This is a genomic window from Pseudomonas sp. NPDC089918, assembly GCF_050280605.1.
Classification (GTDB): domain Bacteria; phylum Pseudomonadota; class Gammaproteobacteria; order Pseudomonadales; family Pseudomonadaceae; genus Aquipseudomonas.
In genome coordinates this window covers 1-56265 of record NZ_JBNNVP010000014.1, presented here as the reverse complement: position 1 = coordinate 56265, position 56265 = coordinate 1, and the positions used below count along the sequence as shown (strand labels likewise).

Annotated in this window: 53 protein-coding genes and 2 pseudogenes (1 of these 55 only partly in view); 29 read left to right on the top strand and 26 right to left on the bottom strand. The window is 58.6% G+C overall.

What is annotated here, in order from left to right; translation table 11 throughout:
- Positions 1-670, top strand: partial view of an SDR family NAD(P)-dependent oxidoreductase gene (locus ACQKPC_RS12480; RefSeq protein WP_427624828.1) — the 3' portion only. The gene continues 131 nt to the left of window position 1, outside the view; 670 of the gene's 801 nt are visible here — the last part of the coding sequence; the start codon falls outside the window, past its left edge; its stop codon occupies positions 668-670.
- Positions 663-1430: an SDR family oxidoreductase gene (locus tag ACQKPC_RS12475; RefSeq protein WP_427624826.1), complete on the top strand. Its 768-nt coding sequence runs from the start codon at positions 663-665 to the stop codon at positions 1428-1430. Before ACQKPC_RS12480 ends, ACQKPC_RS12475 begins: the two co-directional genes overlap by 8 nt.
- A gap of 65 nt (positions 1431-1495) precedes the next feature.
- Here ACQKPC_RS12475 and feaR read toward each other — a convergent pair whose 3' ends face one another.
- The 3 genes from feaR to ACQKPC_RS12460 all read right to left on the bottom strand — a co-directional run bounded on the left by feaR (position 1496) and on the right by ACQKPC_RS12460 (position 4633).
- Entirely contained in the window at positions 1496-2458 is a 963-nt protein-coding gene (gene feaR, locus ACQKPC_RS12470; RefSeq protein WP_427624824.1) for a transcriptional regulator FeaR, read from the bottom strand.
- Between the two features lie 110 nt (positions 2459-2568).
- Positions 2569-3153 carry a DUF3156 family protein gene (locus ACQKPC_RS12465; RefSeq protein ID WP_427624940.1) on the bottom strand — a complete coding sequence of 195 codons (585 nt, stop codon included), beginning with the start codon at positions 3151-3153 and terminating at the stop codon, positions 2569-2571.
- Positions 3134-4633: an APC family permease gene (locus tag ACQKPC_RS12460; RefSeq protein WP_427624823.1), complete on the bottom strand. Its 1500-nt coding sequence runs from the start codon at positions 4631-4633 to the stop codon at positions 3134-3136. Before ACQKPC_RS12460 ends, ACQKPC_RS12465 begins: the two co-directional genes overlap by 20 nt.
- 304 nt (positions 4634-4937) lie before the next feature.
- On the opposite strand from ACQKPC_RS12460, the gene ACQKPC_RS12455 reads away from it, so the two are divergent.
- Positions 4938-6266 (top strand): hypothetical protein, encoded by a 1329-nt coding sequence (locus tag ACQKPC_RS12455; RefSeq protein WP_427624821.1) that lies wholly within the window; start codon positions 4938-4940, stop codon positions 6264-6266.
- A 39-nt stretch (positions 6267-6305) separates the two neighbouring features.
- On the opposite strand, the gene ACQKPC_RS12450 is transcribed toward ACQKPC_RS12455, so the two are convergent.
- The 3 genes from ACQKPC_RS12450 to ACQKPC_RS12440 all read right to left on the bottom strand — a co-directional run bounded on the left by ACQKPC_RS12450 (position 6306) and on the right by ACQKPC_RS12440 (position 9542).
- The gene (locus ACQKPC_RS12450) at positions 6306-7211 is read right to left on the bottom strand and encodes a methyl-accepting chemotaxis protein (protein WP_427624820.1); all 906 of its coding nucleotides are present in this window, start codon (positions 7209-7211) and stop codon (positions 6306-6308) included.
- Positions 7212-7357: 146 nt separating this feature from the next.
- A complete protein-coding gene (locus ACQKPC_RS12445) occupies positions 7358-8314 on the bottom strand; it encodes a p-hydroxyphenylacetate 3-hydroxylase reductase component (protein WP_427624818.1) in 957 nt (318 codons plus the stop codon).
- A gap of 58 nt (positions 8315-8372) precedes the next feature.
- On the bottom strand, positions 8373-9542 hold the full coding sequence (locus ACQKPC_RS12440) for a p-hydroxyphenylacetate 3-hydroxylase oxygenase component (RefSeq protein WP_427624816.1): 1170 nt from the start codon (positions 9540-9542) through the stop codon (positions 8373-8375).
- Positions 9543-9817: 275 nt separating this feature from the next.
- Here ACQKPC_RS12440 and ACQKPC_RS12435 point away from each other — a divergent pair, with 275 nt between their 5' ends.
- Together ACQKPC_RS12435 and ACQKPC_RS12430 are read left to right on the top strand one after the other, a co-directional pair.
- On the top strand, positions 9818-11305 hold the full coding sequence (locus tag ACQKPC_RS12435) for an aldehyde dehydrogenase family protein (protein ID WP_427624814.1): 1488 nt from the start codon (positions 9818-9820) through the stop codon (positions 11303-11305).
- A 119-nt stretch (positions 11306-11424) separates the two neighbouring features.
- Entirely contained in the window at positions 11425-12195 is a 771-nt protein-coding gene (locus ACQKPC_RS12430; RefSeq protein ID WP_427624813.1) for a class I SAM-dependent methyltransferase, read from the top strand.
- A gap of 90 nt (positions 12196-12285) precedes the next feature.
- Here the strand turns inward: ACQKPC_RS12430 and ACQKPC_RS12425 are convergent, their stop codons facing one another.
- From ACQKPC_RS12425 to ACQKPC_RS12410, 4 genes are all read right to left on the bottom strand, one after another.
- On the bottom strand, positions 12286-13779 hold the full coding sequence (locus tag ACQKPC_RS12425; protein WP_427624812.1) for an amidase: 1494 nt from the start codon (positions 13777-13779) through the stop codon (positions 12286-12288).
- Positions 13780-13793: 14 nt separating this feature from the next.
- Entirely contained in the window at positions 13794-15038 is a 1245-nt protein-coding gene (locus ACQKPC_RS12420; RefSeq protein ID WP_427624811.1) for an MFS transporter, read from the bottom strand.
- Positions 15039-15048: 10 nt separating this feature from the next.
- A complete protein-coding gene (locus ACQKPC_RS12415) occupies positions 15049-15981 on the bottom strand; it encodes a SphA family protein (protein WP_427624809.1) in 933 nt (310 codons plus the stop codon).
- 68 nt (positions 15982-16049) lie between these two features.
- The gene (locus tag ACQKPC_RS12410) at positions 16050-17042 is read right to left on the bottom strand and encodes a helix-turn-helix domain-containing protein (RefSeq protein WP_427624808.1); all 993 of its coding nucleotides are present in this window, start codon (positions 17040-17042) and stop codon (positions 16050-16052) included.
- 240 nt (positions 17043-17282) lie between these two features.
- On the opposite strand from ACQKPC_RS12410, the pseudogene ACQKPC_RS12405 reads away from it, so the two are divergent.
- The 9 genes and pseudogenes from ACQKPC_RS12405 to ACQKPC_RS12365 form a co-directional block, all read left to right on the top strand.
- Positions 17283-17405: pseudogene (locus ACQKPC_RS12405) on the top strand (3-(3-hydroxy-phenyl)propionate transporter MhpT); the annotation flags it as partial.
- Positions 17406-17588: 183 nt separating this feature from the next.
- Complete coding sequence (locus ACQKPC_RS12400; RefSeq protein WP_216742977.1) at positions 17589-18179, top strand: amino acid synthesis family protein; 591 nt, start codon at positions 17589-17591, stop codon at positions 18177-18179.
- 45 nt (positions 18180-18224) lie between these two features.
- Positions 18225-19058, top strand: coding sequence for an alpha/beta fold hydrolase (locus tag ACQKPC_RS12395; RefSeq protein WP_018927717.1), 834 nt, complete (start codon positions 18225-18227; stop codon positions 19056-19058).
- Complete coding sequence (locus ACQKPC_RS12390; protein WP_427624807.1) at positions 19055-20536, top strand: aldehyde dehydrogenase; 1482 nt, start codon at positions 19055-19057, stop codon at positions 20534-20536. Before ACQKPC_RS12395 ends, ACQKPC_RS12390 begins: the two co-directional genes overlap by 4 nt.
- Positions 20537-20548: 12 nt before the next feature.
- Positions 20549-21034, top strand: a complete 486-nt coding sequence (locus ACQKPC_RS12385; RefSeq protein WP_074877285.1) for a flavin reductase family protein — start codon at positions 20549-20551, stop codon at positions 21032-21034.
- A 71-nt stretch (positions 21035-21105) separates the two neighbouring features.
- Entirely contained in the window at positions 21106-22581 is a 1476-nt protein-coding gene (locus ACQKPC_RS12380) for an NAD-dependent succinate-semialdehyde dehydrogenase (protein WP_427624805.1), read from the top strand.
- Positions 22578-22967, top strand: a complete 390-nt coding sequence (gene pcaC / locus ACQKPC_RS12375; protein WP_096510322.1) for a 4-carboxymuconolactone decarboxylase — start codon at positions 22578-22580, stop codon at positions 22965-22967. Before ACQKPC_RS12380 ends, pcaC begins: the two co-directional genes overlap by 4 nt.
- Before the next feature lie 87 nt (positions 22968-23054).
- On the top strand, positions 23055-23807 hold the full coding sequence (locus ACQKPC_RS12370) for a GntR family transcriptional regulator (protein ID WP_095129270.1): 753 nt from the start codon (positions 23055-23057) through the stop codon (positions 23805-23807).
- Positions 23808-23809: 2 nt separating this feature from the next.
- On the top strand, positions 23810-24373 hold the full coding sequence (locus ACQKPC_RS12365; RefSeq protein ID WP_427624804.1) for an NUDIX hydrolase: 564 nt from the start codon (positions 23810-23812) through the stop codon (positions 24371-24373).
- A 6-nt stretch (positions 24374-24379) separates the two neighbouring features.
- Here the strand turns inward: ACQKPC_RS12365 and ACQKPC_RS12360 are convergent, their stop codons facing one another.
- Positions 24380-24673: a DUF1330 domain-containing protein gene (locus tag ACQKPC_RS12360; RefSeq protein ID WP_018927711.1), complete on the bottom strand. Its 294-nt coding sequence runs from the start codon at positions 24671-24673 to the stop codon at positions 24380-24382.
- Positions 24674-24744: 71 nt separating this feature from the next.
- Here ACQKPC_RS12360 and ribBA point away from each other — a divergent pair, with 71 nt between their 5' ends.
- The 5 genes from ribBA (at position 24745) to ACQKPC_RS12335 (ending at position 30034) form a co-directional block, all read left to right on the top strand.
- Positions 24745-25854: a bifunctional 3,4-dihydroxy-2-butanone-4-phosphate synthase/GTP cyclohydrolase II gene (gene ribBA, locus ACQKPC_RS12355; RefSeq protein WP_427624802.1), complete on the top strand. Its 1110-nt coding sequence runs from the start codon at positions 24745-24747 to the stop codon at positions 25852-25854.
- Positions 25855-26080: 226 nt separating this feature from the next.
- Positions 26081-27106, top strand: coding sequence for an ABC transporter substrate-binding protein (locus ACQKPC_RS12350; RefSeq protein WP_427624801.1), 1026 nt, complete (start codon positions 26081-26083; stop codon positions 27104-27106).
- The gene (locus ACQKPC_RS12345) at positions 27103-28047 is read left to right on the top strand and encodes an ABC transporter permease (protein ID WP_427624938.1); all 945 of its coding nucleotides are present in this window, start codon (positions 27103-27105) and stop codon (positions 28045-28047) included. Before ACQKPC_RS12350 ends, ACQKPC_RS12345 begins: the two co-directional genes overlap by 4 nt.
- Before the next feature lie 6 nt (positions 28048-28053).
- Positions 28054-28863 carry an ABC transporter permease gene (locus ACQKPC_RS12340; protein WP_074877303.1) on the top strand — a complete coding sequence of 270 codons (810 nt, stop codon included), beginning with the start codon at positions 28054-28056 and terminating at the stop codon, positions 28861-28863.
- 16 nt (positions 28864-28879) lie between these two features.
- Positions 28880-30034, top strand: a complete 1155-nt coding sequence (locus ACQKPC_RS12335; protein WP_427624800.1) for an ABC transporter ATP-binding protein — start codon at positions 28880-28882, stop codon at positions 30032-30034.
- Between the two features lie 604 nt (positions 30035-30638).
- Here ACQKPC_RS12335 and ACQKPC_RS12330 read toward each other — a convergent pair.
- Complete coding sequence (locus ACQKPC_RS12330) at positions 30639-32045, bottom strand: purine-cytosine permease family protein (protein WP_427624799.1); 1407 nt, start codon at positions 32043-32045, stop codon at positions 30639-30641.
- 323 nt (positions 32046-32368) lie between these two features.
- Here ACQKPC_RS12330 and ACQKPC_RS12325 point away from each other — a divergent pair, with 323 nt between their 5' ends.
- From ACQKPC_RS12325 to ACQKPC_RS12295, 7 genes are all read left to right on the top strand, one after another.
- Positions 32369-32854 carry a flavin reductase family protein gene (locus ACQKPC_RS12325; RefSeq protein WP_074877311.1) on the top strand — a complete coding sequence of 162 codons (486 nt, stop codon included), beginning with the start codon at positions 32369-32371 and terminating at the stop codon, positions 32852-32854.
- Between the two features lie 36 nt (positions 32855-32890).
- A complete protein-coding gene (locus tag ACQKPC_RS12320; protein WP_427624797.1) occupies positions 32891-33934 on the top strand; it encodes an LLM class flavin-dependent oxidoreductase in 1044 nt (347 codons plus the stop codon).
- A 764-nt stretch (positions 33935-34698) separates the two neighbouring features.
- The gene (locus ACQKPC_RS12315; RefSeq protein ID WP_427624796.1) at positions 34699-35769 is read left to right on the top strand and encodes an alkene reductase; all 1071 of its coding nucleotides are present in this window, start codon (positions 34699-34701) and stop codon (positions 35767-35769) included.
- 10 nt (positions 35770-35779) lie between these two features.
- Positions 35780-36616 carry a pirin family protein gene (locus tag ACQKPC_RS12310; RefSeq protein ID WP_427624795.1) on the top strand — a complete coding sequence of 279 codons (837 nt, stop codon included), beginning with the start codon at positions 35780-35782 and terminating at the stop codon, positions 36614-36616.
- A 48-nt stretch (positions 36617-36664) separates the two neighbouring features.
- Positions 36665-37855 (top strand): efflux RND transporter periplasmic adaptor subunit, encoded by a 1191-nt coding sequence (locus ACQKPC_RS12305; protein ID WP_427624793.1) that lies wholly within the window; start codon positions 36665-36667, stop codon positions 37853-37855.
- Positions 37856-37865: 10 nt separating this feature from the next.
- Positions 37866-39386, top strand: a complete 1521-nt coding sequence (locus tag ACQKPC_RS12300) for an MFS transporter (RefSeq protein WP_427624792.1) — start codon at positions 37866-37868, stop codon at positions 39384-39386.
- Between the two features lie 37 nt (positions 39387-39423).
- Positions 39424-40542 carry an FAD-dependent monooxygenase gene (locus ACQKPC_RS12295; protein WP_427624791.1) on the top strand — a complete coding sequence of 373 codons (1119 nt, stop codon included), beginning with the start codon at positions 39424-39426 and terminating at the stop codon, positions 40540-40542.
- A gap of 62 nt (positions 40543-40604) precedes the next feature.
- On the opposite strand, the gene ACQKPC_RS12290 is transcribed toward ACQKPC_RS12295, so the two are convergent.
- The 6 genes from ACQKPC_RS12290 to ACQKPC_RS12265 all read right to left on the bottom strand — a co-directional run bounded on the left by ACQKPC_RS12290 (position 40605) and on the right by ACQKPC_RS12265 (position 46118).
- The gene (locus ACQKPC_RS12290; protein WP_427624790.1) at positions 40605-41210 is read right to left on the bottom strand and encodes an isochorismatase family protein; all 606 of its coding nucleotides are present in this window, start codon (positions 41208-41210) and stop codon (positions 40605-40607) included.
- 25 nt (positions 41211-41235) lie between these two features.
- Positions 41236-41970 (bottom strand): pirin family protein, encoded by a 735-nt coding sequence (locus ACQKPC_RS12285; protein WP_427624789.1) that lies wholly within the window; start codon positions 41968-41970, stop codon positions 41236-41238.
- Positions 41971-42002: 32 nt separating this feature from the next.
- Positions 42003-42947 (bottom strand): alpha/beta fold hydrolase, encoded by a 945-nt coding sequence (locus ACQKPC_RS12280; protein ID WP_427624788.1) that lies wholly within the window; start codon positions 42945-42947, stop codon positions 42003-42005.
- A 161-nt stretch (positions 42948-43108) separates the two neighbouring features.
- Complete coding sequence (locus ACQKPC_RS12275) at positions 43109-44056, bottom strand: SphA family protein (protein ID WP_427624936.1); 948 nt, start codon at positions 44054-44056, stop codon at positions 43109-43111.
- A gap of 172 nt (positions 44057-44228) precedes the next feature.
- Positions 44229-44993: an SDR family NAD(P)-dependent oxidoreductase gene (locus tag ACQKPC_RS12270; RefSeq protein ID WP_192408465.1), complete on the bottom strand. Its 765-nt coding sequence runs from the start codon at positions 44991-44993 to the stop codon at positions 44229-44231.
- A gap of 195 nt (positions 44994-45188) precedes the next feature.
- Positions 45189-46118 (bottom strand): LysR family transcriptional regulator, encoded by a 930-nt coding sequence (locus ACQKPC_RS12265; protein ID WP_427624786.1) that lies wholly within the window; start codon positions 46116-46118, stop codon positions 45189-45191.
- Between the two features lie 131 nt (positions 46119-46249).
- On the opposite strand from ACQKPC_RS12265, the gene salA reads away from it, so the two are divergent.
- Complete coding sequence (gene salA, locus ACQKPC_RS12260; RefSeq protein ID WP_427624785.1) at positions 46250-47512, top strand: salicylate 1-monooxygenase; 1263 nt, start codon at positions 46250-46252, stop codon at positions 47510-47512.
- 55 nt (positions 47513-47567) lie between these two features.
- On the opposite strand, the gene ACQKPC_RS12255 is transcribed toward salA, so the two are convergent.
- Positions 47568-48464, bottom strand: a complete 897-nt coding sequence (locus ACQKPC_RS12255) for a LysR family transcriptional regulator (RefSeq protein WP_427624784.1) — start codon at positions 48462-48464, stop codon at positions 47568-47570.
- Between the two features lie 103 nt (positions 48465-48567).
- Between ACQKPC_RS12255 and ACQKPC_RS12250 the strand changes: the two genes are divergently transcribed.
- Complete coding sequence (locus tag ACQKPC_RS12250) at positions 48568-49929, top strand: MFS transporter (protein ID WP_427624783.1); 1362 nt, start codon at positions 48568-48570, stop codon at positions 49927-49929.
- Here the strand turns inward: ACQKPC_RS12250 and ACQKPC_RS12245 are convergent.
- Positions 49892-50767 (bottom strand): LysR family transcriptional regulator, encoded by an 876-nt coding sequence (locus ACQKPC_RS12245; protein WP_192408460.1) that lies wholly within the window; start codon positions 50765-50767, stop codon positions 49892-49894. The two genes, ACQKPC_RS12250 and ACQKPC_RS12245, sit on opposite strands and share 38 nt — an antisense overlap.
- 134 nt (positions 50768-50901) lie before the next feature.
- On the opposite strand from ACQKPC_RS12245, the gene ACQKPC_RS12240 reads away from it, so the two are divergent.
- Positions 50902-51840: a LysR family transcriptional regulator gene (locus ACQKPC_RS12240; RefSeq protein ID WP_008157133.1), complete on the top strand. Its 939-nt coding sequence runs from the start codon at positions 50902-50904 to the stop codon at positions 51838-51840.
- Positions 51841-51910: 70 nt separating this feature from the next.
- Here the strand turns inward: ACQKPC_RS12240 and ACQKPC_RS12235 are convergent, their stop codons facing one another.
- The 6 genes and pseudogenes from ACQKPC_RS12235 to ACQKPC_RS12210 form a co-directional block, all read right to left on the bottom strand.
- Positions 51911-52819, bottom strand: coding sequence for a LysR family transcriptional regulator (locus ACQKPC_RS12235; protein ID WP_007970773.1), 909 nt, complete (start codon positions 52817-52819; stop codon positions 51911-51913).
- Positions 52820-52922: 103 nt separating this feature from the next.
- Positions 52923-53315, bottom strand: coding sequence for a nuclear transport factor 2 family protein (locus ACQKPC_RS12230; protein WP_427624781.1), 393 nt, complete (start codon positions 53313-53315; stop codon positions 52923-52925).
- A gap of 54 nt (positions 53316-53369) precedes the next feature.
- Positions 53370-53834: an SRPBCC family protein gene (locus ACQKPC_RS12225; protein WP_008049901.1), complete on the bottom strand. Its 465-nt coding sequence runs from the start codon at positions 53832-53834 to the stop codon at positions 53370-53372.
- Between the two features lie 75 nt (positions 53835-53909).
- On the bottom strand, positions 53910-54674 hold the full coding sequence (locus tag ACQKPC_RS12220) for an SDR family oxidoreductase (protein ID WP_007985675.1): 765 nt from the start codon (positions 54672-54674) through the stop codon (positions 53910-53912).
- A 98-nt stretch (positions 54675-54772) separates the two neighbouring features.
- Positions 54773-55420, bottom strand: a pseudogene (gene dmpG, locus ACQKPC_RS12215) (4-hydroxy-2-oxovalerate aldolase); the annotation flags it as partial.
- Positions 55421-55561: 141 nt separating this feature from the next.
- On the bottom strand, positions 55562-56265 hold a 704-nt coding region (locus tag ACQKPC_RS12210), incomplete at its 5' end, for an aldehyde dehydrogenase family protein (protein ID WP_427624779.1).

The window sequence follows — 56265 nt, the reverse complement described above, 5'->3', positions numbered from 1 at the left end:
TGCCCAGGAAACCGGCGGCCTGGTCCTGGTCGGTGATGCAGCCTGTCCGGACACCTGGGAAGGTTTCGTCGCGCAGATTCGTCAGCGTTATGGTCGGCTTGATGTGCTGCTGGCCTGTGCCGGCGGTCATGGTCTGGGCAGCGCCACTCAGACCAGCCCGCATACCTGGGAAGCGGCGCTGCGCAGCAACCTGGACAGCGCTTTCTATAGTGCCCGGGCCTGTCTGCCGCTGCTACTGGAAAGTACTGGCAACATCGTGCTGATCGGTTCCATTGCCTCACTGGCGGCAGGGCCCGAAGTCTGCGGCTACACCACGGCCAAGCACGCGCTGCTCGGCCTCAACCGCTCGCTGGCCAGGGATTACGGCCCGCGCGGCGTGCGGGTGAATGCCGTCTGCCCGGGCTGGGTACGCACGCCCATGGCCGATCAGGAGATGCAGCCGCTGATGGATTTTTATGGCGAAACGCTGCAGCAAGCCTATGACCGAGTCTGCGCCGACGTGCCATTGCGCCGACCGGCCAGTGCCGAAGAAATAGCCAGGGTGTGTCGCTTCCTGGCGTCCAGCGAGGCCTCGATCATCACCGGTGCAACGGTGGTGGCCGACGGCGGTTCGAGCATCGTCGATGTGCCGACCCTGGCTTATACCCATATGGAGCAGCCTCATGTCTGAAGACCTGGATTTCAGCGGTCGCACCGTACTGGTGACCGGCGGCGCCCAAGGCATTGGACGGGCGATCGTCGAAGCTTTCGCCTTGCGCGGTGCGCGCGTGGTAATCGCCGATCTGCAATTGCCTCAGGCCCAGGCGCTGGCCATCGAATTGTCCGGGCGGGCGTGTCAGGTCGAAGCCGTGTGCGTCGATCTGGCCGAGTCCACGGCGGTGTTCGAACTGGTTCAGAGTCTGGAGCAGCGTATGGGTCGGCTGGATATCCTGGTGCACAACGCCGGGTATTTTCCGCTGACACCCTTCGCTGAGATCACCCCAGCCATTCTCGACCGTACCCTGGCCGTCAACCTCTCGGCACTGTTCTGGCTGACCCAAGCGGCCTTGCCGATGTTCCGTCGTCAGGGTCAGAGTTGCGTGCTGGTGACCTCATCGGTCACTGGCCCACGAGTGGCCTACCCGGGGCTGAGTCACTATGCGGCGTCCAAGGCCGGGGTCAACGGTTTCATTCGCAATGCCGCACTGGAGCTGGCCGGATACAACGTGCGGGTCAATGGCGTTGAGCCCGGCATGATCGCGACGCCGGCCATGGGCAATCTGGGGGGCGACCAGGTCAACGACGATATCGCCAGCCGTGTGCCTTTGGGACGACTGGGCACTGCGGCCGATATCGCCGGAGCCATGCTGTTTTTGGCGTCGGATCTGGCGAGCTACATTACCGGACAGACGCTGGTGGTCGATGGGGGATCGACCTTGCCAGAGGTTTGATACAGCTTTTTTCAATACTAAAAAGGGGGCTATGGAAAGCCCCCTTTTTACATCCAGTCAAATACTCACGCCGCCCCCACCGCTTGCTGCAAATGACTGGAACGAAAGTCCTTGGGTGATAGCTCGAACTGCTTCTTGAACGAGCGGCTGAAATGCGCCGAATCGGTGAAACCCCACTTGTAGGCAATCGAGGTGATCGATTCAGTCCTCAGGAAAGGGTTGGTCAGGTCATCGGCGCTGCGTTTGAGCCGCGCCCGTTGGATGTAACGGCAGACGCTATCGTCCTGTTCTTCGAACAACCGGTACAAATGCCGCACTGAAATGTTCAGTCGACTGGCCAGGCCCACCGGACTCAGGCCGGGCTGGGTCAGGGATTCATCGATGACTTTCTGCACATAGCTGCGCAGGTTACTGCCCTGCAACGAGGCGCTGTCGTCCCGCGAATCATGATCCTGCTCGAATGCCGAGCCGAGCAGCGAAACAAAAGCACACTGCAGGGCCTCGCCCTCGCCCGCGGCGCCTTCACCCTCCAGGCTGTCTTTGCACAACTGATCCATCAGCACGTGCAGCATCCGCCCGCAGGCCTTGCTCGAGGAAATCTTGCCGAAGGTCCTGGACTGGCTGCCGAGCTGCTTGCACACTTCATTGCGGGACAATGACAGGGAGGCATGTTCGATCAGGCCGAAGGGGGTGATTTCGATGGACCCTGCCGAATCCATCAACAGAAGATCCCCGGGAGCCAGCTGGATGCTCTGGCCATTCTGCGTGATCTGGGCGTAGCCGCTGCGCTGGCTGACCAGGAAACAATGCTGGTCGTTATCGTGGTCGGGGTTGTTCTTGGAGCGCTTGATGAGGCCCGCATTGGTGCGCAGGTTGGCCAGCGGCAGACCGCCTCGGGAGAACTTGGAAACCTCACCGATGAACAGCGCGCGGTTGAAGGCCAGTTCTGTGTCGAAGTGACCGCAAACAGCTCGCAGATCCCGGGTCCAGGTTTGCAGCCCGTCTTGCACAATCTGTTGGATGCTCATGGGTATCTCCACAATGGCTTTTTGTTTTTGTAGCGCAATAGTTAACATGTTATCTATATGTGCGCAACAAGTACTGATAGCCGTATGTGAAAGCACTTATGATGCCAATCTCAAAGCGTGCGCAGCACTCGCTGCAAACCGCTCAAGGACTCGAGCAGCCAGTCGCGCTGCTCACGGCTCAAGGCGATGTAGCGACGAAAGGCCGGCATCCGGTTGACTACCTCGCTACCGCCCATATGCTCCAGCCGAACGCACCACTGACTCCCGTCCAGATCGATGCGCAAGCGTTTGAAGTCCAGCGGCATCAAGGCCTGGTGCAATGTTCTATCCTCCTGCAACCTGGCCTGTAACCTGCTCAGTAGCGCGGCATCTCCAGCACGCTGCCGACAGCGGATTCCGGTCCGTCGGATAGCCCCGCCATGGTGCAATTCAAAGCTCGCCGTGCCCTCCCTCGAAGCAGGCACCCGGATTACGAATTCGGTCAGGACCAGGTGCATCAACAGCTGCGACTCGGTGCGCTCGACGATCTCCAATTGCAGGCTACCATCGTCCAGCGAAGCCCGGGCCGCTGTCGGCCCTGTCTGCTCGAAACTGGCCAGGCCGAGGTTGCGCCGCAGGTGCTCGAGCGTCACCCCCGGCCGGTAACCGGCCGGGGCGCGTCTGGCATTGAACAGCTCAGACAGTTTTTGCAGCATGGTCGATATACCCGTTGTCAGGGTGCCCTGGCTCATTCGAAAACTCCTTGGCCAACACTTCTTCCACCGAAGCCGGCTTGAATGGATTGACCTTCTGCACGACTAACGTCCAGAACAGCGCGTACACCGCGGTGCCACCAAGCATCACCGCGAACGGAACATAGATGTCTGCAGGGTTCATGCCGGGCGGCGTGATGAACCACATGCCCAGTAGGATGCCGATGCTGGAGACAATCTGCGGCAGCGGGAAGAACGGCGAGCGATAGGCCCGCGGCAGATCGGGACGGCGGATCCGCAGAATCACCACTGACAGCGTCACCAGCAGATAAGCGAAACTCCAGGCACAGACGGCCGCCAGCACCAGGGGCATGATGTTGTCGGCGTTGCCGCCCAGATACAGTGCATGCAGACAAGGAATCAGCATCACTACCAGAATGCACAGAATCGGTGTCTTGAAGCGTGGGTGCAGGTAGGTGAAGACCTTGGGCAACGCGCCGTCGACCGCCATGCCGTAGAGAATCCGTGGCACCCCGGCCATCAGCGTATTGATGGTCGCCGCCCCGGCAAAAAGAAAGCCGATCCCCAACCACATCGGACCGATATCGCCCATCACCTGCTCGGCGAACTTTGGAATGGCCATCGGTGTATCGAGCAAATGCACGCCGCTGGCGGTATCGAGCAACACGTTCTCCACCTGACGTTTCATCGCCGCCCCGTAGATGAACATGCACGTCGCCACGCTCAGCAAACCGAGAATCATCGCCTTGGGCATGACCTTGGCCGAATTGCGCAGGTCCGGCGCCAGCGGGGTGACGAACTCGCAACCGACGAACATGAACATGGCCATGCCCACCAGCGACAGAATGGTAATCAGGTCAGTGCCGACCATCGACTCACCGAACCAGCCATCCAGTTGCACCGCTGGTGCGGCAATCAAACCCAATACGCCAAATACCATCAAGGTGGTCCACATACCGAAGGTGAGGATGATCTCGGCCCTGCCGAAAGCACTGACGCCGAAGGCATTGAGAACCCCGAACACGACGACGAAGCCCACCCCCAGCAACCATGAACCGCCGGCCGATTCGGCCAGGGTATTGAGGTGCTCGAAGTTCACCAGCGCCATGACCCCGGAAAGAATGGTTTCCGCGGTTCCGGCGAACACATGGACAATCAGGTAGGCCGACAACGTACCGGTGATCGCGAAGAAACGGCCCATGCCGCAATTGATGTAGTCGTAGACCGAACCGGTGGTTGGCAGGATCGACGCAGCTTCAGCGAAGGTGGTCGCCTGAGCCAGCATCATCACCACGGCGATCAACATGGCCACCGCGAAGGCGCTGCCGCCGATACCGAACCCCATGGTCGCGGTGAGAATCACCGGGCTGGCCATGATCAGACCAATGGTGCTGGCGAGCGCAGTGGGAAAACCAACCGTGCCCCGGTTCAAATGCTCGGTGAGTCTGTCATTGATCGACATAGTGCAGATCCTCGAAAGCGGATTTTTATAATGGGTGTAGCGAGCCGTTCAAGGAGCTGGCGATAACGCCCTCCCCAGCCAGTCCCTGATCGAAACGGCGCCGTGTGCAGAGCTACTGTGCGCCTCTGCCGCTCTGATCGTCTTGCCCATGTCTGCCGCCGGTTTTGTTGCTCCCTGCCAAGCTTCACCGCGTGGCTGACAGGATCAAATGTCTGGCACGCAGGTGAAAGACTTCCCCCGCCCCCGGCCGCCCTAATGGGCGCTCGACCTACCTGCTGTCTTACCATACCGGGGAATAACAATAATGGAGCAAACACTGAAAGCGCGATCTCTGCCCAAGGCCGTCGCCCTGGGTATCGCACTCTTGATCAGCGACTCGTCGGTCCAGGCCTACGAACTTTACGCCGATAATGACAGCCATCTGAACGCCGATTTCCTGGCCGTGTACGGGATGTTCAACAGTCGCAAGAACTACGATGGCACGGCGGGCGGTTCCACCTGGCAGGAAGGTTTCATCAAGTATGGATTGAGCGGCGATCAAGGGTTCGATGGCAACGGCACGGGCTATGGAGCGCTCAATTGGGTCAGCTCCGGCACTTGGGGCGACGGCGACGCCGCCGGCAACACCGACGGTTCGGAGCGCACCACTAAAATCGAGGATGCTTACCTCGGTTGGCGTTCTGCGGACCTGTTCCCGGCGCTAGGGAAAGACGGCGTCGATTTTTCCGGCGGTCGCCAAGTGGTCAAACTCGGCAGAGGGTTCCTGATCAACGACGACGGACCGAACCTGGGTAAAGGCCCGGCTGACGGTGCGCTGAACCGTGGCGGTGCCTACTACCTCGCGGCACGGCATGCCTTCGACCGCACTGCAGTGCTACGCCTGGGTGGCCAGGATGGCCTGCATGGCAATGTACTGTGGCTCAAGTCTGACAACCGTGCCCAGGCTGAAACCGAGCTGGCAGCCGGCACCCTTGACTACACGGCCAAAGCCGGCACGCTGGGTCTGACCTGGGTCCACGGTATTGATGTCACGGACCAGTGGGCCAGCGATTTCCAGAAACAACGCAAAGGCATGGATATCTACAGCCTGCGCGGTGAAGGTGATGCCGGTATCGAGAACGCGAGTTTCGCTTTCGAATACGCATGGCAGGACAAGGATGCGGGTCCTGAGAAAGCATGGTATGCCGAGGCCGGCTATACCTTCGCTGACATTGCCTGGTCACCGAAGCTGACCTACCGCTATACGCGTTACTCGGAAAAATGGGACGCCCTGTTCACCGGATTAAGCACCGGTTACGGCACCTGGTTTCAGGGGGAGGTTGCCTCCAACTACGCGGGTCCTTTCAATAACAACACCGGAATCCATCATGTCGGCGTCAAGGCGACCCCGCTGGAGAATTTGACGGTCGGTGCGTTGTACTTCGACTTCAACACCCTGGATAAAAGCAATGCGCTCAATCTGGATGCCCGCGAACTGGACCTGTATGTCGAATGGGCGGTCAACAGCCACTTGATCATCAGTCCGCTGGTCGGTCTGTACCAACCGAAAAAGGATGCAAGCAACGGTGGCAATCAGGTAGGCGGCAACGGCACCAATGTCTACAGCCAGCTGACCGTGGCCGTACCCTTCTGATCTCCTTCAGGAGCTGCCTTGCGCAGCTCCTGAACAGGCCTACTGCTTGTGCTGATGCAACATCGTCTGAATCTGATGCGTCGCCTGACGGGTATTTTCCGCGAGTTTGCGCACTTCATCAGCCACCACTGAAAACCCGCGCCCGACCTCCCCCGCTCTCGCCGCTTCAATGGCGGCGTTCAAGGCCAACAGATTGGTCTGGTCGGCGATGCCTTTGATGACCCCCACCACCGTCGCGATCTGGCCATAGGTCGCCTGATTCTGCTCGAGCATTTGCCGATGAGTCGCCTTGGCCGAATGTTCGTCGCTGATATCACGTACCGCGCCGATGACCCGGGTCAAACGTCCCTGCTCGTCACGCACCGCACGGCCACGCTCGCGACACCAGATGTAGTCACGGGTCTTATGGCGCATCCGGTATTCAAAGACGTATTCGCCACCACTGTGGGTTGCGAGTATTTCCCGATCGAAGATCGCCATGATCTTCGGAAGATCGTCAGGATGAGTAATGCTGACCTGAGCATCCCAGCCATCGGGCAGCTCATGCAGGGCATAGCCCATGAGGATGCGGAACTGATTGGAAAACCGCATGCAGCTGGCTGGATCCTGCACATCGCCGTTGACCACGGTGATGTCCCAGCAGCCTTCGGTCAGCGTCGACTGCAACAGTTCCCAGATCTGCTCCTCCTGCCGATGCTGGCGGGACAGCTGCACATGCCGGCTTAACTCGACTTCAAGCGCCTGCTCGCGGCTCCGGGCCTGTTCCAGTTGCTGGCGAAGGGTTTCAAGCGCCTGCTCGCTTCGCTCCAATTGGCCGGTCTGGTCCTTGGCCAGGCTCTCGGCCGTCAGCAGCCGCTGCACGATTTGGGCTTTTTCTTGCGTGAACTGTTCCAGCTGCACGGCCTCAGCGAGCGCCTGCAGCTGTTTATGCTTCTTGAAGAACATCAGCCTGTCCTTTGTTCGTCGAGTCGAAACACTGGATCTGATAGCAAACTGAAGGTGATTGCTTGTACGAGGCTGCTGAGGCGCTTGCTCCTGTCTGCCATCAATAAAAATGGCGCCCTGAGGCGCCATAAAAATTTGATGGGATATCAGCAGTTACTGATCAGCCTCTTCAACACCGCTTTGAAGGTGTCGATCTGTTCTTCGCTGAAATCGGCGAACACCTTGTCCTGCTGCTCCCGAGCAATGGCCCAGAGGTCTTCGGTCTGCTCGATACCGGCAGCGGTCAGGCGCACGCGGCTGTCATCGTCGTTGACCAGCCCTTTGCGCTTGAGGTTGGCCACCGCCTCATCGATTTCTCGCACCGGCATTGCCACCTCCCGCAACAGATCGTTCAGGCCCAGCCCAGCGTCACTTTCCAGCACCATCAGCATCCGTGCCTCGCTGGTGCGCAGGCCTGTGGACAGCTGCCGTGGCTGGTAGCTGGACTGGTAGGCCCGCACCGCCTGGGTCATCAGGTAATACAGGTTGTGGCTGAGGCGTCCCTGGAAATGGCTGCTCGGAGGCTGGCTTTCATCGCGCTTGGTCATGCGGGTATGGGGCAGGACCATGGAGTAGGCACCTTGGTGATAGAGCAACGGCGAGCGGCCGAAGTCGTCGAAGGCCACCACCTTGCCGATCATGATCCAGTGATCGCCGCCGTCCACTTGCTGGTATTTCTCACAGTGAAAACGCGCCGAGCAATCAGCGAATACCGGCGCGCCGCCCTCGCCTGGTTCGAACTCGATCTCGGCGAAGCGATCTTCCTTGGGGCGGGCGAAATTGTTGGAGAGATCGATCTGGTCCACCGCCAGTACGTTGACCGCAAAATGGCTAGCCTCTTCGAACACCTCGTGGCTGTTGGACCGCTTGTCGATGCTCCACAGCACCAGAGGCGGATCGAGGGATACCGAGTTGAAGCTGTTGGCGGTCACCCCGACTTTGCGCCCGGATGCGGTGGCGGCGGTCACCACGGTCACTCCGGTAGCGAAATTGCCCAGTGCCCGGCGAAAGGCGCGTGGGTCGAAGGTCGATTCAGTGGCTGCACAAACGCTGTTATCAGACATGCAAGACTCCCGGACTGCTTTGAGGAGCAGTCCTGATTGTTGTTATTAACGGTCCGGCTCAGATCATGCTCGGATCGGGCTCCAGGCCCATCAACTCGCGGCCGAGGATCTGTGCGCAGACGTCGTAGTCGGTGTAGGCATGGGCCCCGGTCATGTGCGAGTCGCGGAACAGACGCTGCATCTCGTTGTGCTCGAACCAGGCGTTGCCACCGGCAGCCTCGAACAGACGGTCCACCGCTTGGATGCACATTTTGGTCGCGTAGGCCTGATTGGTGCGCCAGAACGCCAGGGTTTCGCGGGTTGGATAACGCTGCTGTTCGCTGTGTTCGGCATGTTCCTCCCAGGTTTTCTCGAGAAAGGCTCGGGCTGCAGCCACCTGATGAGTCGACTCGGCCAGACGCATCAAGGCCGGGGTCGCGGCACCGACCGCAGCACCGGTGTAGGCACGCACGCGGGTTTTGGTCTTTTCGCGGAACACCTCAAGCATCCGCTCGGCAACACCCAGACTCACTGTAGAAAAACCGCTGGCGAAGTAAGGACGGTACGGCGAGTAGAAAATTTTGCTGTCCGGGTACAGACCGAAGCCTGCGGACTTGCCTTCCATCATGTCCTTGGCTTTCTGGATGCGGTGTTCTGGTACCAGCACATTGTCGATCATCAAGGTCTTGGTACCGCTGCCTTTCATGCCGGCGGCGAACCAGTCGTCACGGATCTGGTAGTCGCTGCGCGGCAGTACCGCGAAGCAGTAATCCTGGGTGCCCTCAGCATTCTTGCGACGGAAACCGACAATCGCCCACTCGGCGTGATCACAACCGCTGCTCCAGCCCATTTCACCGCTGAACAGCACGCCGCCTTCGGTCTCTTCAGTACGCCCAAAAGGCGCGATGCTGCTGCTGGCGGTGGCGTCCGGGTCAGTGCCCCAGACTTCCAGCTGCAATTTGGCCGAGAACATCGCCAGTTGATGGCTGTGAGTGCAGAGCAAGCTCATCGCCCATGCCGTGCTGGCACAAGAGCCAGCGAGCAAGGCAATACAGTCGGCAAATTGAGGCAGCGATATTTCCATGCCGCCGAACTTCTTCGGCTGAAAGGCTCTGTGCATGCCGATGCTTTTGAGCAGCGCAATGTTCTCGTCGGGAACCTTGCGATCCTGCTCGGCCTGAAAGGCATTGGCAGCGATGGTCGGCAGAATGGACTTGAGGTCTTCGAGGAGCGGGTTTGGCTTTTTCATGGACGGCCCTGCTTATTATTGGATGTCCAGCCGACTTCCCGAATCGAAGGAGCGGCGCTGGATGCAGGGCCAGTATGGAACGAGCGATTGCGTTGGAAAATGCACCTTCCAGAGCCAAGATTGTACTTTTCAAAGGCAATGACCCACGTCTCGTTCTCAGGCTTCGAACCGCTCTGGCAGGCACAGACATGTGGCCCGGCAGGCACAGTCAAGCCACGCCTGCCCCCACGGATTAACCTCGGGCTTTTCTCTTGTTCGCGATCAGGAAGACCCCCATGAGCGATATTCCACTGCTGCCTCAAGTTGAAGCCTTCCTCAGTCGAAGCCATGCGCTGTTTATTGACGGCGGCTACGTTCAGAGCCATTCCAGTCAGACGTTGGAGGTGATCAATCCCGCCACCGGCCAAGTTATCGCCCGCGTCGCCGACGCTGATCCAGTCGATATCGATGCGGCAGTGGAATCGGCCAACCGTGGCTTCAAGCATTGGTCCCAGGTCGCACCGGCGACACGTGGCAACGTGCTGCTGAAACTGGCGGACCTGCTGGAGCGCAACCGCGAAGAACTGGCGCAAATCGAAACCTGCCAGTCGGGCAAGATCATCCAGATTTCCCGGGCCTTCGAAGTCGACCAGGCTGCTCACTTCCTGCGTTATTACGCCGGCTGGGCGACCAAGATCAGCGGCCAGACCATCACCCCGTCACTGCCCTCCTTCGCCGGCGAACGCTATACCGCCTTCACCCTGCGCGAACCGGTCGGCGTGGTGGTGGGCATTGTGCCGTGGAATTTTTCGACCATGATCGCCATCTGGAAACTCGCCTCGGCGCTCGTAACCGGGTGCAGCATCATCATCAAACCCAGCGAATTCACCCCGCTGACCATCCTGCGGATCGCCGAACTGGCGATCGAAGCCGGTCTGCCTGCCGGCGCGTTGAACGTATTGACCGGTGGTGGTCTGGTGGGCAAAGGACTGATCGAGCACCCTGGCACCGACAAGGTTTCGTTCACCGGCTCAGTGCCGACCGGCATCGCCGTTGGCCGGAGTGCCATGGGTGCCGGGTTGACCCGAGCCACTCTGGAACTGGGCGGTAAAAACTCGGCGGGTTTCCTGCGCGATGTCGATCTGGACAAAGCGGTCAACGGCACCATCGAGGCCGGCTTCCTGCATTCCGGACAAATTTGTGCCGCGGCCGAACGGTTCTTCGCCCATCGCTCGCAGATCGAGCAGATCATGGACAAACTGGCTCAACGCTTGCGCAAGCTGAACATCGGCTCGCCACTGGATGAGCGCACCGAATTCGGTCCGGTCACCAACCGCCAGCATCAACTCAAGCTCGAAGGTTTTTTCGCCAAGGCCCGTGCCGAAAACAACACCATCATCCACGGCGGCAACCTGATCGACCGGCCGGGCTACTATGTCGAACCGACAGTGATCCTCGCCAACACCATCGACGACACTCTGCTCAACGAGGAAACCTTCGGCCCGATAGCCACCTTCTTTCCCTACGACACCGAAGAAGAACTGCTGGAACTGATGAACAACACGCCCTATGGCCTGAGTGCCAGCCTCTGGACCAATGACCTGAGCAAAGCCCTGCGCATGGTGCCCGCGATCGAGGCAGGGACTGTGTGGGTGAATATGCACACCATGCTCGATCCGGCGGTGCCGTTTGGCGGCAACAAGTCCTCGGGGGTGGGACGCGAGTTTGGTAGTGCCTTTATCGATGACTACACCGAGCTCAAGTCGGTGATGATTCGTTACTGATAGCGGTTGAACTGTGGCGCGCTCATCAGGCCGCAGGTGCTAACGTGATGGCTTGCAGGAAGTGCGCACGAAATTGCGCACACGCTGTGTACCGCCATCCACAAAAAGGATCGCTGATCATGACAGGTGTTCATAAGGCTGCTCAGCTTGGTTACTCAACAGAAGCCAGTACCTATGTTCATGGCCGCCCGGGCTATCCAAGCGACCTTAAGACGTGGCTCAGGGAAACGCTCGACATAAATCCCGGATCAACGGTCATCGATTTGGGCGCCGGCACCGGCAAGTTCACTCGACTGCTAAAATCAATGGACATCGATGTTATTGCCGTCGAACCGGTCGAGGCCATGCGAACCGAGTTTACCCATAATCTGCCGGACGTCAGGATACTGGAGGGAACGGCCGATTCGATCCCGCTCGGATCTGGAACGGCTCAGGCGCTGATATGCGCTCAGGCCTTTCACTGGTTCGCGACTGAAACGGCTCTGGCCGAGATCCACCGAGTGCTCCAACCGAACGGACGACTCGGGCTGATCTGGAACGTACGCGATGAGTCGGTGGACTGGGTAGCGGCCATCACCAAGATCATTACTCCCTACGAAGGCGATACCCCACGCTTTCATACCGGGGACTGGCGATTGCCCTTCACGGGGCGCTACTTCTCTGAGCCCGAAGTGACCTGCTTTCCATACACACATGCAGGCAGTGCCCAGGAGGTGATCATCGACCGGTTTTTGTCGGTGAGTTTCATTGCCGCTCTACCTCCCGCAGAGAAGGCGAAAGTTGCCGAGCAATTGCAGGCCCTGATCCAGACCCACCCGTCCCTGCGCGGGCATCAAACTATTGAGTTCCCGTATCAGACCCAAGCCTGGCTATGTCGCCGACTTGATTGAACTACTCATCAGTCCATCAGGCAAGTGCCCCAGAGCGCATGCCTGCAAAGCGGCTCCAGACAGAGCCGCCTTACCGGAAACACTATGCACTCATCCAAACATCGAACTTGATCGGTGCACTGAAGCTGACCGCTGACAGGCGTTCACCGGCGGTACCCGCCCCCGCCACGGTTGAGCACGCTCCAGCTGCCCGGCGAATGCCAACAAGGTACTTTCCTCGCCAAAGCGCCCGGCAAAATGCGCGCCCATGGGCAGCCCCGCCGCGCTCCAGGACAAAGGCACCGACATCGCCGGTTGGCCGCTGGCGTTGAACAGCGCCGTGAATGGAGAGTAGCTGTGGTAGCGCTCGATCAACTCATCCAGGCTCAAGCGATCGTCCTGAAGGTCCAGTTCGCCAATCGGTATCGGTTCACGCGCCAGGGTCGGCGTGAGGATCAGGTCGTAATCCTGCATGAACACCGCCAACTGCCGACCCAAGGCATGAATCCACTCCACCGCCGCCGCATACTGCGCGCCGCTGACATCGCCCTTGCTGCGCAGAATGATCCGTGTCCGGGCTTCGAGTTCTTCAGGCTGCACCGCAAAACCGCGCATCTGGCCCAATACGTCGACATAGTGGCGAGTGCTTGCGCCAATGATGGTGAATACCTGATCGAGAAACTCTGGCAACACCACTGGCAAACTGACCGGTTCAATCCGGTGCCCCAGGGATTTGCACAAACTGGCGGCCTGGCGCACGGCATCGAGACTTTCTGTAGAGGTTGGCCAAGGTCCCAATTGCTCGACCAACGCAATACGCAACGGCCGTGGATCACGCTGCAGTGCTGCGACATAAGGCTGCGTCTGCATCGGCGCGGCATAAGGGGCGCCCAAATCAATGCCGGCCGTGGCATCCAACAACGCGGCGCTGTCACGTACCGACAAGGTAATTGCGTGCGGGGTCCCCATCCCGGCCCAGCCCTCACCGACCATCGGACCTGAAGGTAGCAACCCGCGACTCGGTTTGAGTCCGAACACCCCGCAGCAGGACGCTGGGACTCGCAGGGAGCCACCCCCATCGTTGCCATGGGCGAAGGGCACAACTCTCGCCGCAACCAAGGCTGCCGCGCCGCCACTGGAACCGCCCGCGCTATGGGCGATGTTCCAGGGATTGCGCGTGGCGCCAAATCGCGTTGACTCAGTGGAGTAAGACGTCCCGAACTCCGGGGAGGTACTGGTACCGAGAATCAGACAACCTGCACGGCGCAAACGCGTCACGATTTCAGATTCGAAATCCGCCCGGAATCCTCCCAGGGACCGTGAACCATTGGTCATCGCCGCGCCGTTGACCGGAGAAAACAGATCCTTGATCAAGGTCGGGACACCGGCAAACACGCCTTCACCTGGCTGCGACTCTCGTGCCGCCTGACGCGCTGAATCGTACAGCCGCTCGGCCACCGCGTTGAGCTGCGGTTCAACCAGCTCGATGCGATCAATCACCGCCTCGAGCAGCTCGCAGGGTTGAACTTCACCACGTCTGACCCACTCGGCCAGACCTGTGGCGTCCTCGTTGTCCAGCAAGTTCTGGATGTCTTGCATACCCATCTCTCCCTTTAAAATTACGAATGACTCGATTCGAAAGTGCTGGCGACGGCTTTTCGTCGCGCTTGCATGCCGGCCAGCGCCCAGACCAGTGCCGAGGCAAAACTGGCGAACGCCAGCCATTCGATGGAATGGCGCAGGTCACCCGAGAAAGCACTGATCAGTGCCACCACCAGCGGGCTGACAAATTGGCCGAAATACAGAAAAGCGGTGAATCCTCCCAACCCACGACCACGGGTATTGGCACTCAAGGCATTCATCACTGGTGCCATCGCGTTGGGCACCAGAAGCCCGGCGCCCAGACCGTGAATAAGCACCGCCACCAGTACAGCGTTGTAACTTTGCCCGCGCATCAACAGCCAGAGCCCAAGCCCCAACAATGTCAGCAACAGCGCATTGCAACCGGCGATACCGATGCGTCGACGCAACAGCGGCCACATCAACGAACCACCCAAGGTCGCCAGCAGACTCAAACCCGCCGAAAGCCCGATCATCGTGCTCGAGGTAATCCCCAGACTGACCAGCAGAATCGGTGCCTGAATCGGCACGATGAAGCTCAAGACCATACCGCTGAGGATCAGCAGATAACCGAGCACCAACGGAAACACCGCGACCTTTCCCTGATCGGGCTCCTCGACCTGTTGCTTGCCGGTCGCCGGCTCCCACAACACCTTCATCATCACCGGCACCAGCAACAGCGGCAGCAGGTACAGCAAGAACGGCAGACGCCAGGAGTGCTCACCCAATGCACCGCCCACCACAAAGAACAGCGAGCCCACCAGGCCGATGGTCACCACTTGCCGATTGATGTAGCGCAGTCGTTCCTCGCCCTGCCAATAGTCAGCAATCAAGGTGGCGCAGCAGGTCATCACCGCGGCTTCGGCACAACCGAACAACAGACGCACGCCGACGATGGCCGACAAGTCATCGAGCACTGCCGGCACGGCCCCGAGCAAGGCGTACAGCAAGGTTGCAATCACCAGCAAAGTCTTGCGCCCGACCCGATCAGCCAACCACCCGGCCAGGGGTGCGCACAGTGCTATCGCCAGCGCCGGCCCGGTGACCGCCAAAGGCACCAGCAAGTCAGCCTGGGGTTCCAAGGGGCCGAACTCGGCGCCAAGTTTGGGCAATATTGGAGCGACCATCACCGCGCCCATGATGGTCAGGCTGCTGCCAAGCATCAGCACCAGTCCTTCACGTCGCCCACTGGCCTGACGTGGCGAAGAGGAGGCAGCAGCTGAAACAAAACGTGATTGGTTCATGACGAGCCCCTCAGAAACTTTGAGAAATACGCAGAGCCACGGTGTAGCCCTCGGCACGATTGCTGGCGTCGTGCTCCTTGTAGGCATGCAGCCAGACAGGTGGCACCCCCGGTTTGAAGTAGCTCACCGCAGGACCAATCGCCAGGACCCGCGCGCGGTTGCCCGCCTCCAGACCCGGTGCATCGTCATCGGTGAACTGGCGGTAGTAGTAACCGCCCAACCCCACGGTCCATGGCCCTACGTGCTGGCCGACGGCGAATTCGTGGCGGTACTCGACACCATTTTTGTAATCGGTCGCGTGGTTACGCGTATTGACGTCGACTTCAAAGCTTGAAGAAACCTCGAAGCCACTGTCGGTGATGTAGGTGGCGTTGACGATCGGCGAGAACGTCCAGTGATTGAGGCCAGGTGAAACCAGACGATTCTTGTCGTAGTCACCGGTGGGTGTCTGGATCTGCAGCTGCGTGTTGATGAACAGATTCGGCGACAGGTTCCACTGCAAGATCAATGGCAACAATTGCACGTCGGCCATGCGAAAGGGATCGGCTTCCAGGCTCAACGGCCCGACCGGCGTCGGCACCTTGACTGAAGCGTCCATTTTGAAGAACGGCACCACCACGCCGAAACCATACTTGGCGCCCAATACGGTGTGATCCGTCATGCGCATGTACGCGACGCCGATCGACAGCACGTCCAGCGAGAAGTTGTTGTCGAGTGAACGTCCGTGGCGGTCCTTCTGAACGTTGGCCGAGTAAAACGAAGTTCGCAGACCCAAGGTCCCGAAAGGTGTTGCCGGCGGCATCATCCCCGCGCCGAAATCATAAACACCGACCGCCGTGGTCGGCGCACCGTTCTCGGTGCCATGAGCGGTGGCGCAGAAACCGAGCAACCCCAATGTGAACAACGTGAAGGTTCTGACGCTTGAATTATTGTTATGAATCATCGAATGCCCCTCCCATCAAGTGGTGTGGGCCATCCTAGTAAGCAGTGCAGTAGACGGGTTATCCGATTTCAGCAGAGTTGGGTGCGACGCAAGGTCTGTGAAGGGCTTTCACCAAACATGGTTCGGTAATCGCTGGAGAAACGACTCAAATGCCAGAAACCCCAGCGTGCTGCCACTTCTTGTACCCCATGGGATTGAGTGCTCTTTCGCAGTTCACGGCGCACTGCATTGAGGCGCAACGCACGCAAATAAGCCACCGGATTGATCCCCAGGGTTTCCTGAAAGCAGTACTGGAGTTTGCGCCGGCTGGCGCCTATGTGATTGCACAGGTCAAGAATCGACAGCGGCTCGTCGAGGTGGCCGAGCGCATACTCGCGTGCCCGATCGACCATCCTTTTGCGTGCCGTGGGATTGAGTGGCGGGGCTTGATCCGGCGCAACCAATTCCAGCAAGTGCAGCATCACCGCATCGCGTATGCCACGGCGGATAGAGTCATACCCAAGCAACGCATCACGCTGCTGATCGCAGCCCGACAGCTCATCGAACAGCGCAGCGAGCTCAGCGGGCACAGAGGAGTTGCCCAAGCGGTAACACTTGGGAAGATCGGTAATTCGAAAGTGACTGCCCTGACGCTCCAGGAGATGCTCAAGTGCCTGTTCTTCAATCGCCACCCCAAGCAAATCAAGTTGCTGCGGCGTGCGCAACTCGGGAAGATTTTCACCGTGAGCGACTAACAGGCTGAGCTCGTGAATCGGATGCCCCGAGCAATAGACCGAGCCGTGGGCACTCAAAGGTATGCTGAAGGTGATTGCACCTTTCCAGGCCATGCCACTTTTAGTCATGGCCTGATTAGAGCGGTCGCGGACCAGTTGCATCCAGTCCGAACGGAACTCGATCAGCTCACCTTCAAAGCGTCCCGGGGTTAACTGATCGTAGCGAACTTGCCAGCCGCCCAAATTCCGGGCGTGCTCATCGATGTCGCTGGTCAGAAAACGCTGGATGGGTAACGCCGATCGGACAGCCACTGAGGCCGGTGGTATCAGCACATTATTATTGTTCATTGACCCAACCTTCATCAGTTCCAAGGCTTACAGGCGTGACATCACGCAAGTTCCATTCCGACCTTAAGGCGGACCGCACATTTGTGCCGAAAATGGATAGTTCAAGGATTCACACCTCATACCGATAAAGCCTGGTGCCAGCCAAGCGTTCTCGGGAGCTGATCCTGACACCCCTCCATGCCGAGGTTGGGTGGTGCGTGCCAGCCTATCGCCTGAAGAGCGAGCAAAGCACTATGGATCCAAGGCACTGTCAATGTGGCGCGCGCTTCAACCGGCCAGGCACTGTTCGGCGAAGACCGGGCTCGCGTCACCGTGGCGTTGTGGCTGAGTTACTTCTTCACCTTGACTGTGATGTACATGTTATCGACAGCTACAGAAACGATAGAACCAGTCCTGCCGCAAGCGATGTGCTCCAGGCAACTGCGGCAATAGCCCAGCCCTCCTTTTATCGCCTTCCGACCAGAAACCCGCTTCAGGGACTTGTGCTTCAGGTATTATGGTATACCATCAGACGCACAGACACTCTTACCCTACACGGAGCAGCTCATGAGTTTCGAAATCCGCAAGATCGTCAGCTACGTCGAAGAAACCTTTATCGAAGGCGGCAAGGCTGCCGACAAGCCCGTGACCATGGTCGGGCTGGCCGTCGTGATGAAAAACCCTTGGCTGGGTCGCGGCTTTGTCGAAGACCTGAAGCCGGAAATTCGCGCCAACTGCTCCGACCTCGGCGCGCTGATGGTCGAACGCCTGGTGGGCATTATCGGCGGTGCCGAGAAGATCGAAGCCTACGGCAAGGCCGCTGTCGTCGGCGCTGACGGAGAAATCGAACACGCCTCCGCCGTGATCCACACCCTGCGCTTCGGCAACCATTATCGCGAAGCGGTGAAAGCCAAGAGCTACCTGAGCTTCACCAACAAGCGTGGCGGCCCGGGCACCTCGATCCAGATCCCGATGATGCACAAGGACGACGAAGGCCTGCGTTCGCACTACATCACCCTGGAAATGCAGATCGAAGACGCGCCACGCGCCGATGAAATCGTCGTAGTCCTGGGTTGCGCCGATGGCGGCCGCCTGCACCCACGCATCGGCAATCGTTACATCGATCTGGAAGAACTGGCGGCCGAAAAAGCCCAGTAAGTCCCGTGAGAGCAACTACAACAAAAAGGCATGCAGGAGCGCTCCATGATTCGGCTCACCGCTGAACGCACCCCGGCTGGCACCAGTTACCTGGCGACCGGCCAAGGCCAGCCCGTGGTTTTGATCCACGGCGTGGGCCTGAACAAAGAAATGTGGGGCGGCCAGGTCGTTGGCCTGGCCACGAAGTACCGTGTGATTGCCTACGACATGCTGGGGCATGGCGCCAGCCCGCGCCCGGAAAGCGGCACGCCTCTGCTCGGCTATGCCGATCAGTTGCTGGAGCTGCTCGACCACCTGCAACTGCCTCAGGCGACAGTGATCGGTTTTTCCATGGGCGGGCTGGTAGCGCGGGCGTTTGCCCTGCATTACCCGCAACGCTTGCAAGGCCTGGTGGTGCTCAACAGTGTGTTCAACCGCAGCCCCGAACAGCGTGCCGGCGTCATCGCGCGCACCGCTCAGGCGGCCGAGCATGGTCCGGATGCCAACGCCGAAGCCGCGCTGTCGCGCTGGTTCAGCCGTGAATACCAGGCGGCCAACCCGGCACAGATCGCCGCGCTACGCCAGACCTTGGCGGGCAACGATCCGCAGGGTTACCTGACCACGTATGAGTTGTTCGCGACCCAGGACATGTACCGCGCGGAGGATCTGGGCAGCATTCAAGTGCCGACACTGGTTGCCACCGGCGAACTGGATCCCGGCTCGACACCGGAAATGGCCCAGCAACTGGCCGAGCGAATTCCCGGCGCGACCGTTGCCGTGCTCGCCGAGCAGCGGCATATGATGCCCGTAGAATCGCCGCGCCTGGTCAACCAGCTGTTGCTGGAGTTTCTCGACACGGCAAACGCCCGACAAAACCAAATAAAGGGGATCGTTGCATGACACTCGCACGCTTCCAGATGTGCATCGGCGGTGAATGGGTCGATGCCCTCTCCGGCAAGACCTTTGAAAGTTTGAACCCGGCCCTGGCTCAAGCCTGGGCTGAATTGCCCGATGCCGACGAAGGCGATGTCGAGCGCGCCGTGCAGGCTGCGCAGACGGCGTTCGACAGCCCGGCCTGGCGCGGCCTGACCGCCACCGCCCGGGGCAAACTGCTGCGCCGCCTCGGCGACCTGATCGCTGAGAACAAAGAACAACTGGCGCAGCTGGAAAGCCGCGATAACGGCAAGCTGATTCGCGAAACCCGCGGTCAGGTCAGCTACCTGCCGGAGTTTTTCCACTACACCGCGGGCCTGGCCGACAAGCTCGAAGGCGGCACCTTGCCGCTGGACAAGCCGGACCTGTTTGCCTACACCGTGCACGAAGCCATGGGTGTGGTCGCGGCGATCATTCCCTGGAACAGCCCGCTGTACCTGACGGCGATCAAACTGGCCCCTGCCCTTGCGGCCGGCAATACCATTGTCATCAAACCGTCCGAGCACGCTTCGGCAACCATTCTGGAGTTGGCTCGCCTGGCGCTGGAAGCCGGGATTCCGCCGGGGGTGGTCAACGTCGTCACCGGTTACGGCCCAAGCACCGGCGCCGCCCTCACCCGCCATCCGCTGGTGCGCAAAATTGCCTTCACCGGCGGCGCTGCCACGGCGCGGCATGTGGTGCGCAGCAGCGCTGAAAACTTCGCCAAATTGTCGCTGGAACTGGGCGGCAAATCACCGAACATTATCTTTGCCGACGCTGACCTCGACAGTGCGATCAATGGTGCGATTGCCGGGATCTATGCGGCATCAGGCCAGAGCTGCGTTTCCGGCTCGCGGTTGTTGGTGCAGGACGAAATCTACGATGAGTTCGTCGATCGTCTGGTCGAGCGCGCCAAGCGCATCCGCATTGGCAACCCGCAGGAAGACAGCAGCGAAATGGGCCCCATGGCCACCGCGCAACAATTGGCCGTGGTCGAAGGCCTGGTGGCCGATGCCCTGGCCGAGGGTGCGCGCCTGCGTCTGGGCGGCAAGCGTCCGGAGAATCTGGGTGATGGCTGGTTCTATGAGCCGACCCTGTTCGAATGCGACCGCAATTCGATGAAGATCATGCAGGAGGAAGTCTTCGGTCCAGTGGCCTCGGTCATCCGTTTCAAAGATGAGGCCGAAGCGCTGGCGATTGCCAACGACTCGCAGTTTGGTCTCGCCGCCGGCATCTGGACTCGCGACCTGGGGCGTGCTCATCGCCTGGCCCGGGACGTTCGCTCGGGGATTATCTGGGTCAACACCTACCGCGCTGTCTCGGCCATGGCGCCGATCGGCGGCTTCAAGAACAGCGGCTATGGACGCGAGAGCGGCATCGATTCGGTGCTGGCCTACACCGAGCTGAAAACGGTGTGGATCAACCTCTCTCAGGCACCCATGCCTGATCCCTTCGTGATGCGCTAGGAGACCGCCGACATGATCGAACCCGGCATTTACAAAGACGTCATGAGCTCGTTCCCATCCGGGGTCACGGTGGTCACCACCCTGGACCCGGACGGCGGCATCGTCGGCATCACCGCCAGTGCCTTCAGTGCGCTGTCGATTGATCCGGCACTGGTGCTGTTCTGCCCCAACTATGCCTCCGACACGTACCCGATCCTGCGTGACAGCAAGCAGTTCGCGATTCATCTGCTATCGGCCGACCAGACTGCCGAAGCCTATGCGTTTGCGGGCAAAGGCAAGGACAAGGCCAAAGGCATCGACTGGCACCTCAGCGAGCTGGGCAACCCTCTGCTGCGCAAAGCCACGGCGATCATCGAGTGCGAACTGTGGCGTGAATACGACGGCGGCGATCACGCGATCATCGTCGGCGCGGTGAAGAACCTGATTCTACCCGAGCAGCCGGTCACGCCGATGATCTATCACAAAGGCAAGCTGGGCCCGCTGCCCACCCTGGCCTGACGTCTACATTTGGGCTGCGTCTAACCACCCCCCGGTGCGGCCCTTTTTAAATTTCTATTATGGGAGCCGGTATGAGCCCAGCAGCCTTGCAACTGTTCCGCCAGCAGGCCTATATCAATGGCCAGTGGCTGGATGCGCCGGATGGCGCCTGTCAGGACATTCTCAACCCGGCCACCGGTGAGCTGATCGGCCAGGTGCCGAATCTTGGTGCCGCAGAAGCTCGTCAAGCCATTGCCGCCGCCAACAAAGCCTGGCCGGCCTGGCGAGCACTGACCGCCAAAGAGCGCAGCCAGACGCTCAAGCGCTGGCACGCCCTGATGCTGGAGCACGCCGACGCCCTGGCAGAAATCCTCACACTGGAACAAGGCAAGCCCCTGGCCGAAGCCAAGGGTGAAATCCTCTACGCCGCGAGTTTCATCGAGTGGTTCGCTGAAGAAGCCAAGCGCATCTACGGCGACACCATTCCCAGTCACAAAGGCGATGCGCGCATCGTGGTCAGCAAGGAACCGATCGGCGTGGTCGCGGCCATCACCCCGTGGAATTTTCCGGCGGCGATGATCACCCGCAAGGCCGGCCCGGCGCTGGCAGCCGGTTGCCCTTGCATCGTCAAACCGGCACCGGAAACCCCATTCTCGGCCCTGGCCATGGCCGCGTTGGCGGAACAGGCCGGGATTCCACCGGGCATTTTCAATGTGATCACTGGCGACGCCGTGGCCATCGGCGGTGAGCTGACCGCCAGTCCGCTGGTGCGCAAACTGTCATTCACCGGCTCCACCGCCATCGGCAAACTGCTCATGGCCCAGTGCGCGCCAACGCTGAAAAAAGTCTCACTGGAACTGGGGGGCAACGCACCCTTCATCGTGTTCGACGATGCTGATCTGGAGCGCGCCGTAGAAGGTGCGCTGATCGCCAAGTTCCGCAATGCCGGGCAAACCTGTGTCTGTGCCAATCGCTTCCTGGTGCAGAGCGGCATTCATGATGCTTTTGCCACGCGACTGGCCGAGCGCGTGGCGCAACTGAACATCGGCAGTGGTTTCGAGGCAGGTGTCGCTCAAGGTCCGCTGATTAACGAACGCGCGGTGGCCAAAGTCGAAGACCACGTTCAGGACGCCCTCTCCCAAGGCGCCCGACTGCTTTGCGGTGGTGAACGTCATGCACTGGGGCACGGCTTCTTCCAGCCAACCGTGTTGGCCGGTGTGACCGGTGACATGAAAGTCGCTCAAGAGGAAACCTTCGGCCCGCTGGCTGCGGTGTTCCGCTTCGACACCGAAGCCGAGGCTGTGCACTTGGCCAATGACACCGAATTCGGCCTCGCGGCGTACTGCTACACCCGTGATCTGGGCCGGGCCTGGCGCATGAGCGAAGCGCTGGAGTACGGCATGGTCGGGATCAACGAAGGGCTGATTTCCACCGAAGTTGCGCCCTTTGGCGGGATCAAATCCTCGGGGCTCGGCCGCGAAGGGTCCAAGTACGGCATCGAAGATTATCTGGAGCTCAAATACACCCTGATGGGCGGGCTCGACGATTTTGGGAGCACACAGCGATGAGCAATGAAAAGTATGAACAAGGCCTGAAAATCCGCACCCAGGTGCTGGGCGAAGCCTACGTGAACCGCTCCATCGAGAACGCCGACGACTTCACCCGGCCTCTTCAGGAGATGGTCACCGAGTACTGCTGGGGCCACGTCTGGGGCCGTGAGGGTTTGTCGCTTAAAGAGCGCAGCATGATAAACTTGGCGATGATTTCGGCCCTCAACCGGCCGCACGAACTCAAGTTGCATGTACGCGGCGCCTTGCGTAACGGCCTGAGTCGTGAACAAATACGCGAAATTTTGCTTCAGGTCGGTATTTATTGCGGTGTCCCCGCTGCCGTAGACAGTTTCCGGCTCGCCCGTGAAGCCTTCGCCGAAGCCGATGCCGAGGCCTCCAGTTAACCCTTGGCTGTTTTTGATGACCTGAGCACGATGATCCTGGATCGAAGCGCTCTTTTTGCATGGACAGCCACACTCAGAGCGGACCCCATGAAACGCCTGCCACTCGACGACAGCTTCAAGGTCAATCGCAACCCCGTTACCCTGCGCGAAATCGTGCTGGATAAACTGCGAAGCGCCATCATGAACTTCCAGCTCTTGCCGGGAGATCGTCTGGTCGAACGCGATCTGTGCGATCGCCTGGGCGTCAGCCGCACGTCCGTACGCGAAGCCTTGCGTCACCTGGAATCCGAAGGCCTGGTGGAATTCGCCGACGCCAAGGGTCCACGGGTCGCGATCATTACCCTGGCCGATGCCGTGGATATCTATGAGCTGCGTTGTGTGCTCGAAGGACTGATCGTCCAATTGTTCACCCTGCGTGCCAAGGCCAAGGACATCAAGGCCCTGGAAAAAGCCCTCGAGGAAAACCGCAAGGCCCTCAAGGAAGGTGAACTGCAACAGGTGATCGATTCGGTTCAAGGTTTCTACGACGTGCTGCTCGAAGGCTCCGGCAATCATGTGGCCGCCACTCAGCTGCGTCAGTTGCAGGCACGGATCAGCTACCTGCGGGCGACTTCGGTGTCCCAGGAAAATCGCCGTGGCGTGAGCAATCAGGAAATGGAACGCATGGTCGAGGCGATCAAGAGTGGCGATCCGCTGGCCGCCCACCAGGCTTGCGTCGACCACGTGCGCGCCGCCGCAACCGTTGCACTCGATTACCTCAAGCGCAAACAGGAAGAGACCGGAAAAATCCCCGAGATCACCCTGCCCATCGCGCTCAAAGAACCTCGCATAGGTCGCTAACCATGTTCAGCCCGAGCTTTTGTCCAAAGTGCGGCGGCGGTGACCTCAGTCACCAGCTGCCGCCGGGCGATACGCACGAGCGCCTGATGTGCAGCGGTTGCGGCTACATCCATTACATCAATCCGAAAATCATCGCCGGCTGCATCATCGAGCAAGACGGCAAGTACCTGCTGTGCCAACGCGCGATCCCGCCGCGCCCTGGCACCTGGACGCTGCCGGCCGGCTTCATGGAAGCCGGTGAGACCACCGAGCAGGCAGCGCTGCGCGAAGTCTGGGAAGAAAGCGGCGTGCGCGCGGAAATCCTCTCGCCCTACTCGATCTTCAGCGTGCCGAAGATCAGTGAGGTGTACATCATCTTCCGCGCCATCGCGCTGGAGATCACCGGCCAGTACGGGCCGGAAACCCTGGACTACAAATTCTTCGCGCCCGAGGACATTCCTTGGGACAGCATCTATTACCCGGCGATCCGGCAGATCCTCGAACGCTATATCGAGGAACGTCAGGCCGGGGTCTACGGCATCTATATTGGCAATGACGACAGCGGAAAAATTCACTTCATCCGCTGATATCCCCTAGGGCGCCACGCCTTCGACAATGATCACTTCGGCCCGAGCCACACCCTCGCGGTGCCGTTTCGCCTCTTGATATTGCTCGCTGTGGTAACAGGCCAGAGCCTGCTCGTAAGAGTCGAATTCGATGACCACGCTGCGTTGCGGCGTGCGGCGACCTTCCATCGCTTCGCTGCGCCCGCCCCTGGCCAGCATTCGCCCGCCATATAACGCGAAGGCCGCCGGTGCCCGCTGGGTGTATTGGCTGTATTGATCGGGGTCGGTGACATCCACGTGAGCAATCCAGTACGCCTTCATAGTGACCTCTCGCCTAATTTCGTATTATGGTATACCAATAAATATACCCACCCAACACTGAGAGTTCCAGCATGGCCTTCAACAGCATCGAAGAAATCATCGAAGACTACCGGCAAGGCAAGATGGTGCTGCTGGTCGATGACGAGGACCGGGAAAACGAAGGCGATCTGCTGCTCGCCGCCGACCGCTGCACCGCCGAGGCTATCAGCTTCATGGCCCGCGAAGCCCGGGGCCTGATCTGCCTGACCCTGACCGACGAACACTGTCAGCGCCTCGGTCTGGAGCAGATGGTGCCGAGCAATGGCAGTGTGTTCAGCACCGCGTTCACGGTATCCATCGAAGCCGCCGTGGGCGTGACCACCGGTATTTCCGCCGCCGATCGGGCGTGTACCGTTGCCGCCGCCGTCGCTGCCAATGCAGGTCCCACGGACATTGTGCAGCCCGGCCATATCTTCCCGCTACGCGCCAAGGAAGGGGGCGTCCTGACCCGTGCCGGTCACACCGAAGCCGGTTGCGACCTCGCCCGCCTGGCCGGCTTTACTCCCGCTTCGGTGATCGTCGAGGTGATGAATGACGACGGCACCATGGCTCGCCGCCCCGACCTGGAAGTCTTCGCACGCAAACATGGAATCAAGATCGGCACCATCGCCGATCTGATCCACTACCGGCTCAGCACCGAACACACCGTAGTGCGCATCGGCGAACGCGAATTGCCGACGGTGCATGGGACTTTCCGGCTGATCACCTTTGAGGACCGTATCGAAGGTGGCGTGCACATGGCGATGGTCATGGGTGACATTCGTCGGGAAGATCCCATCCTGGTCCGGGTGCATATGATCGATCCGCTGCGCGATCTGGTCGGCGCGCAGTACAGCGGCCCGTCCAATTGGACGTTGTGGGCCGCGCTGCAACGGGTGGCTGAAGAAGGTCGCGGCGTGGTGGTCGTGTTGGCCAACCATGAGTCGTCGCAAGCGCTGCTGGAACGCGTGCCCCAACTCACTCAGCCGCCACGGCAATTCAGCCGATCGCAATCACGCATCTATTCTGAAGTAGGGACCGGGGCGCAGATTCTGCAGGATCTCGGCGTGGGCAAGTTGCGTCATCTCGGCCCGCCACTGAAATACGCAGGCTTGACCGGTTATGACCTGGAAGTGGTCGAGAGCATCCCGTTCACCGAATGAGTCCGGGGATGGTCCCTTTACCCGCGCAGGCACTATTGGGTGACCTGACGGCAAAAAAACCGCTTTTGGCTGATAGCCGGTAAGGCAAAGTGCTTGCACAAAGTTTGGAATACCATAATATGATATTCCATAGACCGGACGATCGTAATCGACCAGATGGACCTACTGCTCCCGATAGGCGGGCATCAACAGCCCGCTCACAAACACAACAAATGAGGGCGTAAAAATGGTGTTGAACAAAGGTGTAACCGCAATGTTTTTTGCGGGTTTGTTGAGCATGACCAGTCAGGCGCTGATGGCGGCTGAAAGCGTCAACTTCGTCAGCTGGGGCGGCAGCACCCAGGATGCACAGAAGCAGGCCTGGGCCGATCCGTTCAGCAAGGCCAGCGGCATCACCGTGGTCCAGGATGGTCCTACCGACTATGGCAAACTCAAAGCCATGGTCGAAAGCGGTAACGTGCAATGGGACGTGGTCGACGTCGAGGCAGATTTTGCCTTGCGCGCGGCGGCTGAAGGCTTGCTCGAACCCCTCGACTTCTCGGTGATCCAGCGCGACAAAATCGACCCGCGTTTCGTCTCTGACCATGGTGTCGGCTCGTTCTACTTCTCCTTCGTCCTCGGTTACAACGAAGGCAAGCTCGGCGCCGGCAAACCCCAGGATTGGTCCGCGCTGTTCGACACCAAGACCTACCCTGGTAAACGCGCCCTCTACAAATGGCCAAGCCCTGGCGTGCTCGAACTGGCCCTGCTGGCCGATGGCGTTGCCGCCGACAAGCTCTATCCGCTGGACCTGGATCGCGCCTTCAAGAAACTCGACACCATCAAGAAAGACATCGTCTGGTGGGGCGGCGGCGCGCAGTCCCAACAGTTGCTGGCCTCGGGTGAAGCGAGCCTCGGGCAGTTCTGGAACGGTCGCATCTACGCCCTGCAACAGGATGGCGCACCGGTGGGCGTGAGCTGGAAACAGAACCTGGTCATGGCCGACATTCTGGTCATCCCAAAAGGCTCGAAAAACAAGGCTGCAGCCATGAAATTTTTGGCCAACGCAAGCAGCGCCAAAGGACAAGCTGACTTCTCCAACCTGACCGCCTATGCGCCGGTCAACGTCGACAGCGTAGCGCGCCTGGATCCGGTGCTCGCCCCTAACCTGCCGACTGCCTACGCTAAGGATCAGATCACTCTTGATTTCGCGTACTGGGCCAAGAACGGTCCGGCCATCGCGACACGGTGGAACGAATGGCTGGTCAAATGAAAATGACGGCAACAGCGTCCCGTCAACCTACTCCGACCGGGAGCGCAACTGGCGCTGCCGGGGCGGTTCTCGGCAAGGCGGCTGTAATGAACCAATCCCCTTCCCTGGCACAGCGCTGGCGCGGTTCGAGCAACCTGATCCCCGCCCTGCTGTTTCTAGGCCTGTTCTTTCTGGCGCCGCTGATTGGTCTGCTGCTGCGGGGCGTACTGGAACCGGTACCGGGCCTGGGTAACTATGAACAACTATTCGCCAACTCGGCTTATGCGCGGGTGTTGATCAACACCTTCTCGGTGGCCGGGCTGGTGACATTGTTCAGTCTGCTGCTGGGCTTTCCTCTGGCGTGGGCAATCACCCTGGTGCCTCGTGGCTGGGGCCGGTGGGTCCTCAATATTGTGCTGCTGTCGATGTGGACCAGCCTGCTGGCGCGGACCTACTCCTGGCTGGTGCTGTTGCAGGCATCCGGGGTGATCAACAAGGCACTGATGGCCATGGGCATCATCGATCAGCCACTGGAAATGGTGCACAACCTGACCGGCGTGGTGATCGGCATGAGTTACATCATGATCCCGTTCATCGTGCTGCCGTTGCAGGCAACCATGCAGGCCATCGACCCGATGATTCTGCAGGCCGGTTCGATTTGCGGCGCCAGCCCCTGGACCAACTTCTTCCGGGTGTTCCTGCCGCTGTGTCGGCCGGGGCTGTTCTCCGGTGGTCTGATGGTGTTTGTGATGTCCCTCGGTTACTACGTGACCCCGGCACTGCTGGGCGGCGCGCAGAACATGATGCTGCCGGAATTCATCATTCAGCAGGTGCAGTCGTTCCTCAACTGGGGACTGGCCAGCGCCGGTGCAGCCTTGCTGATCGTGATCACGCTGGTGTTGTTCTACTTCTACCTGAAGCTCCAGCCGGAATCCCCGGTTGGCGCCAGCAATGCGAGGTAAGCCGTCATGCTCCTGACCCCCAATGCCATGAGCCGGCGCATGCGTTTCGGCCTGTATTTCACCACGGGGCTGATCGCGCTGTTCCTGCTGTTGCCGATCGTGTTCATCGTGCTGCTGTCCTTCGGCTCCTCTCAGTGGCTGGTGTTTCCGCCGCCGGGCTGGACGCTGAAATGGTACGGCCAGTTCTTCTCCAATCCCGATTGGATGAACGCCGCCATGGCCAGCCTCAAGGTCGCGGTGCTGACCACGATCTGCGCTGTAGCCCTGGGTTTGCCAACCGCTTTTGCCTTGGTGCGCGGGCGCTTTCCAGGAAGGGAAATGCTCTACGGTCTGTTCACCCTGCCGATGATCGTGCCGCTGGTGATCATCGCCGTGGCGGTGTACGCGCTGTTTCTCAAACTCGGCTACACCGGAACGATGTTCGCTTTCGTGGTCAGCCACGTCATCGTGGCGCTGCCGTTCACCATCATCTCGATCATCAACTCATTGAAGCTGTTCGATCAGTCGATCGAAGATGCCGCGGTGATCTGCGGCGCCTCGCGACTGCAAGCAGTGTTCAAGGTGACCTTTCCGGCGATTCGTCCGGGCATGGTCGCCGGTGCGCTGTTCGCCTTTCTGGTGTCGTGGGACGAGGTGGTGCTGAGCGTGATGATGGCCAGCCCGACCCTGCAAACCCTGCCGGTAAAAATGTGGACCACTCTGCGCCAGGACCTGACGCCCGTGATCGCCGTCGCTTCGACGCTGCTGATCGGCCTCTCGGTATTGGTCATGGTCATCGCCGCCGCCGTTCGCCGGCGTAATCAAATCAGCGCTTGAGCGCCTGGAGTACGACATGAGTGCCGTGATCAAAGATTCCGCACAGCAGAACGACAAGCCCCTGGTCAGCCTGCGCAACCTGAACAAATACTACGGCGACTTCGCCGCCGTGGACGACATCTCGCTGGACATCAAGGACGGTGAATTCCTGACCTTCCTCGGCTCCAGCGGCTCCGGCAAAAGCACGACCTTGTCGATGCTCGCCGGCTTCGAAACCCCGAGCAGCGGCGAGATCCAGGTCAATGGCCAGTCGCTGGTCAACGTGCCGCCGCACAAACGCGACATCGGTATGGTGTTCCAGCGTTATTCGCTGTTCCCGCATTTGTCGGTGCGCGAGAACATCGCGTTCCCCCTGGCCATCCGCAAACTGGCCGCCAGCGAGCGCGAGCGCCGGGTCGACGCCATGCTTAAACTGGTGCAGCTTGAGCAATTCGCCCATCGCCGCCCTTCACAACTTTCCGGTGGTCAGCAGCAACGTGTGGCGATCGCTAGGGCGCTGGTTTATGAACCACGCATTCTGTTGATGGACGAACCGCTGGGCGCTTTGGACAAAAAACTCCGTGAAGACTTGCAGGACGAACTGCGTCAGCTGCATCGGCGCCTCGGCATCACCATCATCTACGTGACCCACGACCAGGAAGAAGCCATGCGCCTGTCTCAGCGCATCGCGATTTTCAGCCACGGCAAGATCGTCGGTCTGGGCAGCGGTTTTGACCTGTATCAGAACCCGCCGAATGCCTTTGTTGCTTCGTTCCTGGGCAACTCCAACTTCCTCAAGCTCAAGGCCCAGGGCAATGCGGTGGCTTCGTTTGAAGGTCAGTGGCTGTCGATTCGCCTGACCGCCGGGTTGCAAACCAATCAGGATGTGCTGCTGATGGTGCGGCCGGAAAAAGCGTTGGCGCTGAGCGTCGAGCAAGCCGCCCAGGAACCGTTGGCGGCGGGCTGGAACGAAGTCTCGGCCAAGGTCGTGGAAGTGCTGTTTCTTGGTGAAAGCCAGACTTGCAGCGTGGTGACCTCGGGCGGCACGTCGATGACCGTCAAGGCCCTCTCCGCCGCCGGCATGCCGCTCAAGGCCGGCGATCCGGTGCGCGTGCGCTGGGCCACCGCGGATGCATGTGTGTACACCGAATGGGCTGAAAGCGATCTGAACAAGGCCGCTGGCGCGCATTGATCCCCGGCCCATACCAGTGGGCCGCACGTTATTTGTCACCCTCGGGTCGCCGCAACGTCGGGTTGTGGTGGCCTTTTTTTTGTTCTTTGATTGGGTGGGCATATCCATTTCTGAGGTAATGGCGGGTTGGGGTTGGGGTACATATCCGTTTCTGCGGTAACGGCGGCTGACGGTTTCACTCTTGCAGCGAGTCACTTTGGAAAAGCCTGTATGGACCGGGGGCCCGCCGCCATCGGCCATCCATGGCCGGGGGCGGCTACCGCGGCATCCCTGCCGCGGAGCCCCTGCGCAATGCCTGCGTTCGGTCTCTGGGGAAAGGGGCAGCAGATCAAGATCAAGATCAATAGCCGAAGCAACAGCAAGATCAACAGCTTCGCGAGCAGGATTGCCCTCACAGTTGGACTGGGGACCGGGGAAGATTGGTCGGCTGACAGGCCGCCATCGCAGCGATGCGGCGACCCGACAAGCCAGCTCCCACATAGATCTGCGCACAGCTTTCGCTTTTCACCACTCAACAGGTCGAGCGCAGCAACGGATATGCCCACGCCATTACAAAAAAATACCCGGCAGAACCGGGCATTTTCGAACGCAAGACAGGTTTTAATCAGTCAACATAACCAAGCCTGGCAGCCCTGCTCTGCTCAGCCTGCCCGCGCGTAGCCAAGCAATAATAAAGTGGGCAAGTCACCACCAATCCCACCAGCCAGGAAAGGTCAGCCCCTTCGATGAGATTGGCATACGGCCCGACATACAACGAGGTATTGGCAAACGGCAACTGCACGATAATCCCGATGAAATACGCAGTGATCGCATGCAGATTGAAACGCCCATAGATCCCTCCGTCAGCCCGGAAGATCGACGCGATGTCGTAGTGTCCGCCCTTGATCAGATAGAAATCGATCAGGTTGATCGAAGCCCAAGGCACCAGCACCAGCAACAACGCCAGAATCAAGCCGATGAACTGTGAGATGAAGTCCGCCGAAGCCCCCAGCGCCACCAGGCAACAGCCCGCCAGCACCACACTCGACAACACCACCCGCAGCTTGATGCTCGGCGTCCACTGGCTGGCAAAGGTCTGGATCGAGGTGATGATCGACAGCACCGCGCCATACAGATTCAAGGCGTTGTGGCTGATGATATTGAGCAAGAACAGCACCATCAGAATCGGCCCCAGCCAGCCGGTGGACTGCTTCACCGCATCCATCGCTTCAGTGCCTTCCGGCGTTGCCAGCACCGCCACTGCGCCGAAGGTAAACGACAGAATGGTGCCCAGGGTCGCGCCCAGGTAAGTGGCCCAAAAGGGCTTGGCAATACCGATATCCGCCGGCAGGTAACGGGAGTAGTCCGACACATAAGGCGAGAAGCTGATCTGCCAGATGATCCCCAGCGACACCGTGGCCAGCCAGCCGGCCAGGTTAAAACCGCCGCGACTGAAAAAGTCTGCCGGCAATTCATGGGCGAAGATATAAAGGAAACCGGCGAGCAAGGCGCTGCCCATGACCCAGGTGCCGATGCGATTGAGAGTATGAATAAAGCGGTAACCGATCACTCCAATTGCGGTAGCGCTGAGGGCGCCGATGATGATGCTCGCCGGCACCGGAACCGAAGGCGCGATGCCGACTATCGATTTGCCGGCCAGCACGATGTTGGAGATGAAAAAACCGATGTAGATCAGCGCAGCGAAGAACACGATCAGCAGCGCACCATAACGGCCGAACTGACCACGGCTCTGCACCATTTGCGGAATACCCATGCGCGGCCCCTGGGCCGATGCGAGGGCAATCACCAAACCGCCGACCATATGCCCGAGGACAATCGCCAGCAGCCCCCAGAACAGGTCAAGGTGAAATACCTGAACCACCATCGCGCCGGTCACGATCGGCAACGGTGCGATGTTGGTGCTGAACCATAGAGTGAACAGATCGCGGGCCTTCCCATGGCGTTCCGCGAGTGGGACGTAATCGACCGTGTGATTCTCGATCAACGGGTCTTGCCGGGACATCTGGGACATGTGCATGAACTCGAGTTTGTCTGATCTTATATTTGTATGAAGCCAAACCGGGGGCGCTCTTTGGCAACCCCTCAGATGCGCACCATATTATGGTATTCCAATATTTTCACAAGACTGATCCGTTGCTTGAAAGGCAAACTGATCCGCTTATCCAGGGCTTCCGGCTCTCAACCTTGCGCTACAAGCCCCGGAAATATTGAGCCTTATCGCCTAAGGATGCGTTTATCGGCAAAGATAAAAAGCCCTTGCAAACTATGTATTACGGTATACCATCAGACCTACAAATCCATAAAAACCATGCCGCAGCGCCCGAGGACCCTCCAATGATCGATGCCGCCATCTACAAACAAGTCATGGGCTCGTTCCCGTCCGGTGTGACGGTAATCACCACGTTGGATGATGAGGGGCAAATCGTCGGCCTCACCGCCAGCGCGTTCAGCTCGCTGTCCATGGACCCGGCCCTGGTGCTGTTCTGCCCCAACTACAGCTCCGATTCCTATCCGGTACTGATCAAGAACAAACGCTTTGCCATTCACGTGCTTTCTGGCGGCCAGCAAAGCGAAGCCTATGCCTTCGCCCGTAAAGGCAAAGACAAAGCTCAAGGGATCGAATGGACGTTGAGCGAGCTGGGCAATCCGATTCTGGCCAACGCCACGGCCGTCATCGAATGTGAGTTATGGCGTGAATATGAAGGTGGCGACCACGCGATCATGGTTGGCGCCGTGAAGAACCTGATAGTGCCGCAGCACACCGCCGGTCCGCTGGTGTACTGCCACGGCAAGATGGGCGCCCTGCCCGTCCTCGCCTGAACCGACAGTCAATAACAAAGATCCGAGGTAAGCGTCATGAAGTTTTCCCTGTTCGTGCACATGGAACGTTGGGACGAAAGTGTCAGCCACCGCCAGTTGTTCGAAGACCTGACCGAACTGACCCTGATGGCCGAGGCCGGTGGTTTCAGCACCGTCTGGATCGGCGAACACCACGCCATGGAATACACCATCTCGCCAAGCCCGATGCCATTGCTGGCCTATCTGGCCGCCAAGACCACCACCATTCACCTTGGCGCTGGCACCATCATCGCGCCGTTCTGGCATCCGTTGCGGGTAGCTGGCGAGTGCGCATTGTTGGACGTGATCAGTAACGGTCGCATGGAAGTCGGCCTGGCCCGTGGCGCCTACCAAGTGGAATTCGACCGTATGGCCGGCGGCATGCCCGCTTCCTCAGGCGGTCAGGCCCTGCGGGAGATGGTCCCGGTGGTTCGCGCCCTGTGGCAAGGCGACTATGCCCACGACGGCGATATCTGGAAATTCCCCACCTCCACCAGCGTGCCAAAGCCGATCCAGAAGCCCAACCCGCCGATGTGGATCGCCGCTCGCGACCCGGACTCGCACAACTTCGCCGTGGCCAACGGCTGCAACGTGATGGTCACGCCGCTGATGAAGGGCGACGAAGAAGTCCTCGACCTGAAGAACAAGTTTCAGACCGCCCTGGACAACAACCCGGACGTACCGCGTCCGCAATTGATGGTGCTGCGTCACACCCACGTGCATGCGGCCGATGACCCAGAGGGCTGGAAAGTCGGGGCCAAGGCGATCTCGAAGTTCTACCGTACCTTCGATGCCTGGTTCGGCAACAAGGAAGTGCCGGTCAACGGCTTCCTGGCGCCGAGCCCGGAAGAGAAATTCGCCGCTCGCCCGGAATTCGAACTGGAGAGCCTGCACAAGACCGCCATGATCGGCACGGCAGAGGAAATCATCCCGCGCATCAAGTACTACCAGGAACTGGGCGTCGATGAGTTCAGCTTCTGGTGCGATAACAGCCTGCCTCACGCAGAGAAGAAAAAATCCCTGGAGCTGTTCATCAAGCAGGTGGTACCGGCGTTTCGCTAAGTTCGCCCGTCAGGCTTTGCGATAAGACCCAGTAAGCAAAACGCCGGCTCATGCCGGCGTTTTGCTGTCCGCACCAGATCTTAATGGTTGTAGGCACGCTCATTGTGCTCGGTCAGGTCCAGCCCCATCTCCTCCACCGATTCATCAGCCCGAGCGTGTAGTCAATACCAGTGATTCGAGCGTGCCGAATAGACACTTCTGAGAGTGCCATCGCGAGCTCCTGACAGAGTCAGGGCCGGACACTCATCTCGGTACACAAACTGCTCCAGCAGCAAACCGACTCCGTACGCATCAGAATCCTGGACTTAATCCTGGACTTAAACGCACTGGATGGTGCTGGATTTCAGTGGTTCCCGCCGGAACGAAAAAAGGACCCGAAGGTCCTGATTTCAATCGCTTACAGAATTCAGTGGAGCTCTGTAGCGCAATATTTGGAGCGGGAAACGAGACTCGCATCTGGCGTCCGACCCATTGAAATCAAAGGGGTTTCTTTCATTCCTGAAGTAGGAATGGACTTGATTCTGGACTTGTCTTTCGGGTGTATCAAGAACAAAAGGGGAATTATTCCAAGGTACGCTACCGGGGTATGCCCATCGCCCATTGAAGGGATGGTATCGAAGTTTCAACTCAATTTTATCTGACCCTATCGCGGAATCCGCTACAGACATTGCTCCACCAGTGGATCAGTCATTTCAATTTAACCAGGTTTATCCCGGATTCGGATTGATCAATGATAGCTACATCGATTACTGAGGAGCACCGCAATGAATTCTCTTTTTTCCCAAGTCCAAATCAGTCGCTACACCCTGTCCAACCGCATGGTCATGGCCCCTATGACTCGTTCGCGTTCCGATGAGGCCGGCGTGCCAAGCGAACTGGTGGCGACTTACTACGCACAGCGTGCCAGCGCCGGCCTGATCATCAGTGAAGGCGTGTTCCCCGTTGCGATGGGCAAGGGCTATGTCCGCACCCCAGGCATCGAAACCGCCGAGCAGGTCGCCGCGTGGAAGCAAGTCACCGAGGCCGTGCATGCTCGCGGCGGAAGGATCTTCATGCAGTTGATGCACTGCGGACGCATTTCCCATCCTTCGTTGCTACCCAATGGCGCCCAGCCACAGGCGCCCTCCGCGATCAAACCCGCCGGCCAGACCTGGACCGCGACGGGCCTTGAGGATTTCGTCACCCCCCATGCACTCAGCGTGGTCGAGATTGCCGCGGTCATCGAGGGCTATCGCCAAGCGGCGCGCCTGGCCATCGAGGCCGGTTTCGACGGTGTCGAGGTGCACGCCGCGTCGGGGTATCTGCCGGAACAGTTTCTCTCCACGGGCAGTAATCAGCGCACGGACGAGTACGGTGGATCGGTTGAAAACCGTGTTCGTTTTGTACTGGACGTGCTGGCTGCCATCTCGACAGAAATCGGTGGTGACCGGGTGGGTCTCAAGATCTCTCCTGAGATGAATTTCAACGACATCGTCGATGCCAATCCGCAAGAAACCTACACCTGGCTGGTCGAACAGTTGCACGGGCTGAATCTGGCTTATCTGCACGTTGCCCTGTTTGGCGCCAGCGTCGACTACCACGCGTTGCTGCGTCCACTGTTCGACGGCAGCTACCTGATCGGTGGCGGACTCGATCAGCGCTCCGCCGAAACCCTGATCGCCGAGGGGCGGGCCGACGCTGTCGTGTTTGGTAGTGCCTTCCTTGCCAACCCCGATCTGCCTGAGCGCTTTCGTACAGGCGCCGAGCTTAATGCTCCGGACAAGGACACGTTCTACGCACCGGGCGCGCAAGGGTATATCGATTACCCGGCCATGAGCCCGGCACAGAGCGCCTGAGGAGATTGCCATGACGACCGTCGCACGTTTGCAGCGCATGAATCACGGCAGTCAGTTCCGGGCCTTCAGCCTGCGTGGAAATCAGTTCGCCAAGCCTATCGACCCGTTTCTCGCGGTCGATCATGCCTGGATCAGCGGGCCGACGTTTCCACCGCACCCACATGCCGGTTTCTCAGCCGTGTCCTATCTGTTTCTTGATTCCGAGACCGGAATTGATAACCGCGACGCGCTGGGCAACCGCAACCTGATTAAACCCGGTGGGCTGCACTGGACGGCGGCGGGTAAAGGCGTGGTGCACGAGGAGGTGCCGGCCGAGCCGGGCAAGACGGTGCACATGCTGCAGATTTTCATCAACCTGGCGCAGGAGCGCCAAGCGGACGCTCCGTTTGCGCTCAGTCTCGAAGCGCAGGATGTGCCCGTGGTGCGGTTGCCAGGGGTCAAGGTGCGCGTGCCACTGGGCCGTTTCGCCGAGGTGTCGTCGCCGTTATCGGTGCCCACCGAAGTGACCGTGCTGGACATCTCGCTCGAGGACGGCGCTGAAGTCAGCGTCCCGATCCCCGAAGGTCACGTGGCGTTCGTGATGCCGATTGACGGCGAAGTGTGGGTCAACGGCCTCCCCTTCAATCTCATCGAGCTCACGCTGCCGGTGAATCTTCCGCTGCGTGACGATCGCGCAGTCAGGTTGAGCGCCCCCCAGGGCAATGCCAAAGCCGTGCTGTTTTCTGGCGTCCCGTTGAATCAACCCGTGTATTGGCAAGGACCGCTGGCGCTCGCCTCTCAGCTTGCGCTGACCGAAGCCATTGATGGCTACCAGCGCGGTGCGTTCGGAAAGCTGCAACCTCGTTAACTCAATGTTGACCGAAAAACGCGCCTCCCCTGGCAGGTAAATGACGCTATGACGACAACTACGCCCTCCCCAGCCGCTACCACTCAACAGCGAACATCGCACCGCCCCACATTGCTGCTGATCCTGGCCATCGTCCTTATGGTCGTTGCCTTGTGCGTTGCCTACCTGCTGAAACTGGATAGCGAATCCACCGACGATGCCTATGTCGACGGCAATGTGGTTCAGGTGACCTCCCAAGTCAGCGGTACCGTAACGGCAATCAACGGCGACAACACCGATCATGTCGATAGCAACGCGCCGTTGGTCACATTGAACGCCGTGGACGCCGAAATTCAGTACGAGCGCGCCCAGTCGAACCTCGCTCGCGCAGTACGCCTGGCACGCACTGAATACTACCAGGTCCAGCAACTCCTGGCCGAAGTCGAGCAGCGTCGAAACGACGTGCGCAAGGCTCGGGATGATTTGCGTCGGCGCAACCAACTCGCCGACAGTGGTGCCGTATCTCGTGAAGAGATCAGCCACACCGCCGACGTACTCAAAAACGCAATAGCAGGGCTTGATGGCACCCAACACGCGCTCTCCATTCGGCGCGCGATGGTCGACGACACCACGCTTCGCACTCACCCGGATGTGCTGGTCGCGGCAAGCAACCTGCGTGATGCCTACATCGCCTTGCATCGCACCCAGATCTATTCACCGGTTGCCGGCGTGATCACCAAACGCAGTGTGCAGGTCGGACAAAAAATCAGTCCGGGCGTCGCACTGATGTCGGTGGTGCCGGTTGATCAAGTCTGGGTCAATGCCAATTTCAAGGAATCGCAGATTGAAGATCTGCGTATTGGCCAACCCGTTGAGCTGCGCGCGGATGCCTACAGCCGCAGCGTCATTTTCCACGGAACCATCATCGGCCTGGATGCCGGTACCGGCAGTGCTTTCTCCTTGATGCCGGCCCAAAACGCTACGGGCAACTGGATCAAAGTGACCCAACGGGTGCCGGTAAGGATTGCCTTGCGGCCGCAGGAAATCGCACAAAACCCCTTGCGACTGGGTTTGTCCATGCGGGTTTCAGTCGATACCTCCGATCGCAATGGCCCTGTCCTGAACAAGACCGGTGCACAGCAACCGGTCTACAGCACCGAGATTTTCAAGAACGAACTTCAGGATGCCAATGAAGTGGTGGAACGCGTGATCAGTGCCAATGAGGGCAGTGACCATGACCCCAAAAACCTGAAACTTTGACGGGGGGATCATGTACAGAAAACACGCTGCCTTGTTGTTCACTGTGGGCTTGCTTTGTGCGCTGGAATATTTACAGGCGGGCATGATCGCTTTTGCCAATGCACCGATTCGCGGCGAAATCGAGGCGAGCCCTGAAGAATTCAGCCTGGTGGCCGCCCTGTATGCCTGTATCGCAGTGGTGGTGATTTCAAAACAGCATTGGTTGACGGAGCGCCTGGGCTGGCGCAATTTCATGCTCGGCTCAATCAGCGTATTCGTGCTGGGCGCTTTCGTGTGTGGCGTGAGCAGTGATTTGACCAGCTTCACCGTAGGCCGAGTCGTCATGGCCCTGGGTGGGGCGTCGTTCATGACGTCGGCACGCCTCATGATCAACCTGATTCCCCCAGGCCCGGGCCGGTTCACCGGAATCAAAGTATTTGCCACCGGCCTCGCTGGCGGGACGGCGGCGGCGCCTTTTATCTCGTCGTGGGTGGTGGCCGAAAATACCTGGCACGCCATCTTCTGGATATTGATCGCCGGCGCCCTGGTTGCAGCAGCACTTTGCGTGCGTTTTCTGCCTACCAGCCCTATCCCCGAGGAGGACCGAACCCCCTCAAGCCTGGCAAGCATTCTGTTGTTGTCGGTCAGCAGTTTCTTTCTGCTCTACATTTTGCAGCGGTCCTACTACGACTTTTACAACGACACCTTCATCATCGTCGGTTGCGCACTCTTGGCAGCACTGGGGATGTACACCTTCTTCCACGCCGAACACAACAAGGCCAAGCCCTTCCTGAAGGTCCGGGACTTGATGCAGCCTCGTTACCTCCAGGGTGTGGCGCTGTTTTGCTACGCCTACGTTGTACTGGGCGCCAATAACTACATCTTGCCGTACTTCCTGCAAACGGGACTGGGCTACTCCTGGGACACCATCGGTACATTCCAGGCCATCGGACTGACCGGAACCCTGGCCACCTGGGTCATCATGGCCACTCTCCTTCCAAAGCACCCCGCCCCGAAGAAGTTCTTCATTCTGGGATTCATCGCGCTGGGTGGCTTTGGCTGGCTGCTGTCCTCGCTGACGCCCAGCGCCAACATGTGGTCGAACATTCTGCCGGCATTGATTCTCAATGGCTGCTTTGTGATGTTGGTGATGTCGACCGCGGCCATGCAGACCTTTAGGGATGTGATGCAAGAGGAGAAGCTGTTCGCGCATGCCTATCAGATCAAAAACATGATGGGACAGATCGCCATGGCGATTGGCACCACGGCCGCCACACTGTTTCTGCAATGGCGTACGACCCTGCAATACAACAACCTCAACGTGCACTTCAGCGCCAGCGACACTCTCTATGTGGAGCAGACTCAACAGCTGGCGCAAGCACTGTCATCCGAAGTGGGCTCCACCACTGCGAATCAGATCTCAGTGGCGATGCACGCACAAATGCTGCAGCAGCAATCGACCCTGGTCGCCAGCATGGAATATTTCTGGGTCGTGATCGGCGTGGCGGCGATCGCACTGATCATTTCAGTCACGCAGAAGACCTTTAGATGAACTGGAATACTTTCACCGCTATGAGTGCTTATACGTGATGAACGCCACCTACCCGGAAATCACTATTGTCGGCGGATCCCTTGCCGGCCTCACGCTGGCGCTCGCGTGCGCGGCCAGGGGCGTGCCCGTTCGTGTCGTTGAGCGCTCCGTCGGGCGTGTACACGGTGGCGACAGCCTGAGCATCGATCTCGATGTGGTCGCGGCGACGGTTGGCCATGATCCCCGTGCTGCGCCCATCTTGCCCGTGGTACCCGCCTATCGCGAACTGACGACCTGGCCGGCGCTTTACAGCTGGCTACGGGACCGGGCTGTCGCAACACCCGGCATCGTCCTCGAAGAAGGCAACGCCGTCACCTCGGTCACAGACCTTGGCGATCGGGCACAACTCTCCTTTGCCGACGGAACGCAGAGGGTTGCCGCTGCGGTGATCGGGGCGGACGGATATCGCAGCATTGTTCGCCAGACAATCACGCCCGACGCACCGCTTGCCCGCTACGCCGGTTATCTGGTGTGGCGTGGACTGGTCGAGGAGCGAGCGCTGACGCGTCCCGTCCCCTGGCCATCGGACGGCGGCCTATGGATTGAGTTCGTGGGCGGATATCGTCTGGTTGCTGCGGTACTTCCAGGTCGCGACGGCTCGATGGAGCCAGGTCAGCGTCAAGTCACATTCGCATGGTTCGATGTACATCAGGAGGCATTGCTCCGTCGCACTGGTTGCCTGACTGTCGATGGCCACATCGTGGGCACACTCGGACGCGGGACGATCGATGAAGACGTGAGGTCTGGCTTGGTCGCTCAGGTCCCTCAGGTCTGGCCTGAGATGTGGGCGGAGGCGGTTACTGTCGGCGTGCGCTCAGCGAATGTTTTGAGCGGCGCTCCGATTACCGAGTACAAGCCGCAGCGGTTGGCACGCGGTGCACTGGCCATCATCGGGGATGCTGCCCACGTCGTTTCACCGATGACCGGGCGCGGTTTTTTGACTGGGGTGGAAGATGCGGCGGTGCTGGCCCGGATGCTCGCAGACCGAGGCGCAGACGACCCTATTGCCGCCGTGCTGGCCCGTTATGAAGCAGCACGATTACCCTTCGTCCGCGGGTTGGTCAGCCATTCAAACCGGATCAGTGCCGAATATGTTCACTATGCGGCAGCCAACTGATCTGGGAACAGCCCCGCTGCTCGAAGCGTCATGCGCTTCGAGCAGCGCGATGAGATCGCGGTTTACTGGATGCCGGCACCCAAGGCCGGGAATACGTCGGTGAACAACAAGCCAATCAATTGCTGTCCATTTGGTGTGGACCAATCCTGCCCGATTTCTGCCATGAGCGTATTGGTGGCGGTGAGCACGACGCCAGCATCGTGCATTCGTTGACGAGCGAGCTCTTCGGAAAGATCGCTGGGCGAACCCGAAGCATCCAGCACGGCCTGCACGGCGAAGCCTTCGAGCGCAGCATCGATGGCTGGAAAGATAAGACAAACGTCAGTGGTCACACCGGCCATGATCAGATGCTTGCGCCCAGTGGCAAGTACCGCATTGCGGAAGTCGGCATACTCCCAGGCATTTACCACACCGGGACGCTTGATCCGTGCCGCGTGCGCTTCCGGGAGCACCGCGGCGATTTCCGGAAGAATCGGGCCTTGAGCTTGATCTTCCTGGCTGGACGTAATCACGACCGGCATGTTGAGGATCTTCGCCATCTTGGCCAGCGCAATCGACTGCTTGGCGGCAAAGTCACGGTCGATGTTTTTGATCAGTTGCATCGTGCCGACCTGATGGTCGATCAGCAACAACGCGGCGTTCTCTGCAGTGAATCGTACGTCAGCCATAGTACAAATCCTCGTTTCGTTGGGTTCAAACAAAGGGTAGCGGAGGTCCGCTGAACAGCACGACGTTGGCACTGCCCTGCGGGGCTCTCAACTTGACCTCGCGTGGAGTATCTTGCGCCGGGAACACCGGAAGCTTGAGGTCCTCGCGATTGAAGCGCTGGGCCTCCACCTCCACCGTGCCGTCGATTGGCATGGCAAACATGCAGTGGCCTGCGGCAATAGACACACTCAGCTCGGCACCCTCCTCCAGAGTGATGTCGAGCATCGTTACCTCGGTCGGTGGACTCAGCGGGGAGCGCATCTCACGATAGCTCCCCAACGGCACCCGCACCTTGGCACCTGGCTCCTGCATGACTGGCACATCCTGCGCTTCGAGTATCAGCGGGAACGGAGCGATGTCCCTGTTCGACGGAGCGAGAGCGACGAAGATCTGCAGTCCGTGAACCTTTTTGCCGGTTTCGACCGGTACCTCCTCGTGCACCACGCCACGGCCGGCGGTGGTCCAGTGCAGACCGCCCGGTTGAATCACATTCTGAGTGCCGATCGAGTCACGGTTGGCCATCCCTGTCTCGGAATCGGGAAGCAGGTAGGACACCGCCGAAATGCCGACATGCTGGTGTGGCGCAAAGGTCGGCGCATCCATCCAGTAGTGGTCGACCCCGATGAAGGGGGAGATCAACGCTGGTTCGGTGCGCAGACCGTAACCGTGGAAATGGCCGCCGAGGTTGGCGCGACTAAGCTGGGCGATAACAAAAGACATGACGGCAGCCTCTGGCACTAGGGGTATCGTTCTCATCGTGCATAGGGTGCGAAAAACGCCTCAAACGCGGCCAGCAATGCCTCCGGGTGTTCTTCCGCCGGATAGTGACCGCAATCCGGAATGACCACGGATTCGACATTCGATGCGACCGTGCGCAACTCGGCTTCAACGCTGTCGCCACAGGCAAGCGCACCCGAAAATGCCAACACCGGTAAGGTCAGGCGCGTTGCTTTGCGCTGTTGGTTCTGTGGAATCGACTGATCGATTGCGCGGTAATAGTCGAAGCTGGCCCGCAGGGCTTGTGGATCGCGCTTGAGTTGTTCGATGTAGAAGTCGATCGCGTAACGAGGTACCGCCTCTGGCGACCCTGCTTTCGTCGCGAACTGGTGACCGAAGTAGAGTTCTTCGCGACCACTGACCAGTTGCTCGTTGATGCCCAGCGCCCGATTGAAGTTGAAATGCCAGAGAAAATCACTGAGCCAGCGCTGCTCAGGCAGCAAAGGCGGAGAGTCCGATAAGCCTGGAATAAGCGCCTCGCCCAGCGCAATGCGCTCGATTCGGGCGGGTTGATCGTGTGCCATGGCATAACCGGTCCACATGCCGATGTCATGGCCGGCCATGGCAAAAGACTCATGCCCCAAGGCGTCCATTAGCGCAAACATGTCTTGGGCCAAGGTCCTTGAGTCATAACCCTCCTGCGCTTTTTCCGAGAGCCCGACACCCCGCGGATCGACAGCGATCACGGTGAACGTGCGAGCCAGCGGCTGCATCAGGTAACGCCACGCAAACCAGTTTTGCGGCCAGCCCCCAAGCAGTAGCAACGGCTTGCCCTGCCCGCCAATGACGGCGTGCAGTTTCACGCCGTTGGCCGCGATCTCGTAGCTTTCGAAGACGTCAGTAAAACCGGTTGGCAGCTTGGGTACGTCGTGCACGGAGCCGAAGCCGCTCAGCGTTTTGAAGTGTTCCTTTTGCAGCATCCCAAAGCCCGCCTGATTGATCTAATCACCAGACCATAAATGAGGCACCAGAGACTGACTAGACAGGAAAATCACCAAGGACTGTTGTGCTGATGCACCAATCACGGCGCAAGGGCCAAGACTGGCGCCCCTGCTTCGCAGATGTGGCCAATAGACCAGGCTTAAAAACGCACGACCGCCTGGAGCCAGAGTCGCTCGCCGCGGGCCCGGTTTTCGACAAGCGTTTCATGCTGCCACTTCATCAGTACGCCAAATTTGGGGGTTTGATATTTCACAACAGGGCCATAAGCAACGACTTGACCTCGATTGCCGTCCTCCCACACCGACTCACCGTGACGCTCATCATCGCTCACCTGCTTGTACAAATACCCACTGACCCCAACCTGCCAATTTTTGTTCAAGCTGTAGCCAAGATGATAGTCAGCATTAATCTCGCGCCCCGACCGGTAATCAGTCGCACGATTTTTGTCGTTTATCATGTAGAGAATCTTGGCGCTTATCTCCACCTCGTCTATCGGGTTCGCCGTGAAGGAGTACCACGGCGAGTAGGACCACACGTTGGTTCCCACATTGAACAGCCGATCCTTGTCATACGAAGCGGTGGGTGCATAAAAATCCACACCCAGCATCTGATGGAAACGTGGAGAACTCCAACCCAGAAACAGTGGAGTAAACGCCAGATCGGCGAAGCCTTCATCCTTGCCACTGTTGCGGACACGCCCTTGGGGCGTTTCGGTATAAAAACTCACCTGCCCTTTTATGTAGGGCAAGGCTGCACGACTGGCCAGTGTTGCGCCCCATAAGGTGTAGTCGGAATAAACGTAGTCCAGGCATACCGCGAGTGACTGGTAACTGAGGTTGAAGTCCTCAATCCCGGCCATGCTGCGCCCATAGGCCCCCTTTAGTTCAGTCGACTCGTAAGCAGAACTGTAAAAAAAGGTGGTTAACCCTGGTGGTGGCATTCGCCCAGCCAATACGGTGTCAAGACCAAGTGGGTAAGCAGTTCCGTTGTTTTCGGTAGCGTGAGTTTGGGCACACGTCAGCAGCATGGCCGCCGTGCAGAGCAAGGGAGAACGTTTGCTGAGCCGCAAAGTTTTTACGCGCAACATAAGGATGATCTCGTATGGATTATTATTTTGATTACGAAGATTCATGCGAACAAACAGAACAAACAGAACAACAGGGCCTGCCTCTAAGGGGTGTTTATTATTTGCAAGGCAATAGAGCCCCTCCTTGTTTCAGGCAGACCAGTTGAATAATCAAACTTAATGTCAGGTAGAGTTACCAGGCAGTGGTACCACCATCGACCCGAATATCAGTACCCGTAATGAAAGAGCTTTCATCAGAGGCCAGGAATAAAGCAGTGGCCGCAACTTCTTCGGGCTTACCCAAACGCCCCAGCATCACTTTGCCCACCATCGTTTCAGCCCACTCGGGATCCTGCAGCAACGGGATTGTTTGCTTGGACTCAATCAACCCAGGGGAAATGCTGTTGGCGCGCAAGCCATGGACCCGGCCTTCCAGCGCCAGTTGGCGAGTCATGGAAAGCACGGCTCCTTTGGCCGCGCTGTGCGCGATTCCGGGGAGCATGCGGTAGGTCGACCATGCCGAAACCGACGCTGTGTTAATGATGGAAGCACCCGGGGACTTGATTAACTCCGGCCAGGCGGCACGCACGAGATGGAAAACCAGATTCAGTTCCTGATCGATTGTTCGATGCCAGTCCTCGTTTGATATCTGATCAATCCAACCAAAATAGGCCATCGCCGCATTATTGAATAACACATCGACGCGCCCAAACTCCGACACCGCCAATTCAACTAGCCGGGTGCAGTTGGCGGGGTCCGTCAAGTCACAATTGTTTAATGAGACCATCTCCCCACCCATGGACTTCACGGCATCAACTGTCTCCTGAGCCGCCTCATGATAGATGTCACACCCCACTACTTTGGCGCCTTGTAGCGCGAACATTAACGCAGCCGCGCGCCCCATTGACCCGCCAGTGCCTGTAATAATGCAAACTTTACCCTGCAGACGATGACTCATAAGCACTCCGTTATTCTTGCTTGTTTTTATAAGAACAGATCTTGCAGTAACACACCCGATCAGTCGTGGTGGTTAATGAGTTGCCGAACTGTAGGTAGACCACTACCTATTGACTAGGCACGAAAATCACCAAGGACTGTTGCGCTCACGCTCCAATCACGGTGAAAGGGTCTAAAAGGGAAATGACAGGCAGGGTTAGAAATTCAAAATGCGATTATATTCCGGCTCTAACCACTCCGGTTTTTCGGCGTACAACGTACGTGTTAACTCTTTGATGAGTTCTACGACGCTATCGTTATCATCAAGGCGGTAACTCATGATCAACGGTGAGACCGCTTCTTTGTCGCTTACAAGTCGATAAACCAGCTCACGTCTGAGGTGGCGAGCCGAGGCGGGAATGATGCAATAACCCGACTCCGCGGACGCCAATCCTAACGCTGTCTGAAGATCGCCTACTGCGTGTACCTCCGAGGGTTCGCCACCCTTCGCTCTGATCATGTTCAACACCTGATCAGCGAAGCTTGGATGGAATCGGGAGGGATAAACAATGATCGGCCAGCCACCCAGTTCAGCTAGTGAAACAGGGGTAGATATGGAAGCAAGCTCAAAGGCCGGTGCTATGGCAGCCATAAGGCGCTCCTCTCTGAGCACTATTCGATCGACCTCGGCTGCCTCCGTGTGGATGCGTCCAAACCCTACATCGATCTTCCTTTCCCGTAGCGCAACCATCTGTTCACCAGATGTCATTTCCTCCCATTTCACGTCCAGGTCCGGCCGAACTCTTCGCAAACGGCGAATAATCGTCGGGAGGGCACCATACAAGGCCGAGGCAACGAAACCGATCGTGATCGTCTGACGTGTGCCCAAGGCCGTCTGACGAGCATTTGCCGTCATCTGTTCGAATTTGCCAACGAGTGCTATGGCATCTTCATAGAATCGCTGACCGGCCGGGGTCAGCTGAATGGGGCGTGTCTCACGAAGGAATAGTTGAAAACCCAACTCTTCCTCGAGCAGATGGATCTGCTTGCTAAGTGACGGCTGCGCGACGTGCAGCGACTGCGCTGCCTTGGTGAAATTCCGTGTTCTTGCCACCGCGATAAAACGCTTGATTTGACGGATATCCATGACGGCCTTTCTACCAGGGAGGTTCCCTAGTATAGCCGCGAGGCTATGTTGCATAGGGACAAAGTCTTGGACGCTGCGCATCAAAGTTGCGAAAAATGGCCCACCAATAATCACAATAGAAAGGTGACTCAATGGACCGCAAGCATGCGCTACGTGTAGCCATCGTGGGTGGAGGAATTGCCGGGACTGCCCTGGCACTAGGCCTGATAAAAAAGGGAATGACACACGTCAAGCTGTTTGAAGTCGCCCCCGCTTTCGGTGAAATCGGCGCCGGCGTTTCTTTTGGCGCCAATGCTGTACAGGCTATCAAGCAGCTCGGTATCGGTGAGGACTACCATGAAATTGCCGACAGCACTTCTGCCCCCTGGCAGGACGTCTGGTTCGAGTGGCGTCATGCGCACGATGCCTCACTGATAGGTACCAGCGTTGCGCCGGGCGTAGGGCAATCATCTGTCCATCGCGCCGACTTCATCGATCTGTTGGCCAAGCGCCTACCGCAAGGCATTGCGTCGTTGGGCAGGCAAGTCGTCGGCTATGAAGAAAACAATAACGAAGTATCACTGAAATTTTCCGACGGCAGCTCCTACCCAGCGGACGTTGTCATTGCCGCAGACGGAATCAAATCAGCCCTGCGTAATCCCCTGCTTGCTGCTGCTGGCCATTCAGCCGTAAAGCCGCGCTTCACCGGCACGTCAGCGTTCAGGGGATTGGTGGAAACGGCGGTACTCCGTGATGCTTATCGTGCGGCAGCACTGGATGAGCACTTACTCAACGTGCCTCAGATGTACCTGAGCGAAGACGCCCACGTCCTGACGTTTCCCGTTAAAAAGGGGCGTCTGATCAACATCGTTGCCTTTGTGTCCGACCGCCATGTCGAACATCCCTCCTGGCCGGCCGACATGCCATGGGTGAAAGCGGCTTCGAAAGAGCAAATGCTGAACAGTTTTGAAAGCTCAGGGCTTGCCGTAAAAACGCTACTTCAATGCATTGAAAACCCGACGCTTTGGGCCCTTCACGATGTGGAGCCGTTACCCACTTATGTCCACGGGCGAGTAGCACTCATTGGCGACGCGGCGCACGCGATGCTGCCACACCAGGGTGCTGGCGCAGGCCAGGGCCTCGAAGATGCTTACTTCCTGGCAGAGTTGCTTTCGAACGAGGCGGCTTCAGCGGCGGATGTACCCGCACTGCTGGCGGCCTACGATGAGGTCCGACGCGAGCGTGCCTCGCGCGTTCAGCGCACGTCCTGGGAAGCCGGTGAGTTGTACGAATACAAGAACCCAACCGTTGGTCGCGATTCCCGGAAATTGAAGGACGCGTTGGAACAGCGCCTAGATTGGGTTTGGCAACATAGTCTGGACGATGAAGTGAAAAAAGCCCTGACACTCTGCTAAACGCGTTTTTCTCGCCCCTTCTGCCAGGTCAATCGTTCCAGATTGACCTGATACGTCACCCATTGAATACCGACATAATCAAGCGCCGCAGCCAGACACTTCTCGGCGCTTCGTGAAAACGCGCATGCCAGTACTGCTTGAGGTCGTAGCGTGGAATGTCCACGGGAGGCTCGACCATTCGCACGTTCAGATTATGCGTGTACATGTTGGCGACGGTGCGTGGCAACACCACGATCAAATCGGAGCGTTCGATGATCGATGGCACACTCATGTAGTGAGAAGTCTGCAGCACGATGTTGCGGTGGATACCTGCTTTGGTCAGGTGGGCTTCGAACATTTCCTGGCGTCGACTGCCATCACGTACCTGCAGATGCTCCAGCCTGATGAAGTCTTCCAGGGACAGTTGCTCCCCCGCCAGCGGGTGATCGAGGCGGATCAGACAAACCAGGTCATGAGAGAACAACCGCTGCTGATAGATGTTGGGGGTTGTGAGGTCGGGAAAATAGCCAAGCACCGCATCGACCCGGCCTTCATGCAGGTTCTCCACAAGCTCATCAGGTGCCAGACTGACAGTTCGAATGCGGGTATTCGGTGCCGCGCTGCGCAGGCTCTGGAATAGCGCAGGTAGAAAGACCACTTCACCCACTTCGCTCAGGCAAAAGACGAACTCCTGGTCGCTGGTAGCAGGGTCGAAGGTCGGGCCGCTGAGGATGTCCCGGTCGATTATTTCGATCACTTCGCGGGTGCGCTCAATGATGCCTTGCGCCCGTGGCGTCGCCTCCATCACGTTACCCGAGCGAATGAACAGTGGGTCCCCCAGTGAGTGACGCAGGCGAGCCAGTGCCGCACTGGTTGCGGGCTGGCTCATGCCTAGCCGCTTCGCCGCCGAGGTGACATTGCCGGTTTCATAAACGGCTAGCAGGACGCGGAGCAGGTTGAGGTCGGTGCGCATTGGTATAACAAAACCAGATAGTTTGAATAATTAGAATTGGCTTCCTTTATTTAAAGCGCTTGGCGACGATCACGTCCAGATAAAAAAAATAAAAGGTAGCCGCATGAACCCTGACAACGCCCGAATTGGCGAGATCATCGACAGCGCGAAGATCTCGCCATACCAGATCGTCATCCTTGCCTTGTGCTTCCTCATCGTCCTGGTGGATGGTTTCGATACCGCAGCCATTGGTTACATCGCCCCGTCGCTGCGCGAAGAATGGGGTCTGTTGCCTGCCCAGTTGTCACCGGTTTTCGGGACAGGGCTGTTCGGTCTGATGGTCGGCAGCCTGATACTGGGGCCATTCGCCGATGCCATCGGGCGCAAAAGCGTTTTACTGATTTCAGTGCTGGTGTTTGGTCTCGCCACCCTGGCCAGCGCCTACACCCAATCGATCGAGTCGCTTACGATTCTGCGCTTCATCACCGGCATCGGCCTGGGTGGTGCGATGCCGGCGTGCATTGCCTTGAGCGCCGAATACTCCCCCGCCCGCCGACGCATGATCATGGTGACCTTGAGCTGGAGTGGCTTCACGGCGGGTCTTGCCTTGGGCGGCATGCTCGCAGCACACATGATTCCTGCATTCGGCTGGCGTTCTGTGCTGGTGCTCGGTGGCGTCATGCCGCTGGCGCTACTGCCACTGTTGGCTTGGCTAATGCCTGAGTCGGTTCGGTTTATGGCGTCTTCGGGCAAGCACGCCGACGCCTTGCGTCGGGTGGTCGAACGCATCACCCGAAAGAGCTGGAGCGGTGTAACGATCCTCGATGACGAGCGCCCGGCCCAGGTCAGGTCGCCGATCTCGCACCTGTTCATCGACGGCCGATTGGTCCGAACATTGCTGCTGTGGGTGACCTTCTTCTGCTCGCTCTTTGTGTTTTATCTGCTGACCAGCTGGCTGCCGACCCTGCTCAAAGAGGCCGGCTACGATATCGCTTACGCTTCGCGTATTGGCGCCATGGTGCCGCTGGGCGGTACTGTCGGCGCCATTCTCATGGCCCTGCTGATGGATCGCGTCGGCCCCTACCCTGTACTGACGTTCTCGTACTCGGTGACGGCTGTGGTCATTGCCGTCACGGGCTATCTGATGGGGGATCCCTATCAATTGGCTGCCATGGTATTTCTCATCGGCTTCGGTGTAGCCGGTGCGCAAAACGGACTCAACCTGGTGTCAGCCACCTTGTACCCCACCGCCGCCCGGGTGACCGGGGTGAGTTGGGCAATGGCCCTCGGCCGCTGCGGTTCAATTGTCGGCTCGACGCTGGGCGCCTGGTTTATCTCCACCGCGGGCACATCACAGGTCTTCTTCCATTGGCTGGCAGTTCCTGTGTTGATCGGCGCAACATCCATTGGTGGTCTTTATTGGCTCAGCACTCGACGGAACCCGACAGTCAAGCCTGCTCAAGTTGCTCACGCAGAAACTCAATGAAACGTTGAGTTTTTGCAGGCAAAAGACGGGTTTCAGTGAGGGCATACACCGGGATCGGATTGGCCTGCCATTGGGGCAGTACCGGTTGCAGCAAGCCAGTGCGCAGATCGTCCGCGGCAATGCCTTCAGGTAGCAGCGCTATCCCCAGATCCAGTGTCGCCAATCGCCGAAGCATCCCGACGCTATTCAATTGAAACCGTCCTCCCACCTCGACCTCAACCACTTCGCCTGAATGGGAAAGCTGCCACTTGCCAGCTTTTCGCAGGCGCAAGCATTCGTGGTTTACCAGCTCGGACGGATCGCTGGGTTCTCCATTGAGTTCCAGATAACGAGGCGAGGCGTACAAACGACGAGAGAGGCTCGCCAGCTTGCGTGCAATCAGATTCGAGTCTGCCGGTTCGCCCATGCGGATGACCACATCGACGGGTTCGCTGACCAGGTCGACCTGGCGCGGCGTGAGGTCGAATTCAAAGCTGATGCCGGGGTACCGTCGGGCGAATTCAGCAATGAGCGGTGCCAGGTAAATGTTGGCGAAATCCACCGGCAGTGACGCGCGCAAAAGGCCGCTTGGATGCGCGAGCATTTCACCCAGCTGCTCGTGCGCCAGCCGCGCCTCGTCAACGATTCGCTTGCACCGGTCAAAGTACAACTGCCCCGCCTCGGTCAATTCGATCTTGCGCGTGGTGCGATTTAACAGTCTCAAGCCAATGGCCTTTTCAAGCCCGCTGATGCGTCGCGACAAGGTCGAATTCGGCATCGCCATCGCTTCTGCGGCTTTGCGAAAACTGTGGGCTTTGACGACCTCGACGAACAACGCCATGTCGTTCAGAAGTTCCATGTTGATTGCTCCATCAGTGGATCAGTCATTTCAATTGTAGCTAGTTTATCCCGCATCCAGTTTGATCAATGATGGTTACATCAGCCTTTGCCGTTAACGGTTGCTCAACGGCCCCCGCAGGAGAGCGTCACTGCATGAAAGACCTTAATGACCTTTATTACTTCGTACTGGTGGTCAAACATGGAGGTTTCTCGGCAGCGGCACGGGCAACGGGCATTGAAAAAACGTTGCTCAGTCGTCATATCGCGGATCTTGAATTGCGAATGGGGGCCAGGCTGTTACATCGCACAACGCGCCAGGTTTCGCTGACCGAAGCCGGCCATCATTTCTTTACGCTCAGCCAACCCGTTGTCGAGGGTGCGCATACCGCCTATGAAAGCGTGGAGCATCTTCGACGGGAACCCGTCGGGTTGGTACGGTTGAGCTGTCCTCAGGTGATGGCGCAGAGTTATTTAGCTCCCCTGCTGCCTGGGTACATGGAAAAGTATCCGAAGGTGCGGCTTGAGTTGAATGCTGTAGATCGAGAGGTCGACCTCTTTGAAGAGCGCTTTGACGTGGCCTTGCGATCGCGTGCCCGGATTGAAGAAACGGCCGGGTTGGTCGCAAAGGAATTAGGGGCAACCAGGCAGATTCTGGTCGCAAGCCCGCGCTTTCTCGATCGTGTCGGGCGACCTGCCACGATCCAGGCCCTGTCGGACATCGAGACGCTTTCTCGTCCTGGTGACATCCATGACGGCGTCGGCCGATGGTTCCTCAGCAGTTCGTCAGGTGAGGAGCTGCTGGTCAGCCATCAGCCACGTCTGATCTTCGATGATCTACGCATGCAACTGGAGGCCGCCGTCAATGGATTGGGCGTCGCGTTGTTGCCGGAACCCATAGCTGCAGCCTCTGTTCGCGCGAAGGCCCTGGAAGTCGTTATCCCCTCCTGGACCGGTGCAACGCATATCATCCATCTGCTCTACCCCAAACCGAAAGGGATGTTGCCATCCGTTCGCAGCTTGATCGATTACCTGAGCCTCCATTTACCCCAAAGCATCCAGGAACGAAGCATCACCATTGAGCGAGTCGCTTGATAAAGGGACAAGCGCCCCGCGCGTTCATGTTTTGAGGTCAGGGAAGATGGCTGCGGCTTGTTGAGAACGACTATTGCCAGGCTGATTGTTGGCTGCGCAGTACCTGACCGACCATTTCTCTCAACCACTTGTTCTGAGGGTCTCGGTGAAATCGGTCATGCCAGTACAGATCAATCTCGAACGAGGGTATTTGCAGGGGCAGAGGGTGTATGACGAGAGGATAAAAGCGCGCCAGGGTTTTACCCAGGGAAATGGGCAGCGTCCATATCATGTCGGTATCCAACAGCAAGTGCGGAGCGGACAAGAACTGAGGGGTGCGCATTTTAATGCAGTCTCTGCCGCCCGCATCGACCAAAGCACGCTCCAGTGCCTGGTGACCGCCACCACCTGACTCCACCAACAAATGCTCACTGGCGACAAAGGCTTCGAGGCTCAAGCCGCGATGTGCCAAGGGGTGGTCTTTGCGCATGGCGCAGACGTAGTACTGAGAAATAACAGGCGTACGGTGAATGTCAGTCTGAAGGGTCGGCAAAAAGCCGAGCGCCAGGTCGATTCTGCCAGTGGACAGGCCATTGAGCGTCTCATCCATCCCACCCACGACGGTGTGTATCCGAGCTTGAGGTGCAACCCTGGACAATTCGCTCAAGATGGGCGGCAAACAAACGACCTCGCCAATGTCGCGCATTCTAAAGACGAATGATTTTTCGCAATTTTTCGGATCAAACACCGGCATTTGGCTTCCTGCCTCCCTGACCATCGCAAGGGAGGCCAACAGTCGCGGCGCGATATGGACACAAAACGGCGTCGGCTCCATTCGGCGACCGACCAGCGTAAACAACCTGTCTCCATAATCGTTTCGCAACCGCTTGAGCGAACCGCTGACGGCAGCCTGCGTAACACCCAGATTCTGCGCCGCAATGGAGGCTGAGTGGTCTCGCCACAACGCCTCAAAGGTATAGAGCAGATTCAAATCCTTCATCGAAATGCCTTGACTGAAATTCGCAAACCAAAACACTGCACTCGCCAGCAAAGCGGCGTGGGCTTCGACCGGCGAGTGCAGCTCAACTGGCACTCATGTATGGTTATGCAGACGCTTGGATAACATTACCAGCAGATACGCTGCTGAACAGGGGCGAAATATCAATGTGAATTCGATAATCATTGATCAATCGGGAAGCATTGAAGTGAACAACGACACAACAAGGAACATTGATAATCGTGCCGTCATGCTGGGTGTAATAGGTATCAAAACGCATGATTGTCGTGTTGCCCTCGCTCCACACGCCTTGAAGAATGTGTTCCAGCGAGGCTATTTGGGTAAAAAATGACTCAATCGCCGCCCTGACACCCTCTTTCCCCACTACTTCCGGGGAATTGCCAAACCGAAACACGACGTCATCGGTCAGATAACTCAAAAAACCTTCGACCGACATCCGATCGACACTTTCAAACATACCTGTCAATTCATGGTTCATTGCACGCCTCATTTCTTGTTTTTGTTTTTTCATTTCTGGTCGCTGCGGTGAATCTTATGCCGCTTTGCTGACCTTGTTACGGATGGCTTGCAGGGTGGATCGTACGGCGCTCAGGTAGGACGTCTGCATGCCGGTTGAGAACTCGACTTCCTTCTCGCTGCCCGCCGGTACGCCCGGCAGGGAGAAATCGAAGGAGAAGCGCAGGAACAGTTCGCCATCCTCTTCCTCGATGACGTTCTTGATCAGACCACGGGCATTACCGGAGAGGCGCACGAACTCGACTTGCTGCTCTTCAGTAAGAAGGACCATTTCCTGAAGGCGCTCACCGTAAAGCACCACTTCGCGGATAAAGGTATTGCCCTGGTCCTCAACGACATTACATTCGGTAATGGCATCAACGAACGGCACCGCATTGCGAGCCTTGCTCACCAACCCTTCCCATACCTGGCTGCGGTTCAGGTTCACACCGCCCGACTCCTCAGGGGCATTGACTTTCAAGCGACGACTTACATTGATCATGGGGGTACTCCGGGGTTTCAGGTTCAAAAGTGACCGACTCCCTGTCGAGCGTCAGGGACAGTCTGTCAGGGGGTCTCAAACGGTGAGATAACCACCGTCTACGGCCATTGCCGTACCGGTCACAAAACTGGCGTCATCGGACAGCAGCCATAGCGCAGCCTTGGCGATTTCTTCCGGTTTTCCGAAACGACCGATAGGGTGTCGTTCGCGCAATGCAGCGAACTGTTTGGCAAAATTGGGCTCTTCGCTCGCACGCACGATCATTGGCGTTTCGATGATCCCTGGCATGATTGCGTTGACCCGGATGTTGAGGGTGCCATAGTCGACGGCCGCAGCCTTGGTCAAACCGACCACTCCATGCTTGGCAGCGATATAGTCCGAGGCAGCGGCAATCGCTACCGAGCCCAGGGACGAAGCGGTGTTCACGATGGCGCCACCGCCACTGTTCAACATGGCCCGGATCTGATGCTTCATGCAGTAGAAAACACCGGTCAGGTCGATACGGATAATGCGATCCCACGCCGCAGACGAAATTTCATGCAGAGGCAAATTGCTTTGCTCGACCCCTGCATTGTTGAACGCGCCATGCAGACGGCCAAATCGAGTGACGACATCATCGACTGCTGCGGCCACAGCGTCTTCGTCGGTAACGTCGCAGATGATTGAATAAGCCTTGCCACCGGCAGCCGTGACAGCGCTGGCGGTTTCTTCGATGCCTAGGGCATCGCGATCAAGCAGCACAACTCTGGCGCCCGCTTTGGCAAAAGCCAGTGCGGAAGCACGGCCAATACCGCCTGAGGCGCCAGTGACAATGATGTTCCGGTCGTCAAGGTTGCTCATATCCACACTCTCGTTTTGTAATGCCACTTACTGTATTTACCGGGGCAACGATCGGGAATCCCGTAAAACCACCAAAGACTGTTGCGTTGTTGCACCAATTAGCGGCGGGTCAAATCCAGCGCCACATCGACGATCATGTCCTCTTGCCCACCGACCATTTTTCGCCGACCCAATTCGACCAGGATGTCGACGGTACGCAACCCGTAGCGCTGGGCAGCCGCTTCGGCATGGCGAAGAAAGCTGGAGTAAACGCCTGCATAACCCAGCGCCAGCGTCTCGCGATCAACACCCACTGGACGGTCCTGAAGGGGGGCGATGTCATCGGCGACATCCATCAGGGTGTAAAGATCGGTGCCATGGTTCCAGCCCATTTGCTCGGCAGCGGCGATGAACACCTCCAATGGTGTGTTGCCTGCACCGGCCCCCATTCCAGCCAGACTGGCGTCAACGCGATCACAACCCTGACCACCGCGACGATGGAGTTGGCAACGCCCAAGCTCAGGTTGTGGTGGGCATGGATACCCGTCTTCGCATGGAGGGCGAGAACATTTTTCAACGCCCGGAATCAGTCGCGCACGTCGCCCATATTCAGCCCCCCCGGAGTCGACCACATAGATGCAGTTAGCACCGTAGCTTTCCATCAGCTTGCCCTGCTGCCCCACCCCTTGGGAGGGCTACATATGGCTCATCATCAAGAAGCCAACCACATCCATGTCCAGCTTTCGTGCGTATCCGTTGGTCCTACGCCCACTTCCATTGAAAATCGGGGTGGCTTGTAGCCGCAGAGCGATAGCTTCAGTGATATGAAAGGACAGAAGAAAAAATCGGAGCCGGACTCGCCGGCCCCATTCCTTTCAGTCAATCAGACTAATAAGGTTGAAAACCTATTACACGCTCAAACACAGATACTTGATTTCCAGATAGTCTTCGATGCCGTACTTGGAGCCTTCACGGCCCAGGCCCGAGGCCTTGATGCCGCCGAACGGCGCGACTTCGTTGGAGATCAACCCCGTGTTGACGCCGACCATGCCGTATTCCAGGGCTTCCGCCACGCGGAATACACGGCCCAGGTCGCGAGCATAGAAGTACGAAGCCAGACCGAACTCGGTGTCGTTGGACATCGCGATCACCTCGGCTTCGTCTTTGAAGCGGAACAGTGGAGCCAGTGGGCCGAAGGTTTCTTCCTTGGCCACGGCAGCGTTGTTCGGCACGTTGGTCAGGATGGTCGGTTCGAAGAAGTTACCTTCCATCGACTTGCCGCCGGACAGCACGGTGGCGCCTTTGGAAACGGCGTCAGCAATGTGCTCTTGCACCTTGGCCACGGCTTTTTCGTCGATCAGCGGGCCAGTGGTGGTGCCTGCTTCCAGACCGTTACCGATCTTGAGCTTGGCCACAGCCACTTTCAGCTTCTCGGCGAACGCATCGTAGACCGAATCCTGAATGTACAGGCGGTTGGCGCAGACGCAGGTCTGACCGTTGTTGCGGTATTTGGAAATGATCGCGCCTTCGACGGCCTTATCCAGGTCTGCGTCGTCGCTGGCCAGCCCAACTCCACCGGCGAACCCAGCAGGTAAGGATGGCGCCCACCGGC

Excerpts from the sequence above, each read along its gene's own strand:
- ACQKPC_RS12475 (WP_427624826.1), top strand. The coding sequence starts at position 663 with ATGTCTGAAGACCTGGATTTCAGCGGTCGCACCGTACTGGTGACCGGC.
- feaR (WP_427624824.1), bottom strand. The coding sequence starts at position 2,458 with ATGAGCATCCAACAGATTGTGCAAGACGGGCTGCAAACCTGGACCCGG.
- ACQKPC_RS12465 (WP_427624940.1), bottom strand. The coding sequence starts at position 3,153 with ATGCTGCAAAAACTGTCTGAGCTGTTCAATGCCAGACGCGCCCCGGCC.
- ACQKPC_RS12460 (WP_427624823.1), bottom strand. The coding sequence starts at position 4,633 with ATGTCGATCAATGACAGACTCACCGAGCATTTGAACCGGGGCACGGTT.
- ACQKPC_RS12455 (WP_427624821.1), top strand. The coding sequence starts at position 4,938 with ATGGAGCAAACACTGAAAGCGCGATCTCTGCCCAAGGCCGTCGCCCTG.
- ACQKPC_RS12450 (WP_427624820.1), bottom strand. The coding sequence starts at position 7,211 with ATGTTCTTCAAGAAGCATAAACAGCTGCAGGCGCTCGCTGAGGCCGTG.
- ACQKPC_RS12445 (WP_427624818.1), bottom strand. The coding sequence starts at position 8,314 with ATGTCTGATAACAGCGTTTGTGCAGCCACTGAATCGACCTTCGACCCA.
- ACQKPC_RS12440 (WP_427624816.1), bottom strand. The coding sequence starts at position 9,542 with ATGAAAAAGCCAAACCCGCTCCTCGAAGACCTCAAGTCCATTCTGCCG.
- ACQKPC_RS12435 (WP_427624814.1), top strand. The coding sequence starts at position 9,818 with ATGAGCGATATTCCACTGCTGCCTCAAGTTGAAGCCTTCCTCAGTCGA.
- ACQKPC_RS12430 (WP_427624813.1), top strand. The coding sequence starts at position 11,425 with ATGACAGGTGTTCATAAGGCTGCTCAGCTTGGTTACTCAACAGAAGCC.
- ACQKPC_RS12425 (WP_427624812.1), bottom strand. The coding sequence starts at position 13,779 with ATGGGTATGCAAGACATCCAGAACTTGCTGGACAACGAGGACGCCACA.
- ACQKPC_RS12420 (WP_427624811.1), bottom strand. The coding sequence starts at position 15,038 with ATGAACCAATCACGTTTTGTTTCAGCTGCTGCCTCCTCTTCGCCACGT.
- ACQKPC_RS12415 (WP_427624809.1), bottom strand. The coding sequence starts at position 15,981 with ATGATTCATAACAATAATTCAAGCGTCAGAACCTTCACGTTGTTCACA.
- ACQKPC_RS12410 (WP_427624808.1), bottom strand. The coding sequence starts at position 17,042 with ATGAACAATAATAATGTGCTGATACCACCGGCCTCAGTGGCTGTCCGA.
- ACQKPC_RS12400 (WP_216742977.1), top strand. The coding sequence starts at position 17,589 with ATGAGTTTCGAAATCCGCAAGATCGTCAGCTACGTCGAAGAAACCTTT.
- ACQKPC_RS12395 (WP_018927717.1), top strand. The coding sequence starts at position 18,225 with ATGATTCGGCTCACCGCTGAACGCACCCCGGCTGGCACCAGTTACCTG.
- ACQKPC_RS12390 (WP_427624807.1), top strand. The coding sequence starts at position 19,055 with ATGACACTCGCACGCTTCCAGATGTGCATCGGCGGTGAATGGGTCGAT.
- ACQKPC_RS12385 (WP_074877285.1), top strand. The coding sequence starts at position 20,549 with ATGATCGAACCCGGCATTTACAAAGACGTCATGAGCTCGTTCCCATCC.
- ACQKPC_RS12380 (WP_427624805.1), top strand. The coding sequence starts at position 21,106 with ATGAGCCCAGCAGCCTTGCAACTGTTCCGCCAGCAGGCCTATATCAAT.
- pcaC (WP_096510322.1), top strand. The coding sequence starts at position 22,578 with ATGAGCAATGAAAAGTATGAACAAGGCCTGAAAATCCGCACCCAGGTG.
- ACQKPC_RS12370 (WP_095129270.1), top strand. The coding sequence starts at position 23,055 with ATGAAACGCCTGCCACTCGACGACAGCTTCAAGGTCAATCGCAACCCC.
- ACQKPC_RS12365 (WP_427624804.1), top strand. The coding sequence starts at position 23,810 with ATGTTCAGCCCGAGCTTTTGTCCAAAGTGCGGCGGCGGTGACCTCAGT.
- ACQKPC_RS12360 (WP_018927711.1), bottom strand. The coding sequence starts at position 24,673 with ATGAAGGCGTACTGGATTGCTCACGTGGATGTCACCGACCCCGATCAA.
- ribBA (WP_427624802.1), top strand. The coding sequence starts at position 24,745 with ATGGCCTTCAACAGCATCGAAGAAATCATCGAAGACTACCGGCAAGGC.
- ACQKPC_RS12350 (WP_427624801.1), top strand. The coding sequence starts at position 26,081 with ATGGTGTTGAACAAAGGTGTAACCGCAATGTTTTTTGCGGGTTTGTTG.
- ACQKPC_RS12345 (WP_427624938.1), top strand. The coding sequence starts at position 27,103 with ATGAAAATGACGGCAACAGCGTCCCGTCAACCTACTCCGACCGGGAGC.
- ACQKPC_RS12340 (WP_074877303.1), top strand. The coding sequence starts at position 28,054 with ATGCTCCTGACCCCCAATGCCATGAGCCGGCGCATGCGTTTCGGCCTG.
- ACQKPC_RS12335 (WP_427624800.1), top strand. The coding sequence starts at position 28,880 with ATGAGTGCCGTGATCAAAGATTCCGCACAGCAGAACGACAAGCCCCTG.
- ACQKPC_RS12330 (WP_427624799.1), bottom strand. The coding sequence starts at position 32,045 with ATGTCCCAGATGTCCCGGCAAGACCCGTTGATCGAGAATCACACGGTC.
- ACQKPC_RS12325 (WP_074877311.1), top strand. The coding sequence starts at position 32,369 with ATGATCGATGCCGCCATCTACAAACAAGTCATGGGCTCGTTCCCGTCC.
- ACQKPC_RS12320 (WP_427624797.1), top strand. The coding sequence starts at position 32,891 with ATGAAGTTTTCCCTGTTCGTGCACATGGAACGTTGGGACGAAAGTGTC.
- ACQKPC_RS12315 (WP_427624796.1), top strand. The coding sequence starts at position 34,699 with ATGAATTCTCTTTTTTCCCAAGTCCAAATCAGTCGCTACACCCTGTCC.
- ACQKPC_RS12310 (WP_427624795.1), top strand. The coding sequence starts at position 35,780 with ATGACGACCGTCGCACGTTTGCAGCGCATGAATCACGGCAGTCAGTTC.
- ACQKPC_RS12305 (WP_427624793.1), top strand. The coding sequence starts at position 36,665 with ATGACGACAACTACGCCCTCCCCAGCCGCTACCACTCAACAGCGAACA.
- ACQKPC_RS12300 (WP_427624792.1), top strand. The coding sequence starts at position 37,866 with ATGTACAGAAAACACGCTGCCTTGTTGTTCACTGTGGGCTTGCTTTGT.
- ACQKPC_RS12295 (WP_427624791.1), top strand. The coding sequence starts at position 39,424 with ATGAACGCCACCTACCCGGAAATCACTATTGTCGGCGGATCCCTTGCC.
- ACQKPC_RS12290 (WP_427624790.1), bottom strand. The coding sequence starts at position 41,210 with ATGGCTGACGTACGATTCACTGCAGAGAACGCCGCGTTGTTGCTGATC.
- ACQKPC_RS12285 (WP_427624789.1), bottom strand. The coding sequence starts at position 41,970 with ATGTCTTTTGTTATCGCCCAGCTTAGTCGCGCCAACCTCGGCGGCCAT.
- ACQKPC_RS12280 (WP_427624788.1), bottom strand. The coding sequence starts at position 42,947 with ATGCTGCAAAAGGAACACTTCAAAACGCTGAGCGGCTTCGGCTCCGTG.
- ACQKPC_RS12275 (WP_427624936.1), bottom strand. The coding sequence starts at position 44,056 with ATGTTGCGCGTAAAAACTTTGCGGCTCAGCAAACGTTCTCCCTTGCTC.
- ACQKPC_RS12270 (WP_192408465.1), bottom strand. The coding sequence starts at position 44,993 with ATGAGTCATCGTCTGCAGGGTAAAGTTTGCATTATTACAGGCACTGGC.
- ACQKPC_RS12265 (WP_427624786.1), bottom strand. The coding sequence starts at position 46,118 with ATGGATATCCGTCAAATCAAGCGTTTTATCGCGGTGGCAAGAACACGG.
- salA (WP_427624785.1), top strand. The coding sequence starts at position 46,250 with ATGGACCGCAAGCATGCGCTACGTGTAGCCATCGTGGGTGGAGGAATT.
- ACQKPC_RS12255 (WP_427624784.1), bottom strand. The coding sequence starts at position 48,464 with ATGCGCACCGACCTCAACCTGCTCCGCGTCCTGCTAGCCGTTTATGAA.
- ACQKPC_RS12250 (WP_427624783.1), top strand. The coding sequence starts at position 48,568 with ATGAACCCTGACAACGCCCGAATTGGCGAGATCATCGACAGCGCGAAG.
- ACQKPC_RS12245 (WP_192408460.1), bottom strand. The coding sequence starts at position 50,767 with ATGGAACTTCTGAACGACATGGCGTTGTTCGTCGAGGTCGTCAAAGCC.
- ACQKPC_RS12240 (WP_008157133.1), top strand. The coding sequence starts at position 50,902 with ATGAAAGACCTTAATGACCTTTATTACTTCGTACTGGTGGTCAAACAT.
- ACQKPC_RS12235 (WP_007970773.1), bottom strand. The coding sequence starts at position 52,819 with ATGAAGGATTTGAATCTGCTCTATACCTTTGAGGCGTTGTGGCGAGAC.
- ACQKPC_RS12230 (WP_427624781.1), bottom strand. The coding sequence starts at position 53,315 with ATGAACCATGAATTGACAGGTATGTTTGAAAGTGTCGATCGGATGTCG.
- ACQKPC_RS12225 (WP_008049901.1), bottom strand. The coding sequence starts at position 53,834 with ATGATCAATGTAAGTCGTCGCTTGAAAGTCAATGCCCCTGAGGAGTCG.
- ACQKPC_RS12220 (WP_007985675.1), bottom strand. The coding sequence starts at position 54,674 with ATGAGCAACCTTGACGACCGGAACATCATTGTCACTGGCGCCTCAGGC.